Source organism: Pseudomonas sp. H1_D04, from assembly GCF_054683855.1.
Map to the genome: position 1 here is coordinate 1,429,886 of NZ_CP162826.1, position 57,671 is coordinate 1,487,556.

At 61.6% G+C, this 57,671-nt stretch carries 43 protein-coding genes (1 of these 43 cut by a window edge); 24 read left to right on the top strand and 19 right to left on the bottom strand.

The genetic code is table 11. From position 1 onward, the window contains the following. From AB4N82_RS06730 to pbpC, 6 genes are all read right to left on the bottom strand, one after another. A protein-coding gene (locus tag AB4N82_RS06730; RefSeq protein WP_122764432.1) for a pilus assembly protein TadG-related protein crosses the window boundary here: on the bottom strand, positions 1 to 1,911 show its 5' portion. It extends 99 nt beyond the left edge of the window; the window shows 1,911 of its 2,010 coding nt (coding positions 1–1,911); its start codon is at positions 1,909 to 1,911; the stop codon falls past the left edge of the window. A 98-nt stretch (positions 1,912 to 2,009) separates the two neighbouring features. Next, positions 2,010 to 2,567: a DUF4136 domain-containing protein gene (locus AB4N82_RS06735; RefSeq protein WP_122764433.1), complete on the bottom strand. Its 558-nt coding sequence runs from the start codon at positions 2,565 to 2,567 to the stop codon at positions 2,010 to 2,012. Between the two features lie 44 nt (positions 2,568 to 2,611). Beyond that, positions 2,612 to 3,214, bottom strand: coding sequence for a DUF4136 domain-containing protein (locus tag AB4N82_RS06740; RefSeq protein ID WP_032887142.1), 603 nt, complete (start codon positions 3,212 to 3,214; stop codon positions 2,612 to 2,614). A gap of 24 nt (positions 3,215 to 3,238) precedes the next feature. Beyond that, positions 3,239 to 3,988 carry a methyltransferase domain-containing protein gene (locus AB4N82_RS06745; RefSeq protein WP_032887143.1) on the bottom strand — a complete coding sequence of 250 codons (750 nt, stop codon included), beginning with the start codon at positions 3,986 to 3,988 and terminating at the stop codon, positions 3,239 to 3,241. After that, positions 3,981 to 4,289, bottom strand: coding sequence for a MazG-like family protein (locus AB4N82_RS06750; RefSeq protein ID WP_010213473.1), 309 nt, complete (start codon positions 4,287 to 4,289; stop codon positions 3,981 to 3,983). The genes AB4N82_RS06745 and AB4N82_RS06750 overlap by 8 nt, the downstream gene beginning before the upstream one ends. Before the next feature lie 53 nt (positions 4,290 to 4,342). Then, on the bottom strand, positions 4,343 to 6,673 hold the full coding sequence (gene pbpC, locus AB4N82_RS06755; protein WP_122764434.1) for a peptidoglycan glycosyltransferase PbpC: 2,331 nt from the start codon (positions 6,671 to 6,673) through the stop codon (positions 4,343 to 4,345). Positions 6,674 to 6,762: 89 nt separating this feature from the next. Between pbpC and AB4N82_RS06760 the strand changes: the two genes are divergently transcribed. Continuing rightward, positions 6,763 to 7,056, top strand: coding sequence for a hypothetical protein (locus AB4N82_RS06760; RefSeq protein WP_032887145.1), 294 nt, complete (start codon positions 6,763 to 6,765; stop codon positions 7,054 to 7,056). 120 nt (positions 7,057 to 7,176) lie between these two features. Here AB4N82_RS06760 and AB4N82_RS06765 read toward each other — a convergent pair whose 3' ends face one another. Next, positions 7,177 to 12,072 carry an alpha-2-macroglobulin family protein gene (locus tag AB4N82_RS06765; protein WP_460104725.1) on the bottom strand — a complete coding sequence of 1,632 codons (4,896 nt, stop codon included), beginning with the start codon at positions 12,070 to 12,072 and terminating at the stop codon, positions 7,177 to 7,179. Between the two features lie 294 nt (positions 12,073 to 12,366). Between AB4N82_RS06765 and AB4N82_RS06770 the strand changes: the two genes are divergently transcribed. Next, the gene (locus AB4N82_RS06770; RefSeq protein ID WP_032887147.1) at positions 12,367 to 13,704 is read left to right on the top strand and encodes an MATE family efflux transporter; all 1,338 of its coding nucleotides are present in this window, start codon (positions 12,367 to 12,369) and stop codon (positions 13,702 to 13,704) included. On the opposite strand, the gene AB4N82_RS06775 is transcribed toward AB4N82_RS06770, so the two are convergent. From AB4N82_RS06775 to AB4N82_RS06795, 5 genes are all read right to left on the bottom strand, one after another. Then, the gene (locus tag AB4N82_RS06775) at positions 13,649 to 14,542 is read right to left on the bottom strand and encodes an alpha/beta hydrolase (protein ID WP_122764436.1); all 894 of its coding nucleotides are present in this window, start codon (positions 14,540 to 14,542) and stop codon (positions 13,649 to 13,651) included. The genes AB4N82_RS06770 and AB4N82_RS06775 overlap by 56 nt on opposite strands. A gap of 91 nt (positions 14,543 to 14,633) precedes the next feature. Then, positions 14,634 to 16,547: an arginine decarboxylase gene (gene speA / locus AB4N82_RS06780; protein WP_032887150.1), complete on the bottom strand. Its 1,914-nt coding sequence runs from the start codon at positions 16,545 to 16,547 to the stop codon at positions 14,634 to 14,636. Between the two features lie 142 nt (positions 16,548 to 16,689). Then, a complete protein-coding gene (locus tag AB4N82_RS06785; RefSeq protein WP_005784408.1) occupies positions 16,690 to 17,061 on the bottom strand; it encodes a translation initiation factor Sui1 in 372 nt (123 codons plus the stop codon). Between the two features lie 179 nt (positions 17,062 to 17,240). Next, positions 17,241 to 17,777: an NUDIX hydrolase gene (locus AB4N82_RS06790; RefSeq protein WP_122764437.1), complete on the bottom strand. Its 537-nt coding sequence runs from the start codon at positions 17,775 to 17,777 to the stop codon at positions 17,241 to 17,243. Between the two features lie 2 nt (positions 17,778 to 17,779). Then, the gene (locus tag AB4N82_RS06795) at positions 17,780 to 18,847 is read right to left on the bottom strand and encodes a DUF2333 family protein (RefSeq protein ID WP_032887153.1); all 1,068 of its coding nucleotides are present in this window, start codon (positions 18,845 to 18,847) and stop codon (positions 17,780 to 17,782) included. 299 nt (positions 18,848 to 19,146) lie between these two features. On the opposite strand from AB4N82_RS06795, the gene AB4N82_RS06800 reads away from it, so the two are divergent. The 13 genes from AB4N82_RS06800 to AB4N82_RS06860 all read left to right on the top strand — a co-directional run bounded on the left by AB4N82_RS06800 (position 19,147) and on the right by AB4N82_RS06860 (position 36,192). Continuing rightward, positions 19,147 to 20,817, top strand: coding sequence for a diguanylate cyclase (locus AB4N82_RS06800; RefSeq protein ID WP_122764438.1), 1,671 nt, complete (start codon positions 19,147 to 19,149; stop codon positions 20,815 to 20,817). Between the two features lie 53 nt (positions 20,818 to 20,870). Further along, positions 20,871 to 22,832 (top strand): methyl-accepting chemotaxis protein, encoded by a 1,962-nt coding sequence (locus tag AB4N82_RS06805; RefSeq protein WP_032887155.1) that lies wholly within the window; start codon positions 20,871 to 20,873, stop codon positions 22,830 to 22,832. Positions 22,833 to 23,139: 307 nt separating this feature from the next. After that, positions 23,140 to 23,595 (top strand): type II 3-dehydroquinate dehydratase, encoded by a 456-nt coding sequence (gene aroQ, locus AB4N82_RS06810; protein ID WP_010213488.1) that lies wholly within the window; start codon positions 23,140 to 23,142, stop codon positions 23,593 to 23,595. A 24-nt stretch (positions 23,596 to 23,619) separates the two neighbouring features. Continuing rightward, complete coding sequence (gene accB / locus AB4N82_RS06815; RefSeq protein ID WP_027607997.1) at positions 23,620 to 24,081, top strand: acetyl-CoA carboxylase biotin carboxyl carrier protein; 462 nt, start codon at positions 23,620 to 23,622, stop codon at positions 24,079 to 24,081. Positions 24,082 to 24,098: 17 nt separating this feature from the next. Continuing rightward, a complete protein-coding gene (gene accC / locus AB4N82_RS06820) occupies positions 24,099 to 25,460 on the top strand; it encodes an acetyl-CoA carboxylase biotin carboxylase subunit (RefSeq protein ID WP_003188188.1) in 1,362 nt (453 codons plus the stop codon). A gap of 277 nt (positions 25,461 to 25,737) precedes the next feature. Next, positions 25,738 to 26,616 (top strand): 50S ribosomal protein L11 methyltransferase, encoded by an 879-nt coding sequence (gene prmA / locus AB4N82_RS06825; RefSeq protein WP_032890627.1) that lies wholly within the window; start codon positions 25,738 to 25,740, stop codon positions 26,614 to 26,616. A 30-nt stretch (positions 26,617 to 26,646) separates the two neighbouring features. Beyond that, entirely contained in the window at positions 26,647 to 27,879 is a 1,233-nt protein-coding gene (locus AB4N82_RS06830) for a DUF3426 domain-containing protein (protein ID WP_122764170.1), read from the top strand. Between the two features lie 185 nt (positions 27,880 to 28,064). Beyond that, on the top strand, positions 28,065 to 29,078 hold the full coding sequence (gene dusB / locus AB4N82_RS06835) for a tRNA dihydrouridine synthase DusB (protein ID WP_122764171.1): 1,014 nt from the start codon (positions 28,065 to 28,067) through the stop codon (positions 29,076 to 29,078). After that, positions 29,075 to 29,395 (top strand): DNA-binding transcriptional regulator Fis, encoded by a 321-nt coding sequence (gene fis / locus AB4N82_RS06840; RefSeq protein ID WP_032890623.1) that lies wholly within the window; start codon positions 29,075 to 29,077, stop codon positions 29,393 to 29,395. Before dusB ends, fis begins: the two co-directional genes overlap by 4 nt. 81 nt (positions 29,396 to 29,476) lie before the next feature. Further along, positions 29,477 to 31,084, top strand: a complete 1,608-nt coding sequence (purH, locus tag AB4N82_RS06845) for a bifunctional phosphoribosylaminoimidazolecarboxamide formyltransferase/IMP cyclohydrolase (protein WP_032890621.1) — start codon at positions 29,477 to 29,479, stop codon at positions 31,082 to 31,084. A 177-nt stretch (positions 31,085 to 31,261) separates the two neighbouring features. Further along, entirely contained in the window at positions 31,262 to 32,554 is a 1,293-nt protein-coding gene (purD, locus tag AB4N82_RS06850; RefSeq protein ID WP_032890619.1) for a phosphoribosylamine--glycine ligase, read from the top strand. A gap of 101 nt (positions 32,555 to 32,655) precedes the next feature. Then, entirely contained in the window at positions 32,656 to 35,430 is a 2,775-nt protein-coding gene (locus AB4N82_RS06855; protein WP_032890617.1) for a hybrid sensor histidine kinase/response regulator, read from the top strand. A gap of 165 nt (positions 35,431 to 35,595) precedes the next feature. Continuing rightward, complete coding sequence (locus tag AB4N82_RS06860) at positions 35,596 to 36,192, top strand: MarC family protein (RefSeq protein WP_032890615.1); 597 nt, start codon at positions 35,596 to 35,598, stop codon at positions 36,190 to 36,192. Here AB4N82_RS06860 and AB4N82_RS06865 read toward each other — a convergent pair. From AB4N82_RS06865 to cobG, 5 genes are all read right to left on the bottom strand, one after another. Further along, positions 36,189 to 36,968, bottom strand: a complete 780-nt coding sequence (locus AB4N82_RS06865; protein WP_122764172.1) for a hypothetical protein — start codon at positions 36,966 to 36,968, stop codon at positions 36,189 to 36,191. The two genes, AB4N82_RS06860 and AB4N82_RS06865, sit on opposite strands and share 4 nt — an antisense overlap. A 234-nt stretch (positions 36,969 to 37,202) precedes the next feature. Continuing rightward, the gene (gene cobJ / locus AB4N82_RS06870; RefSeq protein WP_122764173.1) at positions 37,203 to 38,840 is read right to left on the bottom strand and encodes a precorrin-3B C(17)-methyltransferase; all 1,638 of its coding nucleotides are present in this window, start codon (positions 38,838 to 38,840) and stop codon (positions 37,203 to 37,205) included. Then, positions 38,840 to 39,571 (bottom strand): precorrin-2 C(20)-methyltransferase, encoded by a 732-nt coding sequence (locus AB4N82_RS06875; protein ID WP_122764174.1) that lies wholly within the window; start codon positions 39,569 to 39,571, stop codon positions 38,840 to 38,842. Before AB4N82_RS06875 ends, cobJ begins: the two co-directional genes overlap by 1 nt. Next, positions 39,571 to 40,197, bottom strand: a complete 627-nt coding sequence (locus AB4N82_RS06880) for a precorrin-8X methylmutase (RefSeq protein WP_032890608.1) — start codon at positions 40,195 to 40,197, stop codon at positions 39,571 to 39,573. The genes AB4N82_RS06875 and AB4N82_RS06880 overlap by 1 nt, the downstream gene beginning before the upstream one ends. Beyond that, positions 40,190 to 41,479, bottom strand: coding sequence for a precorrin-3B synthase (cobG, locus tag AB4N82_RS06885; protein ID WP_277419704.1), 1,290 nt, complete (start codon positions 41,477 to 41,479; stop codon positions 40,190 to 40,192). The genes AB4N82_RS06880 and cobG overlap by 8 nt, the downstream gene beginning before the upstream one ends. Positions 41,480 to 41,574: 95 nt before the next feature. Between cobG and AB4N82_RS06890 the strand changes: the two genes are divergently transcribed. Next, entirely contained in the window at positions 41,575 to 42,780 is a 1,206-nt protein-coding gene (locus tag AB4N82_RS06890) for a bifunctional cobalt-precorrin-7 (C(5))-methyltransferase/cobalt-precorrin-6B (C(15))-methyltransferase (RefSeq protein WP_032890604.1), read from the top strand. Further along, entirely contained in the window at positions 42,777 to 43,496 is a 720-nt protein-coding gene (locus AB4N82_RS06895) for a cobalt-precorrin-6A reductase (protein ID WP_122764176.1), read from the top strand. Before AB4N82_RS06890 ends, AB4N82_RS06895 begins: the two co-directional genes overlap by 4 nt. A 119-nt stretch (positions 43,497 to 43,615) precedes the next feature. Here the strand turns inward: AB4N82_RS06895 and AB4N82_RS06900 are convergent, their stop codons facing one another. Beyond that, complete coding sequence (locus tag AB4N82_RS06900; RefSeq protein ID WP_122764177.1) at positions 43,616 to 43,867, bottom strand: DUF6124 family protein; 252 nt, start codon at positions 43,865 to 43,867, stop codon at positions 43,616 to 43,618. 521 nt (positions 43,868 to 44,388) lie between these two features. Here AB4N82_RS06900 and AB4N82_RS06905 point away from each other — a divergent pair. From AB4N82_RS06905 to AB4N82_RS06935, 7 genes are all read left to right on the top strand, one after another. Beyond that, positions 44,389 to 44,688, top strand: coding sequence for a type II toxin-antitoxin system RelE/ParE family toxin (locus AB4N82_RS06905; protein WP_032890654.1), 300 nt, complete (start codon positions 44,389 to 44,391; stop codon positions 44,686 to 44,688). A 3-nt stretch (positions 44,689 to 44,691) separates the two neighbouring features. Then, positions 44,692 to 44,982 carry an addiction module antidote protein gene (locus tag AB4N82_RS06910; RefSeq protein ID WP_032890601.1) on the top strand — a complete coding sequence of 97 codons (291 nt, stop codon included), beginning with the start codon at positions 44,692 to 44,694 and terminating at the stop codon, positions 44,980 to 44,982. A gap of 97 nt (positions 44,983 to 45,079) precedes the next feature. Further along, positions 45,080 to 45,475 carry a DUF2946 domain-containing protein gene (locus AB4N82_RS06915; protein WP_095186039.1) on the top strand — a complete coding sequence of 132 codons (396 nt, stop codon included), beginning with the start codon at positions 45,080 to 45,082 and terminating at the stop codon, positions 45,473 to 45,475. Positions 45,476 to 45,522: 47 nt separating this feature from the next. Beyond that, positions 45,523 to 46,005, top strand: a complete 483-nt coding sequence (locus AB4N82_RS06920; protein WP_032890598.1) for a copper chaperone PCu(A)C — start codon at positions 45,523 to 45,525, stop codon at positions 46,003 to 46,005. An 11-nt stretch (positions 46,006 to 46,016) separates the two neighbouring features. After that, positions 46,017 to 46,430 (top strand): DUF2946 domain-containing protein, encoded by a 414-nt coding sequence (locus tag AB4N82_RS06925; protein WP_122764178.1) that lies wholly within the window; start codon positions 46,017 to 46,019, stop codon positions 46,428 to 46,430. A 93-nt stretch (positions 46,431 to 46,523) separates the two neighbouring features. Beyond that, a complete protein-coding gene (locus tag AB4N82_RS06930; RefSeq protein WP_122764179.1) occupies positions 46,524 to 48,590 on the top strand; it encodes a TonB-dependent copper receptor in 2,067 nt (688 codons plus the stop codon). Between the two features lie 88 nt (positions 48,591 to 48,678). After that, positions 48,679 to 50,061: a PepSY-associated TM helix domain-containing protein gene (locus AB4N82_RS06935; RefSeq protein WP_122764180.1), complete on the top strand. Its 1,383-nt coding sequence runs from the start codon at positions 48,679 to 48,681 to the stop codon at positions 50,059 to 50,061. A gap of 198 nt (positions 50,062 to 50,259) precedes the next feature. Here the strand turns inward: AB4N82_RS06935 and AB4N82_RS06940 are convergent, their stop codons facing one another. Continuing rightward, a complete protein-coding gene (locus tag AB4N82_RS06940) occupies positions 50,260 to 57,507 on the bottom strand; it encodes a DUF4329 domain-containing protein (protein ID WP_460104739.1) in 7,248 nt (2,415 codons plus the stop codon). Between the last annotated feature and the right edge of the window lie 164 nt (positions 57,508 to 57,671).

Here is a 57,671-nt window from a genome sequence, read left to right on the forward strand (position 1 = left end):
TACCAGCGGGTCGACAATTGGGCTAAGGACAGTGCCGATGACGTTGCCCAGCGTGCTATTCAAATCGTTAAGCAGCGTTGCGCTGGTCGCCAATAACCCGCCCAGCAGATTGAACCCCGTAGGCTTGTAAACCTGGAATTTCAGCCCTGTTTGCAAAGCCTGTCCGAGGGACGTCACCAGGCTAGCAGTCGATAGCGAATGATAGAGCGGTGGCTGCTTGATCTCCGGTGGCTGGTTGTAGGTGTAAGCGCCCCCCGCCGAAGTCACTGAGCCCACGCTGGGGTCGATAAGCATCCCAATCCCCCCACCATAAAACGCTTTGCGATTAGGGTAATCGCAGACGGTGGGCCCGAGCCCGAGCAGCGGCTTGAGGCACGTCACCGCGCCTATATCGATCACCGGCAGCGGTGGCACGGACGCCAGCGGCGGGCTGGCTCCCAGTGAATCGATCAGGGTAGGGCTCTGGCCGACTTTGATGCTCACCACCGACGCATTGGTTTGGGTGGTCAGCGTTTTGGTCGCGTCACTCGCGCAGGTAAACCCTGTGACATAGCTTTCAGCAATGCCCAGCTCAAGAATCACATCCACACTGGGAACCGGCGGGTTAGTGGCGGAAGACAGCAGCCTCAAGTCTGTGGTCTGACAAGGAACGCCTCCCACGGCACACAGCAGCGAACTGACAGTCCCGGCCAGGTTCAGGCTGAGCAAATTGTTCAGCACGTCCGTAAGCGGAGCGACCAAGCCGTTCACAACCAGATTCACCGCAGGGATGTTGAGTACCGGCAGCGTCACTGTCAGCCCCAGGCTTACCTGCGCCGTGCGCACATAAATCCGCGTACTCGCATCGGTTTTATTCTTGGCATAGGTGGGGTCACCGATCGCGGACAGTATGGGTGGCTCAATGACCTTGAGCTTGAGATTCGCCGTCACACCGGGAATGGTCACAGGCACCGCAGCCACCACCCCGTTCTTCTTGTTGGCCAATTGCACAAATGCCTCAGCCAGCTGGAACGCGTTCAACGTGGTGTTAAGCCCGGCGGACACTGCCCCTGTCTGCAATTGCAACAGGCTGCCCAGCGTCACGTCGAGATTGCCCACCAATGCATTGATCTTCGTAAGCCCTGAGGCGGCCACCGTCGCGGTACCCGACCCGGCTTGAAGCACGGTTACCGCCGCATCGATCAGTTGACCGAGCTTGAGGTTCTTGGCCAGCAACTCGTCGTAATTGCCCGCCTGGACGCCCACGTTCAGTGCCAACTGGTTCAGGTAACTCAACAGGTTGAGATCGGTGTCCACCAACCCCTGCCAACCCGCCACATCGAGCGACAGGTTACCGCCCAACAACTTGCCGAACAGCAGGTTCAGCGCGGCGGAATCGGTGGAGTTGACCGTCACCAACGTGGACTTGATCGTCAATTGCGCCTGGGGCGGCAAAATCTTCGGCGCGGCCACGGCCTTGGCCGTCAACAGGGTGGTCAGGCTGTAGGCGCCGCCATTGAACATCGACCAGATACCACCGGCGACACTGGTCAACACCGGGCGCGAGGCGATCACTTGAATCGCATCGCGCTTGGTGGCATCTGCGGAAAACACCCGTAGATTCGAAGCCGCCGTGGTCAACGAACCACAGCGCACGTCCAGTGCATTGGCGGGGGGAATGATGTAGCCGTTGCGCACCGCACTGGCGCCGGCATAGGTGGTGGCGGTGTTGTTGTTCGCGGCCAGGCAATCGCCATTGCGCTGGACCGCTTCCAGCGCGGCCATGTCGGCAATGCCTTGCAACTTGCGCTTTTCGAGATAGAGCCGCCCGCTGTCGACCACCAGCAGTAAGAAGACCAACGCCAAACCGAGCGTCAAGGCCGCCATCAAGCCGATCGCACCACGCTGCCTGCAACGAAGTCCGGGAGACATCGAGCACTCCTTAGCGCTTACTCTCCGTAGGTGCTGTGGAGTGTAGACAAGGCTTGGAATGTGCGCTGGCCAAGCGCCACAAATCGCGGCGGCTGAAGTCAGTGCGGCGGATAGCTGGAGAGGATGCGCGTCACCGTCGTGCGGATCGCGTTGTTGCGGTCCTGTGGGTTGGGCGTGCTGCCCATCATCTGCTCATCACTGCCGCGCCATACCAGTTTGCCGTCCTTGCCATCGAGCAGGTCGATCTGGATGGTCGCCACTTTGTAGGTGATGTTGCGCGTTTCGTTGTACATCGGCCCACCCCAGTAGCCGTTCCACGGGCCGCCCCAGCCGCCGCCGTAATTGGTGGTGACTTGTTGCTGGCGGTCTTCGACGATCAGGTAGGCCTGAACGATCAGGTCAGCCTTGGTGCCGGCTGCGGCTGGGCGCAGGCCCCGTTGGTCGAGTTGCTCGCCTACCGCCTGGCGGATGCGCTGTTCGGTGAGGTCACTCTTGATCCGTGGATCATCTGGGCGGTATTGCAGGGCCGGATCTTTCCAGGCCCAGTTGCGGTAGGCGCCGAAGTCTCGGCTGGCGTCAAAATCGTGGTTGACCTGGTTGGTCTGGCAACCGCCCAGCAGCACGACAAAAGCGAGCATAGCGATGCGACGAAACATGGTTTTCTCCAAAGAGCGAACTGCGCTTGAAATGAGAATAGCGGTTAACTGGGCGGGTAAGCGGTCATGGCCTTTTGCACGGCCTGGCGCAAAGCGTCAGCACGTTCGCTGAGGCTGCCCTGGCTGGCAGTTTCGGCACTGGTGCTCCACACGGGCTGACCGCTGCGGGCATCAAACAGGTTGACCCGCACCACCGCAACCGTCACCTCGTAGGTGCGCACGATCGGCGCCGAGTTGTACATGCCATAGCCATTGCCGTAGCGGTTATAGCCGCCGTAACCGTAGCCATAATCGTCCTGGACTTGCTTGAGACGCTTCTCAAGGCGCACATCCGCGCTGACCAGCAGGTCGGGCGCCCGGTTGTCGTGCAAAGGGCGCAGGCCACGCTGGTCGAGGGCGCCGCTGACGGCTTCGGCAATCTGCGCCGAATCAGCCCATGCCGAGCCCGCCGGCAGTTGGCCGTTGCGCCAGGCCCAATTACGGTAGGCCCCGTAGTCGCGTACCGGCGCTGGGTACGCACTGGCATCGAACGTAGTGGCTGCCTGGGCCGGCGCCGGTGGCATGGGCGCAGAAGCCGCCACATAAGGGTTAGGGCTGGAGCACGCGCCCAGCCCAAGGGATAACAAAATCAAACAGAGACGACGCATTTCGACCTCCGCAGGCTGGGCCGCTTAAACCGGACGGCAGATCCAGTGCAAATAACGCCCAAGTCCGGCAAAGCTTGGGTGACGACGGTGAGCGAGTTCCATCTCTACAAGGTCCTGTAAATCCGCGCGGGCCTGGAATTCTACCGGCATATAGTCGTGAAAAACCCGCACGCCACTTTGGCTTTCGACCTGCCAAAGCCCGTCGAGTTGCGCCGCTAATTCGCGGGGATCGAGGGGCTGTTGCGGGGTCAGGCTCTGCTTTTCGCCGGCCATGTCGTTCTTGCGCATTTTGCGGAAGTGGCCTTTGAGCAGGTTGCGATAAATCAGCGCATCACGGTTGTAAAACGCCAGGGACAGCCAGCCACCGGGCACGGTCAGCTGGTGCAGCACCGGCAGGATCGCATGGGGTTCGGCCAGCCATTCCAGCACCGCGTGACACAGCACCAGATCGTAAGGTTCGGTGAGCTGGCCAAGCAGGTCTTGCCAGGGCGCCTGGATAAAGGTCGCCGTTTGCCCGGCCTCGGCGAAGCGTTGGCGCGCACCCTCAAGCATCGGCTCGGCGGGTTCGGCCAGGGTCACCAGGTGGCCGCGCTCGGCCAGCCACAGCGACATATGCCCCAGGCCTGCGCCGATATCCAGCACGCGTAACGGGCGTTCCGGCAGGGCTTCGGCCAGGTCGGCCTGAAGCACCGCCAGGCGGATTGCGCCTTTGGCACCGCCGTAGATTTTCTCTGCAAAGCGTGTAGCCAACTGGTCGAAATGACGATCACTCATGGGCAAACCGCCGTTCGCTGTCAGCCAGTTTGGCGCGCACCACCTCATTCATGTCCAGGCCCAGCTCACTGCACAACAGCAGCAGGTACAGCACGATATCGCCGACTTCCTGGCCGGCGTGGGCGAGTTTGTCAGCGGGTAACTGGCGAGATTGGTCTTCGGTCAGCCATTGGAAGATTTCCACCAGCTCAGCCATTTCCACACTGGCAGCCATGGCCAGGTTTTTGGGGCTGTGGAACTGCTTCCAGTTGTTGGTATCGCGGATGCGGTGCAGACGTTCGGTGAGGTGTTCGAGGTTCATGGGAGGGGCTCCTGAAGGTGTGTAGCTTCCGGCGGAAATTCAGAGAAGGCAAGTTAATCCACCACGCTGAACTCAATCCTGGCCGTCTGCCCCGCCTCATCGAGCACGCTTAATTGATAGCGGCCCAGTCGCTCGAAACTGGCATTGATAAAGTCCTGATTGGCGCTGTCGCCCAACGGCGCGCCATTAAGGAACCACCACCGTCGACCACTGCCGCCCAGGGCGGAGATTTTAAGACGCAGGGCTTGTTGGCTGGCGGCGGGCAGGCGCAATTGGTCGCCTTCACGCACGCCAACGATGGACAACGGTGAAGACGCGGCCAGCGCCGGCGGCGGGCAATCCGCGTCGGCGGCTGGGATGCGTGCTTCACGGCGTTCGGCCCTTGGCAGCCAAGGTTCCAGCGGTGCTGGCCACAGGGCGATAGGCTTGGCGACTGCGCCGGGGCAATGAGCATCGACCCGCAAGCCCTTGGCATTGACCCAGACACTTTCCATCAACCCCACACTCAGCGGTTGATCCAACGCCTGCAAGGTCGGCGGCGTGGTGTTGTCCAGGGTCCAGGCGAAGCGTTGGCGGCGGCAATTGGGATCGCTGCGGCTCATGGGCTGGCCCAGCGGCCAACAGATCGCCGCCACGCCGACGTTGGCCGGCACCGGTTTGACTGGCGCGCTGATGCCGCGCTGGCTGTCGCGGTTGGTCAACACGTCGTGCACCTGCAACATCAGTGGCGCCGCTGACGCCAAGCCGAACTGGCCCGGCACGGGCGTGCCGTCCGGTCGGCCGATCCACACGCCAATCAGGTAACGCGGCCCCACGCCAATCGCCCAGGCATCGCGAAAGCCATAGCTGGTGCCGGTTTTCCAGGCGAGCACCGGGCGCTGCACCAACTCGGCACGCGGGTCGCGATCCGGCCGCGCTTGCCCACTGAGGATGCGCCGCACAATCCAGGCAGAGCCCGGCGACAGCATTGGCCGCTCTCTCAGCGCGTCGTCCGGCTGCAGTCGGATAGAGGCGCTCTTGCCGTCCCGGGCGAAGGCGCTGTAACCGCCCACCAGATCTTCCAGACGGCTGCCCGCGCCGCCCAGGATCAGCGCCAGGTTCGGCTCGGCCAGCGCGGGCAATACCAAGGGCACACCGCCGATGCGCATCTCGGCGGCAAACCGCTTGGGCCCGTACGCTTCCAGCAACTGCACCGCCGGCAGGTTAAGGGAGCTGGACAACGCAGTACTCGCCGGCACCGCGCCGGTAAACCCCATGGAGAAGTTGCCCGGCCGATAATCGCCATACCGCCGGGGCACGTCCTGCAACAGCGATTCGGAGTGAATCAACCCATCATCCAGGGCCATGCCATACAGAAAGGGTTTCAACGTCGAGCCCGGCGAGCGCAGCGCGCTGATCATGTCCACATGGCCAAAGCGCTTGGCGTCGTTGATATCCACCGAGCCCAGGTACGCCCGCACCGCCATGGTTTCCTCTTCCACCACCAGGATCGCCGCCGAAGTGTGCTCCGGCAGCCGCGCGCGCCAGCCCAGCAACAGATCTTCGAGGCGGCGTTGCAGGGTGGCGTCAACGGTCGTGCGGATCAGCGGCGGGCTGTCGGGGCGGTTCAGGCGGCGAGCGAGCAAGGGCGCCAGGCTCGGTTCCAGACGCGGGGCAAGTAGCAGCGGTTCTTCAAGGGCTTCGTCGACCGCCGATTGCGGCCATACCTGGAACTCGGCGAGGCGGCGCAAGACCTTGTCCCGAGCCTCCTGGGCGCGCTGCGGATGCCGATCTGGACGCAGGCGGCTCGGCGCCTGTGGCAGTACCGCGAGCAAGGCCGCTTCGGCATGGGTCAATTGCGCAGGGGATTTGCCCAGGTACGCCCAACTGGCCGCCGCCACGCCCTGCAACGTGCCGCCAAACGGCGCGCGGTTCAGGTAGAGGTTGAGGATCTCTTCCTTGGACAGGTGCCACTCCAACTGCGCCGTGCGCCACAGCTGACGCAACTTGCCATGGAAGGTGCGCGAATGCGGGTCGAGCAAACGGGCGACCTGCATCGACAAGGTGCTGCCGCCCGACACTACCCTCGCGCCGGTCAGGTTCTGCCACGTCGCGCGCACCAACGCCAACGGGTTTACGCCAGGGTGTTGGTAGAACCAGCGGTCTTCGTAGGTGAGCAAGGCATTCAGGTAATACGGCGAGACTTCACCGGTTTGCACGGGGTAGCGCCACACCCCATTGGCATCGGCAAACCGCCACAAGGGTGTGCCATCCTCGGCCAGCACCACCCGCGCCAAGTCGTCCTTGGGCAGGGGCAGCGGCCAGATGCGGTCGGCCAGCCACAGCAGGGCAATCACCAACAGAAGGGTCGCCAGGGTCCAGCGGGCAACTAAACGCAAATTCAAACGGGCAAACCTCTATGCTGGTAGGGAACTAGCCTGTTGCATTAACAACCAAAGGCACAGACACGCCCACCTCTTATCAGGACATGCACATGCAGGTAGAAAGCTTTTTCGAATGGTTGGGCCAGGCGCTCGGTTCCATCATCCGTTTTATCGTCGACGGCCTCAGCGGATTATTCGGGGCCCTGACTCATGCCGGGGGCAACTTTGTCGAAGGCCTGTCCCGAACCTTGGGCATGGATACGTCGATTATCAGCATCATCACGCTGATCGTCGGCCTGATGCTGCTGTACTCGGCAGTACGCGCGTTTATGCGGGCGTCGATCATCATGGGGATTATCTGGCTGCTGCTGGGCCTTTGGCTGCTTAGTTGGGTCGTGCACTAAGCCAGGACGGTCAGCAATCGCCTGTGGGAGGGGGCTTGCTCCCGATAGCAGTGTTTCAGTCAATGCATCTGGCAACTGACCCACCGCTCTCGGGAGCAAGCCCCCTCCCACATTGCTTCTTCAACGACCCTTAATGACCAAGTCCACCGGGGTCTCTCCCACCGCCTGCCAGTTCGGTCGATACATGGACTCCACTTGCGGAGGCGGCACGCGATAGGTGCCCGGAGTCACCGCACGCGCCAGGTACAGAAGGTGCGTGGTGCCATCGCCGTCCAGGTTGATCGCCGCCACGTAGCGATCATCGCGGAACTCCTGATGCTTAAGCGCCGCATTCTGCATCGACTCGCGCCATTCCTTCACTTGGCTGCTGGCGTTTTCCAAGCTGGCGGCACTCTGGGCCAGGTTCTGGTTTTCCAGCTCCAGGCCCGCGGGCAGCAGGTCGACCACCAAGGCATCCGGTACACGCTGCTTGGCGCTGACCGCCAAATGCACCAGCACCAGGTCGCCGCTATTGAAGTTGCGCAGGTTCAGCGGCTGGCCGTTCATGCCCAGGTATTCGCGGCGGATGCTCAGGTTGTCGCCACCCGGTGCCGGGGGCACTTGCGGGTAACCCGAGATCGTCAGTTGCTGGTACACCGGTGTTTCGCCCTGATTGCTCAGGCTCAGGTCGCTGGACAGCAGGTTGCCTTCCAGCGCCAACGTCGACTGCTGGTTGTTCAACTCGTGCACACCGCCGCTGCCGGTGAGGGACACTTGCCAGTTCGCCTCAGGCTTGGCAAACCCAAGCCGCCCCGCCAGAAACAGTGAATTGCGCTCCTGGGTCGACAGGTACGGGCTGGCAGCCAGTTGATCCGACAACGTGAACAGACGCTCCTCACGCTTGCCCTTGGCCAAGTCATTTTCTTCCAGCAACGCCAGGATCATCGCTTGGTCCCGCAGCGGGCTGCCGTAGTCGGCCAGCCATTCCTTGGCGCTACGTTGGGCTGCCAAGCCAGCCTGCAAGGCCTGGTCCGCGCGCGGCTGGTCGCCCATCTTCTGCAAGGCAATGGCCAACTGCACCAGCGGCAACCCGGAACGCGCATCGCTGCGCCGTTCGAAAATGCTGCGCAGCGCCCCCAGTGGCGCCTGCTGACTGCGCGCCAGCACCATGCCGGCGTAGGCCTGCACGGCAAAGCGTGTGTGTTCGGCGTTGTCGCTGTAGTCGACTTCGATCAGGTTGCGCTCCTGCACATACCGCAGCAGGCGCTCGCTGGCCTTTTTCAAGGCTTCAGGCGGCACGGCAAAACCCTGGTCGCGGGCGCGCAGCAGGAAGTCGGTGACGTAGGCCGTCAGCCAATATTCCTCTTCACCGTCAGCGCCCCACAAACCAAAACTGCCGTTGTAGCGCTGCATGCCCAGCAGGCGTTCAATGCCCAGCTCGATCTTGCGCTTGCGCTCGGCATCCGGCTCGCCCTGGATGCTCAGACGCTTGAGCAAGGCATCGTCAGCGTACAGCGACGGGTACAGGCCGCTGGCGGTTTGCTCCAGGCAACCATAGGGGTAAGCCTTGAGCGCCGAGATCTGTGCACCGAGGTTCAGCGGCGGCCGGCTCGACAGGCTCAAGAGCGCCTCGCGCCCGGAGGTGTCGAACTGATCCAGGGTGCCGGCTGGCAAACTCCAGGGTTCGCTTTTAAGCACTGCGCGGTAATGCTTGAGCAACGCGGGATAGGCCGGGCGCACGCCCAAGGTCCACTCACGGCTGAACGGCGGCAGGTTTTCACCCGGCAGATCCAGCCCGTTGACTGTCACTTTCACCTTGCCTTTGCCCAACCCGCCCCAGGCTTTCACCGGGATGCGCAGGGTGGTGCGCTGGCCTTGCTTGAGCTCAACGGTCTGCGCGGCAGTGTTGACCAATTCCAACTGCCCCTCGGCACTCAATTGCACATCGAGTTTCTGCGCCTTGCCCGACAGGTTCGACAGGTCCAGGGCCAAGGTGGTCTGGTCACCGCCGGCGAGGAAGCGCGGCGCTGACAGTTCAGCAATCAGCGGTGCGGCAATCACGGTCTTGGCTTCGGCCATGCCGTAACGGTCATCGCTCCAGGCTTGGGCCATCAGGCGCAATTCGCCGTTGAAGTCGGGGATATTGACGCTGACTTCACCCTCGCCTTTGTCGTTCAACGTCACCGGCGCGCTTTGCAGGGCGACGATGGTCACGCTGGTGTCCGGGCGCTTGCCGCCCTTGGCCAGCGCGGCGTCGCCACCGAACGCCAGGCTGGCCAAACGGCCCTGCCCGGCTTCGATCAACTGGCCGTAGATGTCGAATTGGTCCACGCCATAGGCCTTGCGGCCGAAGAGGCTGGAGTACGGATCGGGCGTCGGATACTCGGTGATATTGAGGATGCCGACGTCCACGGCTGCCACCAGCACATGCACCTGTTTCGGCACGCTGCCGTCGGCGTTTTTGGCGGCGATCTTCACCGTCAGCGGTTGTTTGGGGCGCATTTTTTCCGGCGCGCTGAGGGTCACGCCAAGCTTGCGCTGGGTGCGATCGAGCGGCAGATGCAGCAGGCCCACTGCGCGTTTGGGGGTGATGTTGGCTTTGCGCTCGCCGGGGCGAATCACCAGGGCGCTCACGTACAGGTCGTGGCGCGACCATTTCGGGTCGAGCTTCACGGCGAAGCTTTTGCCCTCGGCCGGTACGTCGATTTCCTGCCACCACAGCGGTCCTTCGGCGGACTCCACCAGCAAGTAGCCTTTACCGGCAGCGGGCGGCGTCACGGTGACGTTGGCGGTGTCGCCGTCGCCATAGGCCGGTTTATCCAGCGCCAGCTTGACCTGATCGGGCCGTACGGCGCCGCCTTCGGTGTTGTCCTGGGCCTGATAACCGGCCCAGAAACGCAGACTGCTGATCAGCCCGGTCTGCGGGTCTTCGACTTCGACGCGGTACGGCCCCCACTCCACTTGGAAGCTGACCTTGGCGGTGTCGCCGGCCTTGATATTCAGGGTCTGTTCGTCGAGGTTGAGGAATTTCTCGTTGTAGTGGTAACTCCAGCCGTCATTGTCGGAGTAGTTCCAGTAATAGTCGCGGCGCTCGCGCACCAGGCGCACCTTAAGGTTTTGCGCAGCGAGTTTCTGCCCGTCCTGATTGGCCAGCAGCACTTCGAATTCCGCCGGGCCATCACCATTGGTTTCGGTGCCGTCAAACAGCCCGCGCAGGCCCGGCAGTTGCTCGGCCGGCCAGATCGGTTGCACCAGGCGACGGGTGATCGGCCGACCGCCCGACTCTTGCAGGCTGGCCTGCACGATCAGTTGCAAGGGGGATTTAGCTTCGGCCCATTTGCTTTCGAGGGTCAGTTTTTCCTGGCCCTTGGCGTCGAGGACGCTTTCGTCCAGTTCGAAATCCTGGCTCAGTTCTTCTTCGGTGACCGAGCCGAACTGATAACCAGGGAGCGACTTGACCGCTTCGCGCAGCGGCCGCACATACACTTGCCCGCTGACCCGATTACCCGACGCAGGCGCGCCGTACAGGTAACGACCGTTAACCTGGATGACCGGGTTATCCGCCGGGCTCAGCGCCGTGTCGCTGCCCTTGAGTTCCAACGCCAGGCGCTCGGGCAGGAAGTCTTCGACGAGGAATTCATACAGCTGCGGTTTACCGTCACCCAGGTCGAACACCAACTGCCAGCGCCCGGTCGGTGCTTCGCCGGCCAGTTGCAGTTGATATTGATACAGGCCGGATGCGTCAGCATCCCACACGAATTTGCGGCTGACCTGTTCATCCGGGCGACGTACCTCGACGCTCACCGGTTGCGGCTTGACGGCGTTGCCGTCCTTGTCGCGCAGCAGGGCGTTGAGCAGCACGGTTTCGCCGGGGCGATACAGGTCGCGTGGGCCGAACACAAAAAACTGCAACGGGTGCGAGGGTTGGCCGCCGATGTCGAACTCGGCAAGGTCCAGCGCGGCGCTGTCGAGGCGCAACAGGCTGGTCTGTTCGCCCTGCTTGGCGAGCAAGACCTGGGCCTTTTTCGGCAACGGCAACTCAGCGTGGCCGCCCTTCTCGGTCTTGCCCTGGCCCAACACGCGGCCATCGGCATCGAGCACTTCCAGGTCCACGCCATCGAGCGCCTTGCCGCCTTCCAGCGCCTGGGTAAACACATCCAGGCGATTGGCATAGCGGTGCACCGACAGCCCGATATCACTCAGGGTGAACAGCGTCGCCGGTTGCGAATAGTTGTAGGTGCCCGACGCGCGCATTACCGCCAGGTACACGCCCGGTTGTTGCAATTGCTTAAGGCCGGCGATCGGCAGCAACAGGGTTTCTCGGGTGTTGCGCGCCGGGTTGAGGTCGAAACGGCCGCCGTAGACCAGATCCGCCAGCGGCAGCAGTTCGCGGGATTCATAACTTTGCAGGCTGGTGTTGCGCCCCCACTGCGCCAGGAATGACGGTAGGGATTCAGGCTTGATGCGGAAGAATTCAACGTCGATTTTGTCGACGTTCAGCGCGATCACCGGCAGGCCCTCAGCGAGGCGCGTCGGCAGCAAGGTGCCACGGCTGGCAAAGCCGACAGTGGCTTGTAGGTCACGGGTTTCCAGGCGGGCGATGTACTCGGCGGCGAGCGTGTTGTCGTTGACCGCCTTTACACCGGCGTCGACCGTCAGCACCAGTTTGCGTTGCGGCTCAAGGTGGCGCAGGCGCAGCTCCATCAGGTTATCCGAGAGCTCCCAGGCGCCATCGACCTTGCCCGACTTGCTGTCCACCAGATGGAGCTTTTCGGCGAATTTCTGATCGGGGTCCAAGGGAATGGAAAAACTCACCGACAAGGTGCTGGCCCCGTCCAACTGAACCTCGGACACGTCCATCACGCTCAACTCACGCCCGGCATAGCGCTGCTTGAGCGCTGGCACATCCACCGCCGCCTTGGCCGGTTTCGGCGCTGCCGCCACTGAAGGCGCGGGCGGCGTAGCCGGTTTATCAGAGGAATCGCAGGCGCTCAGCAGGGCCAGCGCGCAGGCCAGGAACAATCCTTTGTTAAGCATGGGGCACTCGTAGTGAGGGGGACCGAGGGGTGAACTATATATCAGCGCCGGTGAAGCCGATGTGGCGCTGGTCACATTGACCGACGGAGGGTGGTTTGGTTCTCGATCGGCTCAAGCCAAGCCAGTTCCCACACACTGGAGATCAAACTGTGGGAGGGGGCTTGCTCCCGACAGCAGTGGGTCAGCTACAGATAGGCTGGCTGATCTATTACTATCGGGGGCAAGCCCCCTCCCACATTGGTTCTGTTGCGTAGCTACTGGACGGTTACAATGCCGCTCCCCCAAGGAGCCTGCATGTCCACCTTACTCACCGACTGGCGCCACCGCCCTACCCATCGACGCGTCTGGGCCCTTGCCGCGCCAATGATTCTGTCGAACATCTCGGTGCCGCTGGTAGCCCTGGTCGACAGCATGGTCATCGGCCACCTGCCCCATGCCCATCAACTGGGCGCCGTGGCCGTCGGGGCCAGCCTGTATACCTTTCTCGCGTGGGCCATGGGTTTTCTGCGCATGGGCTCCACCGGTTTTGCCGCGCAGGCTGCAGGGCGCAATGACGGGGCGGCACTGCGGCAAATCCTGCTGCAAGGTCTGTTGCTGGCACTGGGGCTGGCGATGCTGCTGGGCACCGTGGGCATCCCCCTGAGCCACCTCGCCCTGGAATGGATGCAGCCCTCCCCCGAGCTGAATCAGCTCACCCGCGACTTCTTCCACACGCGCCTGTTCGGCCTGCCCGCAGCCCTGGCCACTTATGCGCTGGTCGGCTGGTTCCTCGGCACACAGAACGCCCGTGCGCCGCTGGCAATTCTGCTGACCACTAATCTGGTGAATATCGCTCTCAACCTGTGGTTCGTACTCGGCTTGGATTGGGGTGTCGTCGGGTCGGCGAGAGCGTCGGTCATCGCCGAATGGACCGGCGCCCTGCTGGGCCTGGCGCTCACACAAAAGGCCCTGCGCGCCTATCCAGGCCATATCGCTTGGGCCGCGCTGAAAGTGTGGCAAAGCTGGCGCCCGTTGCTGGCGGTCAACCGCGACATCTTTATCCGCAGCCTGGCGCTGCAATCGGTGTTTTTCATGATCACGGTGCAAGGCGCGCGGCTGGGGGATGCCACCGTTGCTGCCAATGCCTTGCTGCTTAACGGCCTGCTGCTGACGGCGCATGCGCTGGACGGTCTGGCCCACGCGGTCGAAGCCCTCTGCGGCCACGCCATCGGCGCCCGCGACCGCCAATCGCTGCACCGCTCATTGGTGGTCGCCGGTGGCTGGTCGCTGATCGCCAGCGTCGGGTTTGCGCTGCTGTTCAGCTTTGCCGGGCACCTGTTTATCGCCATGCAGACCGATATCCCCAGCGTGCGCGACACCGCTGACACCTACCTGCCTTACCTGGCGCTGCTGCCACTGATTGCGGTGTGGAGTTACCTGCTGGACGGTCTGTTTATCGGCGCCACCCGCGCGCGGGAAATGCGCAATGGGATGCTACTGACGGTGTTGCTGACACTGCCGTTTGCCTGGGCGTTGCAGGGCCTGGGCAATCATGGGTTGTGGATAACCTTTCTGCTGTTCATGGCCCTGCGCAGCCTCACTTTGTGGGCGATAGCCTGGCGCTTGAACCAGCGGGATCAGTGGCTTGGATAAACGCTGTCACTTGGTTCAACACTGGCGCCAGCCAGCGCAACGGCTTGGCGAAAGACGCCACTAACGTCGCGTGGTTGGTCCTGGTGAAGTAGAACGCCTCGACCGGCACACCCGCCTCGCGCAATTTTTTCGCCAGCCCTGCGGTATTGCGCGTCGGGTTGACCAAGCTGTCGTCGGTCGAGGCCATCAGCAGCGTCGGCGGCGCGTCACGGCTGACGTGGTTGATCGGCTGCGACTCCGGCGGTGAATCGGGGAAGAAGAACACCGGGCGCACGTCCTGGTTTTCAATCGGCAGGAAGTCATAAGGCCCGGCCAGGCCGATCCATCCCTTGAAGATCGACGGCGCCAAGCCCACTTCTTTTAGCCAACGCCCATCCAGCGCCAGCATCGAGGCGTTGTAGGCGCCGGAGCTGTGGCCCATCACATAAAGCTGCTGGGGATCGGCGCCATATTCAGCGGCGTGGTTATATGTCCAGGCCACCGCTTTGGCGCCGTCCTGGAGAAAGGCGGGGTAACGCACTTGCGGGTACAGCCGGTAATCGGCGATCACCACCACGATGCCCCTTGAAGCCAGGGCTTCGCCGACGAAGCTGTAGTCGTCCTTGGATCCGCTGTTCCAGCTGCCGCCGTAAAAGAACACCACCACGGGAGCGTTGGGCACGGCAGGAACGGCTCGGTATATATCGAGTTTCTGGCGGGGATCATCGCCGTAGGCAATGGCTGAAGTCTTGGTGAAGGTACTGTTGGGGGTGAGTGCGTTGAGCACTTTTATTGGGGAGCAGGCTGCCAGGAAGGCGGCGAAGGCCAGGGTAAGCGCTTGCAGGTATTTGCTCGACATCATTGACCCCCACGAAGAAGGTACTACCAAACGAGGCCCAGCTATGGGAGGGGGCAAGCCCCTTCCCACACTGGATCTGTGTCGCCTGTGCTTACGAGGAAAGGTACGAAGAGCGCGTCAGGCCCAAACGCAACGCGTCCAGGAACTGAGTACGCTCCGACGCGCTGATCTTCGCGCTCGCACACTTGTCACGGTAGTGAGTCATCAACTCCTCCGGCGACAAGTGCACGTAGCGCAGCATGTCTTCGATGGTGTCGTGTGTCTCGATCCCGGCGCTGTACACCGAACCGTCTTCACGCTGGTAGATGTTCACCGAATCGGTGTCACCGAACAGGTTGTGCATGTCGCCCAGGATTTCCTGATAGGCGCCGACCAGGAAGATACCCAACAGGTAGTCTTCACCTTCGTTCAGGGCGTGTACCGGCAGGCTGGTTTCGATGCTCTGCTCGTCGACGTACTGCTTGATCTTGCCGTCGGAGTCGCAGGTCAGGTCTTGCAGCACGGCGCGGCGCAGCGGCTCTTCGTCGAGACGGTGCAGCGGCAGGATCGGCAGTACCTGGCCGATGGCCCATGTGTCCGGCAGGCTCTGGAATACCGAGAAGTTGCAGATGTACTTGTCGGCCAGCTTGTCGTTGAGTTCGTCCAGCACTTGGCGGTGCGAGCGCTGGCGCGCTTTGAGCGAGTTGTGCAGACGGCGGCACACCGCGAAGTAGCACTGTTCGGCCAGGGCTTTCTCGGCCAGGGTTAGCTTGCCGTCGGCATATTGAGTGGCCACGTCGCTCATGTAGTGAGTGGCGCGCCAGTAGGTTTCGGTGACCATCTCGATATCGGTCGGACCCAGCAGGTCCACCAGCCATTGCACGGTTTCCGGCAGGCTTTCCTTGTTTTCGATGACCGGGATTTCGTCGTTGTGTTTCTCGACGTCAGTCACCTGCACCACCAGCATGGCGTGGTGAGCAGTCAGGGAACGACCGCTTTCGGAGAAGATATTCGGGTGCGGCAGGCTCTGCGCGTCGCAGAACTCCTTGAGCATGCCCACGACCACGCCGGCGTAGTCGTCCATGTCGTAGTTGATCGAGCTGGCGTTACGCGAGTGGGTACCGTCGTAGTCGACGCCCAGGCCGCCGCCCACGTCGATGTGGTCCACCGGCAGGCCGAGGTTGCGCAGTTCGCCGTAGTAACGAATGGCTTCCTTGAACCCGTGCTGGTAATCGGCCAGGTTGGCGATCTGCGAACCCATGTGGAAGTGCAGCAGGCGAATGCCCTGGTCCAGCCCGGCCGCGCGGAAGCGCTCAACCACGGACAACAGCTGCGCCGCCGACAAACCGAACTTGGACTTCTCGCCACCGGTGTCTGCCCATTTGCTCGACGCCAGGGACGACAACCGCACACGCAGGCCAACCTGTGGCTTGACCTTGAGGTTGGCAGCCTCCTCGATCACCAGGCCGACTTCGGATTCTTTCTCGATCACGATAAACACGTTGTGACCGAGCTTCTGGCCCATCAGCGCAAGGCGGATGAACTCACGGTCTTTGTAACCGTTGCAGACGATGGTGCCGCCCTTCGGCGCCAGGGCCAGTACGGCCAGCAGCTCAGGCTTGGAGCCGGCTTCAAGGCCGATAGACACGTCCTGAGTGGCGATGATGTTCTCGATCACCGCTTCCTGCTGGTTCACTTTGATCGGGTACAGCGCGGTGTACTTGCTCTGGTATTCCAGGCGCTCGATGTTGGCGTCGAAGGCGCCGGTCAACTGGCGTACACGGTCTTGCAGGATGTCAGGGAAGCGCACCAGCAACGGTAACGACAGGCCGCTTTTGCGCAACTGGTCGACTTGCTCGAAGAGATCGACAGGCGTGCTGTTCGGGCCGTTCGGACGGACTTCAACGCGACCGGCGTCATTGATCGCGAAATACCCGGCCCCCCAATGGCGGATCCCGTAAACACTGCGGCTGTCCGCAACTGTCCATTGGCTGCCATCGTCTTTGCGTGTGCGTCGTACGGACATCGAAGTCCCCTATAAATGAAGGCGAAGGCGCCACCTCTCAGGGAGGCTGGCGCAGTCTAAAGAATGAAAATGACGATTTGCCTGTAAGGAAGGTAGACCCCACTCGCAGGACAGAGTTTAGACACAGGTTGGGAAGAGGCTGTCAGCCGCCGGACTTCTTGGCCTTGTAACCGAGCTTGATCAGCTCGGCCAACAGCAGTTCGACGTGATCGCCCTGGATCTCGATGACGCCGTCTTTCAACGCGCCACCGGTGCCACAACGCTTTTTCAGCGTGGTAGCCAGTTCCTTGAGCGCATCTTCAGCCAGGGGCACGCCGGTGATAGTCGTCACCGTCTTGCCGCCACGGCCCTTGCTCTCGCGTCTCACGCGGGCAATACCGTCGCCTTCAGGGATCAGGGTCTGTTTGCAGGTACACGAATCCACGGGCTGACGACAGTCCGGGCAGTGTCGACCTGCATCGGTGGAAAATACCAGGCCACCAAGGGCGGCGAAGGATGCGGCTTTTTTGGCCACCGGCAATCCTCTTGGGAGGATGAAGACTGATCGGCGCGCTCAAGCACGACCGACCGCGAAGCCCCACTCAGGCAGGGGCAGCGCTACCGAACCGCCAAGGTGGCTCGGGTGAAAAGTCGCGCAGTGTAACGGCAAAAGGCCGACTTGCTAAGGGCCAAATGGCGCCAATTTATGCAACTTTAGCGACGCGAGGCCAGATAGCGGCGCAAGCCCTCTTGTGCGTCCGGGCAGTAGGGCTTTTGTTCGGCCTCCTGCAGGACAATTTCGATGGGCAAAAAGCGCGCTTCCATGACTTCTTCGGGCTGCACCCGCAGGGGGCCATCCCACACGGCGGAATAGGATCTGCACCAGAGCCGGTTGTTACCGTCCTCAAAGTAGAAATGATCATGCTCGACCAATTCCACCCCGCCCACACCCAGTTCTTCCTCCAGCTCACGCGCTGCAGAGTCGGCGTACTCTTCCCCGGCCGCCACCATGCCGCCCGCCGCCGTATCCCAAAATCCTGGGTACATGGCTTTGCTCAGGGTACGCCGGTGCACACACAGCTCGCCGGCAGAGTTGAACAGGAAGATAAACGTGCAGCGGCCAATCAGGCCGCGCTGGCGAAGGTCGGACCTGACGAGGGTGCCGAGCAGGTTGTCCTGCTCGTCGACCCAGCAAATCAGTTCAGCATCGGAAGCCGCACGGTGCGCGGCCTCCTGTTGAGAAGCGTCCATCATCAACCCTGGTTAAGCAGCTGACGCAGATCAATCACCGCAGCGTTGGCCCGCGAGATGTAGTTGGCCATCACCAGCGAGTGGTTCGCCAGTACGCCGAAGCCGCTGCCGTTGAGGATCATCGGGCTCCAGACAGGTTCTTGGGAGGCTTCCAGCTCACGGATGATCTGGCGCACGCTGACCGTGGCGTTTTTCTTGGCCAGTACGTCGGCGAAGTCAACTTCGATAGCGCGCAGCAGATGGGACAGTGCCCATGCCTGGCCACGGGCTTCGTAGAACACGTTGTCGATCTGCATCCATGGGGTTTCCACCACTTCTTCGTCGACCTGCGGCACTTCACCCGGTGCCAGGGCTTCGGTTTTCAGTGCGGTGTTCAATTTGACCCGGCCCACGCTGGCCGACAGGCGTTGGGACAACGAACCCAGTCGGGTAGCAACATCACCCAGCCAGTTGTTCAGGTTGTCGGCACGCGAATAGAACAGTGCGCCGCGTTGGTTGGGGTCGGACAGGCGCGCTTCATAGCGGTTCAGGGAGTTGATGCCTTCCTGATACTCCGACTCGCTCGATGGCAGCACCCAGCTCTTGTTGTCGAAGTTGAAACGCGGCTCGGCCTTCGCCAAGTCGGCGTCTTCAGCCGACTGCGACTGGGAACGGGCGAAATCTTTACGCAAGGCACGGGTCAGGTCGCGCACTTGCACCAGCACGCCGTATTCCCAGCTCGGCATGTTGTCCATCCACAGGCCCGGCGGGAAACGGTCGTTGGAAATATAGCCACCTGGCTTGTTCAGCAAGGTGCCGACCACAGTCTTGAGGGTTTCGACGGTGGTATAGCCCACCACCATCTGCTTGCCTTCTTTCTCGGCAGCAATTTGCGCGTTCTGCTGGACCGGGAACAGCGCCGGCTCTTCGCTCCAGTACCAACCCAGGGCACCTGTGACCAACAGGTACAGGCCAAGCACGCTAAGCAGCGCCCGACTCATCAGCAGGGTACGAAAATAGCTGCGGTTGGCCGACTTTGGCTCAGGGGCGGGGCCTTTGGCACTGCCTGCGCGGTTTTTCCAGTCCAGCATGGCGATATCCTTTCAATCACTTGAGTTCATGCACTTGAATTGACGGCGTGCGTTCAAACACTCCGACCACAACCCTACCCCATCGTGCCCGCCCATGCGGGGCTTTTCACCAAACTGGCGCGCGGGAAGCATTCGACTATAAAGGATGCACGCGTTTTACGCTGTGCGACTGTCAGGTCATTAACTGAATATCGCCGACATGCAGTTAATTGACATATGACACTCATCCCGCTGACAAGAGGTGCTAGCATAGAGCCATCAGTTCGACCTCAGCATGCACCCTTACTAGTAGTCAGGATATGACCGAGCCAGAAGACCCCAGCCGTGAGCGTCTCAAGCAGCATTTTGCCCAGCGGGTAATTCATCAGGCACGTCAAATTCTTGAGATCTGGCAGCGCCTGCAACGCAGCGAATGGTCAAGCGCCGACCTCTCAGAACTCAGTGAGGCCAACCTGCGCCTGCTGCGCTTCGCTGAGCGTTTTGAGCAGCCCGAACACGGCCAGTTGGCACGCAACATCGGTGAATCACTCAAAGCTGTTGATGAAAATCGTGGCCGCCTGAGCAGCCAACTGATCACCGAACTCAACCGTTTGATGCAGCGCCTGTCCCGCACTGGCCTGCGCCAGGGCGACCAGTTGGAACAAACCTTCCTGCCGCCGATGCGCAAGCCGATCTACGTGATGCTGGCCGATCACGACCGCGCTGAGCGCCTGGCCAAGCAGCTGGAATTTTTTGGCATGAGCGCCCAATCCCTTGACAGCGTGGCAGCGTTTCGCGCGTCCATGGCCGAGCGCCTGCCGTCGGCAATCGTGATGGACGTGGATTTCTGCGGCCCAGGCCTGGGCCTCAAGCTCGCTGCCGAAGCCCAGGAAGGCCTGGAGCAAAAGCTGCCGCTGTTATTTTTCAGCCTGCACGAAACCGATACCCCGACCCGCCTGGCCGCCGTGCGCGCCGGTGGCCAGGAGTTTTTGACCGGCACACTGGAAGCCTCCAGCCTGCTGGAAAAAATCGAAGTGCTGACCTGCGTCGCCCAGTACGAGCCCTATAAAGTGCTGATCATCGACGACTCGCGCGCCCAGGCGCTGCACACCGAGCGCTTACTCAACAGCGCCGGGATCGTCACCCGCACCTTGATTGAGCCGATCCAGGCCATGGCCGAACTGGCGGACTTCCAGCCCGACCTGATCATCCTCGACATGTACATGCCCGCCTGCACCGGCACCGAACTGGCCAAGGTGATCCGCCATAACGACCGCTATGTGAGCGTGCCGATCATTTACTTGTCGGCCGAAGACGACCTCGACAAGCAACTGGATGCGATGAGCGAAGGCGGTGACGACTTCCTCACCAAGCCGATCAAACCGCGCCACCTGATCACCACCGTGCGCAATCGCGCCGCCCGCGCCCGCCACCTCAAGGCGCGAATGGTGCGCGACAGCCTGACCGGGCTGTACAACCACACCCATATCCTGCAATTGCTCGAAGACTGCAGCTTCCGCGCGCGCCGCGAGAACAAGCCGCTGAGCTTTGCGATGCTCGACATCGACCACTTCAAGCGCGTGAATGACAGTCACGGCCACCCGATGGGCGACCGCGTAATCAAGAGCCTGGCGCTGTTTCTCAAGCAGCGTTTGCGCAAGACCGACTACATCGGGCGCTACGGCGGTGAAGAATTCGCCATCGTGATGCCCGACACCGACCTGGAGTCGGCCTGCAAGGTGCTGGATGAAATCCGCGGGCGCTTTGCCGAAATCCACTATCCGGCACAACCCCAGGACTTGTGGTGCACTTTCAGCGCCGGGCTGGTTGAGCTGTGCGACGGCTCCGACAGCCTGATGATGGCCGCCCAGGCCGACGAGGCGCTGTATCGCGCCAAGCATGCCGGACGCAACCGTGTGCAAGCCGCGCGCGCATCAAAGCAAAGTGCCACCTTTTCACCGGAATCCACTGATTCCGTCATAACGCTGTAATGAAAACGCAATAACTTCAGGCACTTACCTTTTGCTGTCGGTTGAAACCACGCATGCGCCTGAAGCTGCTGACCAATCTCAATACCCTTCTTCTGGTGGCCGTGTGCCTGGCACTTGGGGCGACGCTGTGGTGGTCGCAGCGGGCGCTTGAACGGCCGTATTTGCTGATGGAGCGCTACCTGGGGTTGTCCCAGACGTTCCAAAACCAAGCTGCGCGCAATATCGACGAGTACCTGGCGAGCGGCGACGCCCTGCGCCTGAGCAGCGCCAGCCAAAGCCTGGAAAACCTGCTGCAACATCTGGATGAATTGCCCGCTGATCTGGCGCAGAACCTGCGCCCCAGCCTGGTGGCCCTGGATGCATTCAGCAAGACCGACTTGCTGGCCGCCGGCAAGCTGGCCGGCGACCCACAAGCGTTGCTGCTGCAAGCAGAGCGCGAATTGGGCGCCAATCTGGACCAGTTGAGCCAGTACGCCATCAGCGTCAATTCCCCTGAAGCAGCACGCTACTTGCCGCCACTGCTGACCGCGTCCCAGCACCTGGGCAGGTTGTCCCTGGCCCGCGACAAGCTGGTGAGCAGCGGGCGCGCAGAGTTGGCCGATGATGTTGAGCGCGAAGTCGCCAATATTCGCGCCCAAGCCGACGTACTGGGGCAACTGCCATTGCTTGGCGTCAAAGCCAGCAGCGAATCCAACACCGATGATTTTTCCGCCTTGATGGGCCTGGAAAATACTGAAAAAACCGAAGCCCAGGACACCGGCGTCGACCTCAAGCGCGAGCTCAACAGCCTGCTGACCCGCTACCCCGCCGAACTCAAGCGCACCCGCGAACAGATCCAGCAACGCGCCGACCTGGCCGCCAGTACCCACCAGAAGATCAACGCCGTGCAACAGGCCATCGCTGGGCTTGAACCTGTCGTGCGCGCACAACATGGGCTCATCCAAGGCGAAGTACGCCTGATGCAAGGGGTGATGATCGGCCTGATCCTGCTGATCGCGCTGTTGATCGACACCCTGCAACGCCGCTTGGCACGGGTGCTGACCAATCTGGCACCCGCCCTATCCACCTGGGCCGAAGGCAACTTCAGCCAGCCGATCGCACTGGGCAAGACCAACCGCGAACTGCGCGACATCGAAGCCTCTCTGAACCGTTTGCGCGCTTACTTGGTGGACTTGGTGGGCACCATTCGCGGCAATGCCGAAGAAGTGGCCGGCAGCAGCCGCGCCCTCGCCGAACTGAGCAGCGGCCTGCATGACGGCGCTGAACGCCAGGCGGGCGACACGGCGCAAATCCGCGACTCCCTGGGCGAACTCGAAGCGACCATCCAACAGGTCGCCGGCGATGCCAGCCAAGCCGCCAGCGCCAGCCGCAGTGCGGGCCAGGCGGTGGAACAAGGCCAGCGGGTGATCGGCCTGAGCCTGACCGGTTTGCATGCGTTGGTCGGCGAAGTGCAGCAAAACGCGCAGATGATCGAGAAACTTGCTGAAGAGTCCGCCACCATCGGCGGCGTGCTCACCGTTATTCGCTCGATTGCCGACCAGACCAACTTGCTGGCACTCAACGCCGCCATCGAAGCCGCCCGCGCCGGGGAGGCCGGACGTGGATTTGCTGTGGTCGCGGACGAAGTACGTACCCTCGCCCAGCGCACCGCCGGCGCCACCGCCGAAATCCAGGGTTTGATCACCGGCCTGCAAAACGCCGCCCACCAGTCAGTGGAGGGCATGCGCGCCCAGGTCGAACACGCCGAATCCACCGCCCAGCAAGCTCAAGCGGCTGACGGCGCGCTGGATGAAATCGTCGGGGCAATCCAGACCATTTCCGACACCGCTGTGCGGATTGCCGATGTGACGGCGCAGCAGAGTGGTGCGGTGAGCGAGATTCGCGATAACAGTGAGCGAATTCATCAGCTGGGTGAGGATAATTTGCTGCGCATCGGCCAAGGCCGAAGCCAGGGCGAGCACCTGTTGGTGCTGGGTGGGCAGCTCAATACGGCGGTGCAGGCGTTCCGCGTCTGACCTGCCCCATGCAGATCCAAAATCAAATGAAGATCAACATGTGGGAGGGGGCTTGCTCCCGATTGCGGTGTGTCAGTCTCAGCACCTGTAACTGATCCACCGCTATCGGGAGCAGCCCCCCTCCCACATTTGATCTTCACGGGATTCAAGGGCGTATTACCAATGACCAGATCTCGACCACCAGTCACAAATTTTGCGCAATCCTCGCTAATCGTGCTGCCTACTGCATAGAACTGGACAGTCACAAAGGCTTTGCGGCATAGTCGCCGGGTTCTGCCGTACTCCCATCAATAACAAGGAACAGCCGATGGCGACCCTACTGGTTCTTCACGGACCCAACCTGAACCTGCTCGGCACCCGCGAACCGGGCGTCTACGGGGCTGTGACCCTGGATCAGATCAACCTCGATCTGGAGCGACGGGCTCGTGAAGCTGGCCACCATCTGCTCTACCTGCAAAGCAATGCCGAGTACGAATTGATTGATCGCATCCACGCCGCGCGCGGCGAAGGTGTGGACTTCATCCTGATCAATCCCGCCGCTTTTACGCACACAAGTGTTGCATTACGTGACGCGCTGCTGGCGGTGAGCATCCCATTCATCGAAGTGCATTTATCGAACGTGCATAAACGCGAAGCTTTCCGCCATCACTCGTACTTCTCCGACGTAGCGGTAGGAGTGATCTGCGGCCTTGGCGCCAGCGGTTACCGACTGGCCCTGGAGGCCGCCCTGGAACAACTTGAACAACCGGCCAAGCGCCCCTGACCGACCCTTGGGAGTTGATGATTCATGGATATCCGTAAAGTTAAGAAATTGATCGAACTGCTGGAAGAATCCGGTATCGACGAGCTGGAAATCAAGGAAGGCGAAGAGTCCGTCCGGATCAGCCGCCACAGCAAGACCCCGGCCCAACAGTTCTACGCGCCACAGATGCAAGCACCGGCTCCGGCCGCTGCACCTGCTGCCGCGCCAGCCGCTGCCGCCGCACCTGCTGCCCCGGCCGCTCCTGCACTGAACGGCTTCGTGGTCAAATCGCCAATGGTCGGTACGTTCTACCGTACCCCGGCACCGACCTCGCCAGCCTTCGTTGAAGTCGGCAAGACTGTGAAAGTGGGCGACACCATCTGCATCGTTGAAGCGATGAAAATGATGAACCACATCACCGCTGAAAAAGCCGGCGTCATCGAATCCATCCTGGTAGAAAACGGTCAGCCGGTTGAGTACGACCAGCCGCTGTTCACCATCGTTTGAACCGCGGAGCGCCTTCGATGTTGAAACCTGCGAAGAAACTGCAAAAAGTCCTGATCGCCAACCGCGGCGAGATCGCGCTGCGGATCCTGCGCGCCTGTAAGGAAGAGGGCATCAAGACCGTCGCTGTTTACTCGACGGCCGATACCGAATTGATGCACGTGAAACTGGCGGACGAAAGCATCTGCATCGGCCCGCCACTGGCCACGAACTCGTACCTGAAAGTCTCGAACATCATCGCCGCGGCTGAAGTGACCGGCGCTGATGGTATCCACCCGGGCTACGGCTTCCTCGCGGAAAACGCCGATTTCGCCGAACAGGTGGAAAAATCCGGGTTTGCCTTCATTGGCCCTAAAGCCGAAACCATTCGCCTGATGGGCGACAAGGTATCGGCCAAGGACGCCATGATCGCAGCCGGCGTGCCAACCGTTCCTGGTTCCGACGGCCCACTGCCTGAAGACGAGGAAACCGCTCTGCGCATTGGTCGCGAAGTCGGTTACCCAGTGATCATCAAGGCCGCCGGTGGCGGTGGTGGTCGCGGCATGCGCGTGGTGCACAAGGAAGAAGACCTGATCGAAGCAGCCAAGCAGACCCGTTCCGAAGCGGGTGCCTGGTTCGGCAACCCGATGGTCTACCTGGAAAAGTACCTGACCAACCCACGTCACGTGGAAGTGCAGGTTCTGTCCGACGGACAAGGCCACGCCATCCACCTGGGCGACCGCGATTGCTCGCTGCAACGTCGTCACCAGAAGGTCTTGGAAGAAGCGCCGGCACCAGGCCTGGATGAAAAGGCTCGCCAGGAAGTTCTGGCTCGCTGCGTCAAGGCGTGCATCGACATCAACTACCGTGGCGCAGGTACCTTCGAGTTCCTCTACGAGAACGGCCGCTTCTACTTCATCGAGATGAACACTCGTGTGCAGGTAGAGCACCCGGTTTCGGAGATGGTCACCGGTATCGACATCGTCAAGGAGATGCTGAGCATCGCCGCTGGCAACGTGCTGTCCTTCACCCAGGACGACGTGAAGATGCATGGCCACTCCCTGGAGTGCCGCATCAACGCCGAAGACCCGAAAACCTTTATCCCAAGCCCTGGCCTGGTCAAGCATTTCCACGCGCCCGGCGGCAACGGCGTACGTGTGGATTCGCACCTGTACAGCGGCTACAAGGTTCCGTCCAACTACGACTCGCTGATCGGCAAGCTGATCACCTGGGGCGCCACCCGCGACGAGGCCATGGCCCGTATGCGTAACGCCCTGGACGAAATCGTGGTTGATGGCATCAAGACCAACATCCCGCTGCATCGGGACCTGGTTCGTGATGAAGGCTTCTGCGAAGGTGGTGTGAACATTCACTACCTGGAACACAAACTGGCCAACCAGTAAGTGCTCCACCCAACAAAACCGCCTTCGGGCGGTTTTGTTGTTTCTGCACACCTGTTTTCCAGGATGCACACAGTCCAAATGTGGGAGGGGGCTTGCTCCCGATAGCGGTGGATCAGTTACAGATACTGAGGCTGGCAGACTGCAATCGGGAGCAAGCCCCCTCCCACATTTGGTCCGCATTCACTCAGTAATGTCGTCTTATGCTGTTCGCTCGCGTAAACTTGCGCGCTTTCGCGACCTCGCTCGTCGCACACTCATTTTTTCAAAGGTGCCCGCCATGCCTTGGCTGCAAGTCCGTCTCGCCATCAGCCCAGAACAAGCCGAAACCTACGAAGACGCTTTCCTCGAAGTGGGCGCCGTCTCGGTGACCTTCATGGACGCAGAAGACCAACCGATCTTCGAACCGGAACTCAACACCACCCCGCTGTGGTCCCACACTCACCTGCTGGCCCTGTTCGAAGACGGCACCGATGCCGCCGCCGTGCTGGCCCATATGGAACTGCTCACCGGCGGCCCGCTGCCTGAGCATCACAGCGAAGTGATCGAAGACCAGGACTGGGAGCGCAGCTGGATGGATAACTTCCAGCCGATGCGTTTCGGTCAGCGTCTGTGGATCGTGCCGAGCTGGCATGCCGCCCCAGAGCCTGACGCGGTCAACCTGCTGCTCGACCCCGGCCTAGCGTTCGGCACCGGCACCCACCCCACCACCGCACTGTGCCTGGAATGGCTCGACGGCCAGGACCTGACGGACAGCAACGTGCTGGACTTCGGCTGCGGCTCGGGGATCCTGGCGATTGCCGCCCTGCTGCTGGGCGCAAAGGAAGCCGTGGGCACCGACATCGACGTGCAGGCCCTGGAAGCCTCCCGCGATAACGCCGGGCGCAACAACATTCCTGAAGGCAAATTCCCGCTCTACCTGCCTGAAGACCTGCCCCAGGTGCAGGCCGATGTGCTGGTGGCGAATATCCTCGCCGGGCCGCTGGTTTCCCTGGCACCGCAACTGTCGAGCCTGGTTAAGCCGGGTGGGCGTCTGGCGCTGTCGGGCATCCTTGCCGAGCAAGGCGAAGATGTCGCTGCCGCCTATGCCCAGGATTTCGAGCTGGATCCGATCGCTAACCGCGACGGCTGGGTACGCATCAGCGGGCGTCGGCGCTAGAATGAGCGCTTGCCTGAATCGGATGGCCGCATGACCGACAGTTTCGTCACCCAGTGCCCGCATTGCCAAACACGCTTTCGCGTCAACCACGCTCAATTGAGCGTGGCCCGTGGCGTTGTGCGCTGCGGCTCGTGCCTGCAAGTGTTCAACGCGGCTCGCCAGTTGCTGGAGCAGCGCGCCCATGCACCGGAGCCTGAACAACCGGTGATCGCGCTGCCCGCTGAGGCACCGCGCGCCATCAGCCAAAAGCAATGGACCGCCGAAGAGCTGGACCTCGACAATCTGGACCTGGACGAAGAACTGGCCAAGCTGGAGCGCCGCGAGATTCAGCACACGCTGCCCGTGGGCGCGGAGCGTCGCCAACCGGGTGCCGAGCGCAGGCAGAAAGAAGACGCCCTTAGCGCCAGCCGCGAGACCGTCAAGGCCGAAGAAGAAAAATGGGCCGCCAGCCTGTTCAGCGAGCCGCCTGAAGAGCGCACCAACGTCTCGGAAGACGAGCCGGAATCGACCAAAGTCCTAGCAACCAAGCAGCGCACCGAACCGTCCATGTCGCATCACATCGATAATATCGACGACGAAACGCCGTTGCGCGCTTCGCCCGATGATGACGACATCGACCCACCGTTCACCCCGCTCACCCAGTCAGCGGACGAACCGGAACCCGAAGAGCGCCCCCAGTTTCGCCGCAAACGCCCACGCCCCGAGGCCGGCGTTCACGACGACCTGCTTCAGGACCTCGAAGACGATCCGCTGCACCTGTACGCGCAAAAACGCCCGCAGGGCTTGGGCCGCCGCCTGATCTGGATGCTGCTGGTGCTGATCGCCGCGGCCGGTCTGGCAGGCCAGTACATTGCCTACCAATTCGACGACCTGGCCCGCCAGGACGCTTACCGCCCATGGTTCCAGCAACTGTGCCCCACACTGGGCTGCACGGTGCCGTCCCGGGTCGATATCGCCCACATTAAGAGCAGCAACCTGGTGGTGCGCAGCCACCCGGAATTCGCGGGAGCGCTGGTGGTGGATGCGATCATCTATAACCGCGCGACGTTCTCCCAGCCCTTTCCGCTGCTGGAGCTGCGTTTTGCCGACCTCAATGGCAGCCTGATTGCCAGTCGTCGCTTCAAACCCGCCGAATACCTCAGCGGCGAGTTGGCCGGTGTTAGCGAAATGCCATCTCAGACCCCGATCCATATCTCCTTGGACATCCTTGATCCGGGCAACAAAGCCGTGAATTACAGCCTGAGCTTCCACTCGCCCGAGTGAGGCGACCCATGCGCCGAAGCTTGACGGTGGATTATTGACTCGGCGCCGCGCATCCAAACCGGTGGCGATAAAGAAATAACTGTTCAGATTTTATCCAATCCAGCCTTTATCCAGTCATCGAGAGCGGGTATCATGCCAACCCTTTTTCGAACTCTAATGATCCGGCCCCACAACAGGGAAGTCCTATGTCGGCGGTACGCATCGGCCCATATACATTGCAGAACGGCTTGATCCTCGCCCCAATGGCGGGCGTCACCGACCAGCCCTTTCGTCAGCTGTGCAAGCGTTTGGGCGCGGGTCTTGTAGTCTCGGAAATGGTCACCAGCGACATGAGCTTGTGGAACACCCGCAAATCGCGGATGCGCATGATCCACGAAGGTGATCCCGAGCCCCGCTCGGTACAGATCGCCGGCGGTGATGCGCAGATGCTGGCGGATGCGGCCCGAGCCAATGTGGAGTTGGGCGCACAGATTATCGACATCAACATGGGCTGCCCGGCCAAGAAGGTCTGCAACAAGGCCGCCGGTTCCGCACTATTGAAAGATGAGCAGTTGGTTGCCGAGATCCTGCAGGCCGTTGTCGCCGCAGTGGATGTGCCGGTAACCCTGAAGATTCGTACCGGCTGGGACCGGGACAACAAAAACGGCCTGACGGTGGCGAAGATCGCCGAACAGGCAGGCATTACAGCGCTGGCAGTGCATGGCCGCACACGCGCCGATCTATACACCGGTGAAGCCGAGTACGACACCATTGCCGCAATCAAGCAGGCAGTGTCGATGCCCGTGTTTGCCAATGGCGACATCGACTCAGCCGAAAAAGCCCAGCGCGTGCTGCACGCCACCGGTGCCGATGGTTTGTTGATTGGCCGGGCCGCCCAGGGGCGTCCATGGATTTTTCGTGAGATCGAACATTTTCTGCGTACCGGTGAAGTCTTGCCTGCGCCGGAGTTGGTCGAGGTGGAACGTATTCTGCTTGAGCATCTGGCTGCACTTCACACCTTCTATGGAGACGTGATGGGCGTGCGCATTGCTCGCAAGCATGTGGGTTGGTATCTCGCAACCCTGCCGGGCGCCAGGGAGTTTCGCGCCGGGTTCAATCGTTTGGATGAAACGCAAGCACAGGTCACCGCCGTTCGTGAGTTTTTTGCCGAGCGAGACAAGAGCCTGAGAGCAGGGGACGGAGAAGGGGTGGCCGCATGACGATGATGACCGAGACTTTAGTGAGTGGAACAACACCCGTGAGCGACAACGTCAATTTAAAACAGCACCTCAACACGCCGAGCGAAGAAGGCCAGACCCTTCGCGGGAGTGTCGAGAAGGCGCTGCATAATTATTTCGCCCACCTTGAGGGCGCTTCCGTCACGGACGTGTACAACCTGGTGCTCTCCGAAGTCGAGGCGCCCTTGCTCGAATGCGTGATGAACTACGTCAAGGGCAACCAGACCAAAGCCAGTGAGCTGCTGGGCCTCAACCGTGGCACCCTGCGTAAAAAGCTCAAACAATACGATTTGCTGTAAGCATTCAATCCAACCAGAAAGGCGCCCGCGTAAAACCGGTCGCCTTTTTTGCTGACTCCTTTGCTTTTGATGGAAATTGAAATGACCGACCAGACTACCCGCCTGCCGATCCGCCGCGCCTTGATCAGTGTCTCCGACAAGACCGGGATCCTCGAATTTGCCCGGGAGCTGGAAGCCCTGGGCGTGGAAATCCTCTCCACAGGCGGGACCTTCAAACTGCTGCAGGACAACGGCGTGGCCGCGGTAGAAGTCGCGGACTACACCGGTTTCGCAGAAATGATGGACGGTCGGGTCAAGACCCTGCATCCGAAAATCCACGGCGGCATCCTCGGCCGTCGCGGCATCGACGACGCCATCATGACCGAGCACGGCATCAAGCCGATTGACCTGGTAGCGGTTAACCTCTACCCGTTCGAAGCCACCATCAACAAGCCAGGCTGCGACCTGCCGACCGCCATCGAGAACATCGATATCGGCGGCCCGACCATGGTTCGTTCGGCAGCCAAGAACCACAAAGACGTGGCCATCGTGGTGAACGCCGGTGACTACGCCCAAGTACTGGAAAGCCTGAAAGCCGGCGGCCTGACCTACGCCCAGCGCTTCGACCTGATGCTCAAGGCGTTCGAACACACCGCCGCCTACGACGGCATGATCGCCAACTACATGGGCACCGTGAACCAGGCCGCCGAGACCTTGAGCACAGAAGGCCGCAGCCAGTTCCCGCGCACCTTCAACAGCCAGTTCATCAAGGCCCAGGAAATGCGCTACGGCGAGAACCCGCACCAGAGCGCGGCGTTCTACGTGGAAGCCAAACCTGCCGAAGTGGGCATCGCCACTGCGACCCAACTGCAAGGCAAAGAACTGTCCTACAACAACGTAGCCGACACAGACGCCGCGCTGGAATGCGTGAAGAGCTTCGTCAAGCCGGCCTGCGTGATCGTCAAGCACGCCAACCCATGTGGCGTGGCCGTGAGCCCGGACGCGGAAGGCGGCATCCGCCAGGCGTACGAACTGGCCTACGCCACCGACACCGAGTCGGCGTTCGGCGGCATCATTGCCTTCAACCGTGAACTGGACGCCGAGACCGCCAAGGCCATCGTCGAGCGTCAGTTCGTTGAAGTCATCATCGCCCCTTCCGTCAGCGAAGAAGCCCGCGCCATTGTGGCTGCCAAAGCTAACGTGCGTCTGTTGGCCTGCGGTGAGTGGTCGGCTGACCGCGCCGCAGCCTGGGACTACAAGCGCGTCAATGGCGGCTTGCTGGTACAGAGCCGCGACATCGGCATGATCGGCAGCGAAGACCTGAAAGTGGTGACCAAGCGCGCCCCCACCGAGCAAGAGATCAACGACCTGATCTTCGCCTGGAAAGTCGCCAAATACGTTAAATCCAACGCCATCGTCTACGCCAAGAACCGTCAGACCATCGGTGTCGGCGCCGGCCAGATGAGCCGCGTGAACTCGGCGCGTATCGCCGCGATCAAGGCTGAGCACGCTGGTTTGCAGGTTGTAGGTTCGGTGATGGCATCCGATGCGTTCTTCCCGTTCCGTGACGGCTTGGACAATGCAGCCAAGGCCGGCGTAACCGCCGTTATCCAACCGGGCGGCTCGATGCGCGACGCAGAGGTTATCGCCGCTGCTGATGAAGCTGGAATCGCCATGGTCTTCACCGGCATGCGCCACTTCCGTCACTAAACACCACTGCTTTCCTACTGTAGGAGCGAGCGGGACGCCTAGTTCTTGCTCGCGAAAAGCCCGAGAACGCCATGGGGAGTCAGATGCCCCCCGTTATCGTTGACGATCTTCGCGAGCAAGAACTAAGCGTCACCCTCGCTCCTACAGAAAGCACAGCGTTTCACAGAGGTTTTTGAAATGAATGTTTTGATCATTGGCAGCGGTGGCCGTGAACACGCCCTGGCCTGGAAAGTTGCCCAGGACCCACGTGTCCAGAAAGTTTTCGTAGCACCCGGCAACGCCGGTACCGCCATTGAAGCCAAGTGCGAAAACGTCGCCATCGACGTGCTGGCCCTTGAGCAACTGGCCGACTTCGCCGAGAAAAACGTCTCCCTGACCATCGTCGGTCCGGAAGTCCCTCTGGTCGCCGGTGTTGTGGACCTGTTCCGCAGCCGTGGCCTGGACTGCTTCGGCCCTACCGCTGGCGCTGCCCAGTTGGAAGGTTCCAAGGCTTTCACCAAGGATTTCCTGGCACGCCACAAAATCCCGACCGCCGACTACCAGAACTTCACCGAGATCGAGCCGGCCCTGGCTTACCTGCGTGAAAAAGGTGCGCCAATCGTGATCAAGGCCGATGGCCTGGCCGCCGGTAAAGGCGTGATTGTCGCCATGACCCTGCAGGAAGCCGAAGACGCCGTGCGCGACATGCTCGCCGGTAATGCCTTTGGTGACGCCGGTTCGCGCGTTGTCATCGAGGAATTCCTCGACGGCGAAGAAGCCAGCTTTATCGTGATGGTCGATGGCAAGAACGTACTGCCGATGGCCACCAGCCAGGATCACAAGCGCGTCGGCGACGGCGACAGCGGTCCAAACACCGGCGGCATGGGCGCCTACTCCCCTGCCCCGGTGGTCACCAGCGAAGTGCATCAACGCGTGATGGACCTGGTGATCTGGCCGACCGTACGTGGCATGGCCGATGAAGGCAATGTCTACACCGGTTTCCTCTACGCCGGTCTGATGATCGACAAGGCCGGTAACCCGAAAGTCATCGAGTTCAACTGCCGCTTCGGCGATCCGGAAACCCAACCGGTGATGCTGCGCCTGCAATCGAGCCTGGTGCTGCTGGTGGAAGCCGCCCTGGCTCAAGCCCTGGACAAGGTTGAAGCACAATGGGATCCACGCCCGAGCGTTGGCATTGTGCTGGCGGCCGGCGGTTACCCTGCCGACTACGCCAAGGGCGATGTGATTGAAGGCCTCGACGCTGCCGCTGTGCTGGAAGGCAAGGTGTTCCATGCGGGCACCGCGCTCAAGGATGGCAAGGTTGTGACCGCCGGTGGCCGTGTACTGTGCGCCACGGCAATGGGTGCCAGTGTCGACGCTGCGCAGCAACAGGCTTATGCACTGGCCAAGAAGATCGACTGGAAAGGTTGCTTCTATCGCACGGACATCGGCTACCGCGCCATTGCCCGCGAGCGTGGCGAAACCCAGTAACACTAGCTATCCGTTCGGTTAGGCAAGGGCCCAAGGCCCTTGCCGTATAAGGCTGCCCCGCGCATAGTTAACCGTGCATCAACCTACGAAGGGATTTCGCCGTGCGCTGGCTCAGGATCGCCATAGGTTTCACTGTCAGTCTGCTGACGCTGCTCTGCTTGCTCCCGGCCCAGGCCGCCGCGCAAGGCAGTGGCTGGGCAGTATTGCTTGATGAACAGGCCGACCTGCAACTGAGCGACATCCGTTCGCCCCGCTACACCAATCAATTCAGCCCCATCGAACTGGACCGCGTTACTGCTGCGCAGCCGGACGGTGCGTTGTGGGTGCGGTTCAAGCTGCAACCCGGCAAGCACGAACAAGTGCTGCGGATATTCGCTCCGGACCTGTCGCACCTGAGCCTCTACGTGCTGGACGGCGACACACTGGTCGAGCAACAAAGCACCGGCACCCGCCAGCCCCAGTCGGAACGCCCGTTACCCAGCAGCGACTTCATGCTACCGATGCCCCAGAGCCAGAAACCTCTTGAGGTCTACCTACGTCTGGTGTCGGAACACGAACTTCGCCCCTATATCACCCTGGAACCGGCCGTGCTGGTCGCAGCCGACCAGACCCAGACGCTGATCTACGGCCTGCTGTTCGGCTGTCTGTTGATGCTGATCCTGCACAACCTCACACGCTTCGCTTACCACCGCTCGCGCAGCAGTCTATGGCTGGCAGCATCCGAACTGTTGTTGATGCTCAGCCTGGCGCTGCTGCTCAACCTGGTGGGCCCATGGCTGCCGAATTGGCACGGGATTCAGACCCCTGGCGCCTACCTGGCCCTGCTGCTGACCGCACCGTGCGGGCTGATGTTCGCCTATCGTTTCTTCATGCCCCTGGGTCCACACCCGCTGAACAAATTGTTGATGGCCGATATCCTGTTTATCGTGCTGTGTGGCCTGCTGTTGTTGTTCGTCAACACCCTGCCGCTGAACATCATGACCTACGCGCTGGTGGCGCTGGCGGGCCTGAGCATGCTGTTTGTCTCGTCATATCACTGGCAGAAAGGCTACCGCCCGGCACGCTTGTTCGTAGCCGGCATGGTGGTGTTCAACATCGGCACGCTGATCATCCTCCCCGCGTTGCTGGGCCTGACGATGGTGTCGCCTCAGGGGTTGATCATCACGCTGCTGGCGTTCATCTGCCTCAGCGGTCTGTTGATGAGCCTGGCCATGGGCGAGCGCCAGCGCGCGATTGTTGAGGCTCGCTTCAGCCTCAGTCGCGACCTGGCCGCCAGCAACGCCGAGATTGCCGCCAAGGCCGAGTTCCTGGCCAAGATCAGCCACGAAATCCGTACCCCCATGAACGGCGTGCTGGGCATGACCGAGTTGCTGCTGGGCACGCCGTTGTCGGTGAAGCAGCGCGACTACGTGCAGACCATCCACAGCGCCGGCAACGAGTTGCTCACACTGATCAACGAAATCCTCGATATCTCTAAGCTCGAATCCGGCCAGATCGAGTTGGATGACGTGCAGTTCGATCTCAATGCCCTGATTGATGACTGCCTGAGCATCTTCCGCGCCAAGGCCGAGCAGCAGAATGTCGAGTTGATCAGCTTTATCCAGCCCCAAGTGCCGCGCGTCATCAGCGGTGACCCCACACGCCTGCGCCAGGCGCTGCTGAGCCTGCTGGAAAACGCCCTGCACAAGACCGATGAAGGCGAAGTGCTGATCGTCGTTGCCCTGGACGACCGCAGCACCAAGCCACGCCTGCGCATTGCCGTGCAGGACAGCGGCCTGCCGATGGAGGCCGCCGAGCGCGACGCGCTGCTGCACAGCGAACTGCACAGCAAGAACTTCCTCTCGGCCACTCGCCTGAGCGGCCACTTGGGCCTGGTGATCGCACGCCAACTGATCATGCTGATGAACGGCGAGTTCGGCATCAAGAGTGGCAGCCATCAAGGCAGCACATTGTGGCTGACCCTGCCGCTGGACCCGGAACGCCTGGAACACCCTACCTCCGACCTCGATGGCCCGCTCAAGGGCGCACGCGTGTTGGTGGTGGACGACAACGACACCTGCCGCAAAGTGCTGGTGCAGCAGTGCACGGCCTGGGGCCTGAACGTCAGCGCGGTGCCATCGGGCAAGGAAGCCCTGGCATTGCTGCGCACCAAGGCGCACCTGCGTGATTACTTCGACGTGGTACTGCTGGACCAGAACATGCCCGGCATGACCGGCATGCAACTGGCGGCGAAGATCAAGGAAGACCCGAGCCTGAATCACGACATTCTGCTGATTATGCTCACCGGCATCAGCAACGCGCCAAGCAAGGTCATCGCGCGCAACTGTGGGATCAAACGCATCCTCGCCAAGCCGGTCGCCGGCTACACGCTCAAGACCACCCTGGCCGATGAACTGACTCAACGCAGCAAAGGCGGCGTGCAGCCTCGCCCAGTGTTGAATGCCCCGGCTGCGGTGATCGTACCGAGCGATTTCAAAATCCTGGTGGCCGAAGACAACAGCATCTCAACCAAAGTGATTCGCGGCATGCTCGGCAAACTCAACCTCAACCCGGACACCGCCAGCAACGGCGAAGAAGCGCTGGAAGCGATGAAGGCCCAGCGCTACGACCTGGTGTTGATGGACTGTGAAATGCCGGTCCTCGATGGCTTCTCGGCCACCCAGCAGCTGCGTGCGTGGGAAGTCAGCCACCAGCGCATTCGCACACCGGTAGTGGCGCTCACGGCGCATATCCTCTCGGAACACAAAGAACGCGCACGCCAGGCAGGGATGGATGGGCATATGGCCAAGCCGGTGGAATTGTCGCAGCTGCGTGAACTGGTGGAGTTTTGGGTGGCACAGCGTCAGCAGCGGGCGGAACACAGCACGGTTTCATGATCTGGAATGCAATGCCAATGTAGGTGGGGGCTTGCCCCCGATGGCGGGGGTTCAGTGACAGGTAATCTGACTGTTACACCGCCATCGGGAGCAAGCCCCCTCCCACATTTGAAGCCTATCGCCTGATAGACTCTCCCCCACTTTTCCTGCCGCGAGCCACTCCCCATGCTCCACGTGTTATTCAGCGTCTACCTGAAAATGCTGGTGCTCTACAGCCCGTTCTTCGTGCTGTCCTGCTTTATCAGCCTGACCCGTGGCTACTCCAGCAAAGAACGCCGACGCCTGGCCTGGAAAGTGGCGCTGGCGACCCTGGTGTCGAGCGTATTGCTCTATCTGTTCGGCCGGGTGATTTTCAGTGTGTTCGGCATCACCGTGGATGCGTTTCGCATCGGTGCCGGCAGTGTGTTGTTTATTTCGGCCCTGGGCATGGCCCAAGGCAAGTCAGCGGTGCAGACCGACAACGTGCAGCAGGACGTGACCATCGTGCCGCTGACCATTCCCCTCACCGTCGGCCCCGGCACTATCGGTGCGTTGCTGGTGATGGGCGTCAGCCAGCCCCATTGGGATGACAAGATCACTGCCATCCTCAGCATCGCCCTGGCCAGCTTCACCGTTGGCGTGGTGCTGTACCTGTCCAACCGTATTGAACGCATTCTCGGTGACCAGGGCTTGCAGATTGTCAGCCGGTTGATGGGGTTGTTCGTGTGCGCCCTCGCCGCGCAAATTATCTTTACCGGCGTGCGTGGTTATCTGGTGCCCTAAATCCGGTACTTGGCAATTGCCAACTGCACTTTGTCGCCCGCACTCTCGCGCATCAATTGGATGGTTTTTTCGTTGACCACCGAGGTATTCAGCACCAGGCAGGTTTGCCCGCTGAAGGCCTCGACCGAGGAGCTGTCCCATTCAAGGAACGGCAACCCCACCTGCTTACTCACGCTCTGAGTGCTGTAAGTCACCAGCACCATTGTCAATTCGCCGTCCGCTTCTACGCAGGACGCCAGGCCGAAATCTCCGCCCTGGTGCATCGTACTGTTGCGTTTGAACAGCTCAAAGGACGCCGGTTGTTGCTTCATGGCCTCCAACGCATCGGCCGCCAGTTTAGGCAGCGCCGTGATCAATGGCCCCGAAACCGACATCGATGCCAGCATCGTGGCGATGATATTCAGGGCCGCCAACTGCACCGACAAACCCTTGCCCGAATGTGAGACCCGCTCGAAACGGCTGCGCACCGGCAGCCAACCCAGGCTGATCATCACCTTGATAAATTCGTCGTACCAGGCCTCGGTACCTCGGTGAATCTTCAATACATCGCTGACATAGCTGCTGGCCAACAAATAGCTTTTGCGGATGTATTCCCGGCTCAGGCCGGACAGCCCCTCGGCAAACGACATGACGCTGTTGTTCACCACGGCAGCGTTGCAATCATCCTCGGCATTGATCGCCAGGGACGGCTGCTTGCCCGGCGCACCCGGCAGTTTGTAGGCGGCGATCAACTTGCGCCTTTTCGTACTGTTGATCCTTTTGTGTTGTCGCTCCATTTCAGTTCTCCACAAGCACCCCACATGGGGCTTGCTTGAACACTAGTCCAGGGGGCGATGGGCTTTCCAGACGACAAACATCCCTTGGCCAGACACGCCAACCAACCCACCCCAGCAATCACGCGGGGGCCCAGTGAGCGCTCGGTTTTTCCTCGTGTAAAAAAGAAAAAGCCCCGAACAACAGCAGAACAATCACTGCGTCATTCGGAGCTTTCCAGCAGCCAACAGGCCGTTTCAGGAGACGGGTTTTTCGCCGTACCAGCGAGGCGTATATACCCACTCACCACCACCGGCACGGGGGAATGTGCAGGTGGTGGACGAGCCGATCAGCACCATGGTGCGCATGTCCACTTGGTCAGGCGTGAGTTGCCCAAGGGTGGTGACACGCAATGTCTGGCCCGGCCGGCCGATATCGCGGCCCAGCACCACCGGTGTTTGCGGCGTACGGTGCAGCGCGACGATTTCCAGGGCGCGGCCCAACTGCCACGGGCGTGACCGCGAGATCGGGTTATAGAACGCCAGGGCCAGGTCGGCCTGGGAAGCCAGATCCAGGCGTTTCTCGATGATCGACCACGGCTTGAGGTTGTCCGACAGCGACATGACGCAGAAATCATGACCCAACGGCGCACCCGCCTGAGCTGCGGTGGCCAGAGAGGCCGAGACACCGGGCAGGATCTCCAGGTCGACCTGATGCCAGGCCGGATCGCTGGACTCGTGCAACGCCTCGATCACCGCCGCCGCCATGGCGAACACGCCAGGGTCACCGGACGACACCACCACCACCGAACGCCCTTGAGCGGCCAGCTCGAAGGCATGGCGCGCGCGCTGCATTTCTTCGCGATTGTCGGTGCAGTGCTGAACCTGGTCGTCGCGAAATGGCCCGGCCATGCGCACGTAGGTTTCATAGCCCAGCACATCGCTGCAACGTGCCAGTTCGGCTTTCACCGCCGGCACCATCAATTCGGCGGCGCCGGGGCCCAGGCCGATCACGGCAAGGCGGCCACGCGGGCGGCCAACGCGCGACAGGTCTAACGGCTGCTCGGCAACGTCAATCACGATGTCGGCATCCTGGATAACGTTGGTGAAACGCAACGGCACTCCCAATGCCGATGCGGCTTCATGCAGCGACGCCTCGGCCATCTGCGTGTCGCTGGCCAGCAGGCACGCCAGGGATTGCACGGCGATGCCGGCATCATGCAACGCCGCTCGCACTCGCGCAGCCAAATCCGCACCCGGCTTGCAGGTGACAGATACCGTCTTCGGATAGATCAGCAATTCATTGGCCGCCGGCACGCGCTCGGCAGTGCCCACGTGAATCGCCAAACGCGCTTGCTGGTCTTGCGGCAAATTCGCTTGATCCAGCCACGGCGCCGCGCCTTCGATACGCACGCGTTCGCCGGCCAGCAGGTCGGACACGAAGCGCTTGCCCAGCTCCAGATCCGCCAGTTCATAACCCGCAGGTGGGTTGAGCAAACAAGTGCCGAAACGCAGCTCGCCACTGGTGGTGATCGCAGCCGCCACGTTGAGTGCGGCCGCGATGTCCCGCGCCATCACGTTCACACCGCCCAGGCCACCGAGCAACGGCACCACGGCGCTGCCATCTTCCGCCACGGCCAGCACGGCAGGTTCTTCGCCTTTTTCCAGCAGCAGCGGCGCCAGAGTGCGGATCACGATACCGGCCGCGCACAGGGCAATCAGCGGCGTGCCTTGCTGATACAACTGACGCAAGGTGGCGCCGAATTCGCTGTAAGCCTGGTCCGCACCTTCAACCCGTCCGGCCAAGCCGTGGATCACTGCGCCGGGGTACACCTGCTGGATCTTGCGCGCGGTCGCCAGGCTGCCCTGGCCGAGGATGACAATTGCCGGATTCATCACCCTTGCCACCGTTCACCGGGCACGATGATCAGCGAGAAGTACGGTGAGGACGACGGGTCAACCTGATCCAGTGGCACGATTTTCTGGTTGGCCATGGTGGCGCGCTCCACATACAACGCGCGCTCGGCCAGGCCGAGTTCTTCCAACACTTGGCGCACCTTGGGGAAGTTGCGGCCCAGTTTCATGATCACCGCCGCGTCGGCATCCGCCAGGCGGCGCTTGAGGTCTTCATGGGGCAGCACACCCGAGAGCACCGACAGGCTCTGGTTGCGGTACACCAACGGCGCGCCCAGCACGGACGCGCCACCGAGCATCGAGCACACCCCCGGAATGACCTGCGCTTCGTAGCGCTCGGCCAAACGGTCGTGCAGGTACATGTAGGAACCGTAGAAGAACGGATCGCCTTCGCAGATCACCGCCACATCGCGGCCGGCGTCCAGGTGCGCGGCCACGTCGATGCTGGCGGTGTCGTAGAAATCGCTGATCACTTGCTCGTAGGACAGCGGCGCCGGCAGTACCTCGGTGGTCACCGGGTACACCAGCGGCATCAGGGTCTGTTGCGGCACCAAGTGGTCCTCGATGATGCCGAACGCGTTGCCCTTCTTGCCCTTGGCGACGAAGTACGCCACCACTGGCGATTCACGCAGCAGGCGCAGGGCCTTGAGGGTGATCAGCTCCGGGTCGCCGGGGCCGACGCCCAGGCCGATCAAACGTCCGCGTGCCTGCATTATTCGACCTCCGTGGCGAGTGCATTGACCGCCGCAGCGGCCATGGCGCTGCCGCCCAGGCGGCCTTGCATGATCACGAACGGCACACCACGGCTGTCAGCGGCCAGCATCGCCTTGGATTCGGCAGCACCGACAAAACCCACGGGGAAACCGAGGATCAACGCCGGTTTCGGTGCGCCGGCGTCGAGCATTTCCAGCAGGTAGAACAACGCGGTCGGCGCGTTGCCGATCACCACCACGCTGCCTTCCAGGTGCGGGCGCCACAGCTCCAGGGCAGCGGCGGAACGGGTGTTGCCCAGCTCGCGCGCCAGCTGCGGCACGCTGTCATCGCGCAGGGTGCAGATCACCTCGTTGTTGGCCGGCAGGCGCGCGCGGGTCACGCCTTCGGAGACCATCCGCGCATCACACAGAATCGGCGCGCCAGCGGCCAGCGCATCGCGCCCGGCCTTGCCGGCGCCTTCGGAGAATTGCAGGCCGTCGATGGCGTCGACCATGCCGCAGGCATGAATCACCCGCACCGCGAGTTTTTCCAAATCAGCCGGGATACGGTCCAACTTGGCTTCCGCGCGAATAATGGCGAAGGAGTTGCGATAGATCTCCTGACCGTCGCGGATGTAATCAATCATCGGTGTTGCTCCGTGGACGAGCGCGCAACAGGGCGCTCGCCGCTTCAATGGAAAGAGTGCGCGCGTGCAGCCGGCCGAAACCTGGGTGGGCTGCATCGCGAAAATAGAGGTCGTAGTGGCCGGGGCTCACCGCCAGCAAGGTGACCGGCGCAGTGTGCGCGGCGGCGCAGGAGCGCGGGCAGCCGGTCAGGTGCACGTCATGGTCGAGTTGCTGCGCAGCCAGTTGCAGGGCATCGGCCTTGGTATCGGCCAGGGCCTTGGCGCAGCCGCTGGAACCGGTGCAGGCGGTCAGGCGCGCCAGCGGTTGGTCGATGGTGCAAAGAAAGCCCAACTGCGCCAAGCGCTCGGTCACGGCGTGAGGTTTTTCGACGTTGGGCAACAGCACGCCTTGCCAGGGGGTGAAGCGCAAGGTGCCGTCGCCATAGTCGCGGGCGAGTTGTGCGGCGCCCTTGAGCATCGTCGAATCCAGGCGACCCAAGGGCGCGATAGCAGCGACATAGAACTGATTTTTTTGAGGCTGTGGATAAGTGCCAAGGTGCAGTAAAGCGCCACTGGGCGGGCGTTTGAAGCCATCGATCGGCAGCAGCGGCAGGCGCAGATGGCTCAGTAAGTTATCCACAGGCAAATGGCGCATGCGTGTTTGTTCTGGGGTGGCCAGGTCGAGAAAGGCTTCCAGCACGGCCACCACCAGCGCGTGGCCCTGATCCAATGGCACAGCTGCCAATGGCGCATCCAGGCCCGGACAGCCGGCCAGACCGAACGCGAGCAGCGTCTCGCCATCGCGTAGGAACGCCGACAGCCACAGATCGTGATGATGTTCGAGCATCGCCAGATCCTCACCGCCGTCCAACTGCACGGCGAACTTGGCCGACAACTCATGGAAACGCGGGTGGTTTTGCAGGGTGGCGAGGATCTGCTCGGCCAGCGGGCGGGTGTCGAACAGCATCTGCGGGTCGATGCCGGCGCTGGGGCTGAGCATCAGATTGCGCACATCGTCACCGGCGGCGTTGCTCGGGCCGAGGCCTGCGGCCAGCAGTGTGGCAATCAGCGCATCCTGCTCGGCGCCGATCCCGCGTATTTGCAGATTGGCGCGGTTGGTCGCCTCGATCACCCCGCTGGCATAGGCCTGGGCGGCATCCGCCACAGCGTCGGCTTGTGCTGAGGTGATCGAACCACCGGCCAATTTGATCCGGCAGATACCGCCATCCAAGGCCTGGACGATACGCAGCAACCCCGGACAAGCCGAGGGGCGCAAGGTATTCAGAGCGGGCGTTGGGTTCACGGGGCTACCGGTTCACAGGTAAAGGCGCGGTATTATGCCTGCTTTGTCCGGCGGCATGAAAAGCCTGCCCGTCGGATGTCGCTCAAGGAATGGATATGTCGCCCTGGCTGACGGTTGTAGGCATCGGTGAAGACGGCTTCAAGGGCCTGGGCAGAAATGCCCGGCATGCCCTGCTGCGCGCCACGCGGATTATAGGTGCTCAGCGCCAGTTGGACCTGTTGCCGGTGTGTATTCGCGGCGAGCGCCAAGTGTGGCCGAGCCCGTTTTCCCTTGAGCCGGTGCTGACGCAGCGCGGTACGCCTGTGTGTGTGCTGGCCAGCGGCGATCCGATGTTCTATGGCGTGGGGGCCAGTCTGGCGCGGCAGGTCGCGGCTGAAGAACTGCTGATTTTACCGGCGCCGTCGTCGGTGTCGTTGGCGGCAGCGCGGCTGGGCTGGCCGTTGCAGGAAGTGGTGACGTTATCCGTGGTGGCCCGACCGTTGGCGGCGATCAATGCGCATCTGGCCACGGGGGTGCGGTTGCTGGTGTTGAGCAATGACGGCAGCAGTCCTGCGTTGATTGCTTCGTTGCTGGCTGAGTCCGGGTTTGGGCCCAGCCGGTTGAGCGTGTTTGAACACCTGGGCGGTGTCGACGAGCGGCGCATCGATGGCTTGGCTGATGATTGGCAACACGCGCGCGTCGCTGATTTGAACCTGATCGCCATCGACTGCCTGGCCTGCAGCGACACACCGCGCCTGTCGCGCATCGCTGGCCTGCCCGATTCCGCCTTCCACCACGACGGCCAACTGACCAAACGCGATGTGCGCGCCATGACCCTCGCCCGCCTCGCCCCGATGCCCGGCGAACTGCTGTGGGACGTGGGCGCGGGCAGCGGCTCCATCGGTATCGAATGGATGCGCGCTCACCCGAGCTGCCGCGCATTGGCGATTGAAGCCGACGCAGGCCGCCAGGGCCTGATAGAACACAACCGCGACGCCCTCGGCGTGCCGGGTCTGCAACTGATTCGCGGCAAAGCGCCGGACGCCTTGCATGGTCTGGAGGCACCGGACGCCATCTTCATCGGCGGCGGTGTCACCCGCGACGGCGTGCTCGACACCTGCTGGCAACACCTGCGCCCCGGCGGTCGGCTCGTCGCCAACGCCGTGACCCTGCAAAGTGAAATGACCCTGATGAACTGGCGCGCTCAACATGGCGGCGAACTGACGCGCATCCACGTCGCTCAGGCCCAGCCGCTGGGTGAATTCGATACGTGGCGGCAGGCGCTTCCGATCACCTTGCTGGAAGTGGTCAAGCCGCGATGAAACGGATTCTGCTGTTGGGTGGCGTGACCGAAGCGCTCGCCATCGCTCGCACGTTGGGCCCGGAGCATATCTACAGCCTGGCGGGCGTGGGCCGTGTGCCAACGGATCTCACCTGCCAAGTGCGTGTCGGCGGTTATGGCGGCGCCGAAGGATTGGCGCAATTTGTTCGCGACGAACAGATCAGCCTGATCCTCGACGCGACCCATCCGTATGCGGCGCAGATCAGCCGCAATGCCGCCGAGGCGGCAAAGGTGTGCGGTGTGCCGTGCTGGGCATTACGTCGCCCGGCGTGGCAACCGCAGGCCGGTGACGATTGGCGTGAGGTCAGTGATTGGGCCGAGTTGATTACGGCGTTGAAACCCTTCAAGCGCCCGCTGTTCACTTTGGGCCGCGAGCCGTTGCAGCATCTTGATGAAATCCCCGCCGACCAGTTCTGGACGCTGCGCGCGCTGGATGTGTATCCGGGCAATGAGCGGTGTGAAGTGATCGGCGCCCGTGGACCGTTTTTGATTGAAGACGAGCGGGTGTTGTTTGAACGGCGTGGGATTGATGTGCTGATCAGCAAAAACAGTGGCAGCACGGCCACCGAGCCGAAGTTGGAAGTGGCGCGCGAGCGTGGAGTGCCGGTGTTGGTGTTGAAGCGGCCGGTATTGGCGGCGGTGGACAGGGAGTTCCCAACGGTGGCGGCGGCACTGCAGGCAATCCACTCTCCCTGAATAACGCAGTTCAAATGCGGGAGGGGGCTTGCTCCCGATTGCAGTAGATCAGCCAATAAATCAGTGACTGACACACCGCAATCGGGAGCAAGCCCCCTCCCACATTTTGAACTGCATTGTTAGCTGCTTGCGGCGGACACCTGCCCAACGCCGCTGTGTACACGATCAGCCAACAACTGCGCCAGCTCAATCAACTGCGCAACGCCCAGCAACTCCTCTCGTTTTCGACCTTCCAGATCAAACGCCAAGTCACAACTCAGCGCGTTAGCCGAGGCGAGTGTTCCGCTGAGGTTGACCAACAGGTCTTCGGTGCTGATGCCATCGGCCACGGTGAAGAGCCGGACGGGGGGATTTGGGGTGGGCTTAATCATTGTGAAGCTCCTTAGGAAAGTGGAGCTGCCACTGATTCGCCGCGACGCGATAGGGTGGCAGCTGTACGCAGGTTCGCGGACCGGTCCTAAGGCAACCCGGCATACCCGAAGGTATCCCGCGCACAGCCACCATTGCGCCGCACAGTAGACGATAAAAAAGCGCCAACTGAAAGCAGACGATGACGCTCAGCGTCCATAGGAACCCGGGCCGCGACGCCCGTCCGCTGCGTTTGCAGCGGTGCGCGGAGACTAGAGACCGAGTGTCCTAGGGACAACCTCAAATCCCTGTCGGAAATTTCTGCTTGTACGAATAACTAGCCAAACGACTAGCTATTTGGCCTCCCTCCAAAAAGTCGATTCCCCCTACAAACACTTCCGAACCAGCTGGCTGGCTCAGCCAAAAGCCCCCGCCCTAACCTCCACCCTCGCGGTTTTGGGTTAACTCCCCGCGAGGGGGCACGCCGTTTCGACAACGTGTCACAGCTTGCCATTTTGTATCCTGAGGAATACGATCCGTGACAATTGAGTTCAATGAAACCACTGAGTTTGTCAAATGGTTGGAAGCAGTTCGGGACCCGTTCGTAAAAGTTCGCGTAATCAAGAGAGTGCGAATGGCTGAAGCCGGAAATTTTGGTGACTGCGAGTCAGTGGGGGATAGCGTGTTTGAAATGCGGATCCATTACGGCCCAGGGTATCGCGTTTACTTCACCCGCCGAGACGAGGTGGTTTATCTGTTGCTAATCGGCGGTGACAAATCAACACAGAGCAGAGACATCAAACGTGCAAAGCAAATCGCAATAAATTTTGGTAGCGAGGAATAAATTATGAGCGAGTCCTTTACCCGCTTCGATGCGGCAAAATATCTGAAAACCCCTCTGGAGATGGCTGCATATTTAGAGACCTGCTTTGAGGATGATGCTGGTGATGGTCTATTGATTCGTACCGCTCTTAACGATATCGCCCGCGCCCAAGGCATGACCCAAGTAGCCCGCGACGCCGGCCTCGGAAGAGAAAGTCTATACAAAGCCCTCTCCAGCAATGGCAATCCCGAGTTCGCGACTATCATGAAAGTCATGAAGGCTTTGGGCCTCAAGCTTCACGCCACAGCGATCTGATAGCACTGCGACACCAAACCACACCACCGCTTTTTACTTATCCCCCCCGATCAGGCTAAATACCCGCCTGATCGTTTAACCCTACGGATTGTCCGCCATGGCCCGTCAACGCTTTGCAATTGCCTGGATCGCCTGCCTTGCAGTGCTGTTCAATGCGTTTGCCATGCCGATGGCCAGTGCGATGCAGCAGGCGGATGACCCGGTCAAGCAATTGCTCTGGGGCAGTTTCTGTTCTTCCAATGGTGCAAGTCTCAAGACCATCGCCCTGGGCAAGCTGGAGATTCCGGCGCCGCAGCAGGATGATCATTCCACCATGCAGCATTGCTGGTGTTGCTCAGGTTCGGCGCCGTTGGTGGCCTTGCCAGGGCATGTGCCCCAGTTGTATGTCACGCGGTTCGATGCGTTCCAGAATCTGCCGTCGTCTTCGCCCCAGCAACCCACCCCGCGCCAGCAATGGCCGAGCCTCAACCCCCGCGCGTCTCCAACGGTCTGATTGTCTTCGCAAGTGAACTGCGTTTAGAACCGTTCTGGAGAACTGCCATGCTCAAATCTTCCCTGCTTCTGGCCGCGTTGTTGCTGCCGGTGTTCAGTGCCGCCAATGCCGAGGACTACAAAGCCGGCGACTTGCTGGTCAGCGATCCCTGGTCCCAGGAATTGCCACCCAATGCACCCACCGTCGCTGCGTATTTCGTGATTCACAACACCGGTGCTGAGCCGGATCGCCTGGTCGGCGTCGCCACGCCGGTGGCCGAGAAGGCCGAGTTGCATGAGCATGTGATGCAGGGTGACTTGATGAAGATGCAACAAGTACCGAGCGTCACCGTGCCAGCCAAAGGTGACCTGACCTTCGCGCCCATGGCCTATCACGTGATGCTGCTGGGTCTCAAAGACCGCAGCCTGTTGGCCGATGGCAAGCAATTCCCCCTGATCCTGACCTTTGAAAAAGCCGGCAAGGTCGAGGTGGAAGTGTCCGTACAGAAAGTACCGCCGATGGCCGGCCACGAGCATAAGCACGCTCAATAGGCCAACACTCGATGGGCGCCCCTCGCGCCAGGCTCTCTCCACACCACCGCGTGAAGCGCGGCAGTTGGATCAGCCTGTTTGCCATGCTGATGATCTTTATCGGTCCGCTGATTTCCCAAGCGATGCCGATGGATCATCACGCCGGTATGTCGATGTCGATGCCAATGAGCATGTCCATGGACATGCCGGACGAGCATGGCGAATCCCATCACCCTAAAGCCCCCGACGAACATCACGCGCTCTGGGCCAAGTGCGGTTACTGCGACCTGCTGTTCAGTTGCCCCGCCCTGCCCGGCAGCGTCTCCTACGTCACCCTCAACACCCCGCCGCCGGCCAATGCGCTCACCCCCGCTACGCGCCTGGGTCATGCCCGGCAGAGCATCTTCCCCGGCGCCCGCAGCCGTGCGCCGCCCATCGCCGCGTAAACCCTAAGCACCGTTACTTCACCCCGGCCGACTTTAGACAGACAGCCGCAGGCTGCTGGCCGTGTTGTTTACGATTGATTGATGGAATTTGTCATGTCCAGGTTTTCTGCTGACACCCGTTTGGGATGTACCCCTGTGCTCGCCGTTTTATGCGGCGCCCTGCTGACGCCTCAGGCCCATGCCGAAGAGCATGAACATGAACTGAGCCCCACTGTGATCACCGCGATTGCGCCCAGCTCCCCCCTGACCGTGGTCACGAACCCGAAAGACCCGCGCCAACCGGTGCCCGCCAGCGATGGTGGCGACTACCTCAAGACCATCCCCGGCTTCGCCCTGGTGCGTAATGGCGGCACCAATGGCGACCCGGTGCTGCGTGGCATGTTCGGCTCGCGCCTGAATATCCTCACCAACGGCAGCATGATGCTCGGCGCCTGCCCAGGCCGCATGGACGCACCCACTTCGTATATTTCCCCGGAAACCTACGACACCCTCACGGTGATCAAAGGCCCGCAAACCGTACTCTGGGGGCCAGGCGCCTCGGCCGGTACCATCTTGTTCGACCGCGAGCCCGAGCACTTCGGCGAACTGGGCACACGGCTCAACGCGAGTGTGCTGGCAGGCTCCAATGGGCGTTTCGACAAGGTCATCGATGCCGCTGCCGGTGGGCCTCTGGGCTATGTGCGGGTGATCGGCAACCAGGCCCATGCCGACGATTACAAAGACGGCAACCACGACACCGTTGCTTCGCGCTACGACAAGTGGAACGGCGACGTGGCCGTGGGTTTCACCCCCGACGCGGACACCCTGCTGGAACTCACCGCAGGGCGTGGCGACGGCGAGGCGCGCTACGCCGGACGCGGCATGGACGGTTCACAGTTCCTGCGCGAAAGCCTCGGGCTGCGTTTCGAGAAGTCCAATATCGGTGAGGTGCTGGATAAGGTCGAGGCGCAGGTCTACTACAACTACGCCGACCATGTGATGGACAACTACAGCCTGCGCACGCCGTCGGGCACCGGGATGATGGCCGGGCCGATGGCCTCCAACGTTGACCGTCGAACCCTCGGTGCGCGGATCAAGGCCACTTGGCGCTGGGCCGATCTGCAGTTGATCGGCGGCCTGGATGCGCAGACCAATGAACACCGCCAACGCAGCAGCATGGGCATCGACACCTACAAAGAGTTGCCCAAGGTCAAGGACGCCAACTTCCACAACTACGGCGTGTTCGGCGAACTGACCTGGTACGCCGCCGACCGCGATCGACTGATCACCGGCGCACGTCTGGACCGCGCCTCGGCCAAGGACTTCCGGCAAACCACCGGCTCCGGGATGAGTGCACGCGCCAACCCGACCGCCGACGACACCCGCGCCGATACCCTGCCCTCGGGCTTTATGCGCTACGAGCACGACCTGGCCGACAGCCCCACCACCCTCTACGCCGGCCTGGGCCACTCGCAACGCTTCCCGGATTACTGGGAGTTGTTCTCTCCCAACACCGGCGCGGTCGGTTCGGTGAATGCCTTCGACGGCGTGAAACCGGAGAAGACCACCCAACTCGACTTCGGCGCGCAATACAAAGCAGACGACCTCGAAGCCTGGGCTTCTGGCTACATCGGGCAAGTACGTGACTTCATCCTGTTCGACTACCGGCCGGGCATGATGGGCACCACCTCCCAGGCCCGCAACGTCGATGCTCGCATCATGGGCGGTGAAGTGGGCGCGGCGTACAAGCTGACCCGTCATTGGAAAGCCGACGCGACCCTCGCCTACGCCTGGGGCAAGAACAGCAGCGACGGCAAGGCCCTGCCACAAATGCCACCCCTGGATGCACGCGTGGGCCTGACCTACAGCGAAGACGACTGGAGTGCGGGCGCGCTGTGGCGAGTGGTCGCCGCGCAGAACCGTATCGATCAGAACAAGGGCAACGTGGTCGGCAAGGACTACGACAAGAGCAGCGGCTTTGGCGTGTTCTCGCTGAACGGCGCCTATCGCATCACAAAAAACGTCAAGGTCAGCACCGGCGTCGACAACCTGTTCGGCAAGGCCTACGCCGAGCATTTGAACCTCGCGGGCAATGCCGGCTTCGGCTACCCGGCCAACGACCCGCAAGCCATCAAGGAGCCGGGGCGAACCCTCTGGACTAAAATCGACATGAGTTTCTAAAGCACCGCAGTAGGAGTCGGCCTTACCGACAGCGGGGTTGCCTGGCAGCCCCACACCTAAGATCTATAGCCTTGCGGAGCACTACCTGATGAAGACTCAAAAAATCTCTTTCTACAACCTGGCCTGGCGCTGGCATTTCTACGCTGGCCTCTTTGTCGCCCCCTTCATGGTGCTGCTGGCTGTGACCGGCATCATCTACCTGTTCAAACCCCAACTCGACCCGCTGATGTACGGCAACCTGCTGACCGTACCCGCAGCCGAACACGCCTTGAGCGCCGACGAACAATTGATGCGCGCCCAACGCGCTTACCCCAAAGGCGCGATCAGCAAATACCTGCCGCCGGCCGACGCCACCAGCAGCGCGCAGTTTGTGATGCACAACGAGGGTCGCGAAGTGACGGTGTTCGTCGACCCTTATCGCGGCACCGTACTCGGTGAGCAGGACGCAACCTACAACCTGCAAGCCATCGCTCGTGCGCTGCACGGTGAACTGATGATCGGCACTACCGGCGACCGCCTCATAGAACTCGCCGCCGGGTGGGGCGTGATGTTGGTCGTGTCCGGTGTGTATTTGTGGTGGCCGCGTGGCAAGTCTTCAGCGGGGGTGCTGTGGCCACGCCTGGGCAGTCGCGGCCGGGTGTTCTGGCGCGACCTGCACGCGGTCGCCGGGTTCTGGGGCGCGGCTTTTTTGCTGGTGATGCTGCTCAGCGGCATGACGTGGACAGGCTTCTGGGGCAAGCAGTACGCGGGGCTGTGGAATACCTTCCCAGCGGCGATGTGGAACAACGTGCCGCAGTCCGACCAGCAGGCGCGAGTGCTCAACACTGCGGCCCAACAGACCGTGCCCTGGGCCATGGAAAATACGCCGATGCCCATGTCCGGCGACCACGCCGAACACATGAACCACGGCGCCATGCACGCAGGCCCGGCCGCGCCGACCATCCGCCTGCAACAGGTGGTGGATTTGGCCTCCGCACGCAAGGTCGAGCCAGGCTACAGCATCACCTTCCCCACCACCGCCACCGGCGTGTTCACCGTCGCGGTGTTCGCCAACGACCCGCGCAACGACGCCACTCTGCATGTGGACCAATACACCGGCAAAGTCCTCGCCGATGTGCGCTGGGAGCACTACAACTGGGTAGCGCGGACTACCGAGACCGGCGTGATGCTGCACGAGGGCAAGATGTTCGGCTGGGTCAACCAACTGATCGTACTGGTGATCTGTCTGATGATTTTGCTGAGCGCCGTCAGTGGCGTGGTGATCTGGTGGAAGCGCAGGCCCCAGGGCGGCCTGGGGGTGCCGCCGTTGCGCCACGACCTGCCGAAGTGGAAAACCGCGATGGTGATCATGCTTGGGCTGGCGATCATTTTCCCGCTGGTGGGCGCTTCGCTGATCGCCGTATGGGCCTTGGATCGTCTGGTGCTGTCGCGTTTTTTTGGGCCGCGTGAGTCCGCCCCAGGTTCAGCATGAACCCGGCGAGGACCCAAGACAGAGGCCTTCTTTAGCCTTGCGCGCCCCTTGTCCCGCAGCGGATAAGTGCTAGCTCATCACACGTTCTGCGTCATCGTTGCTCGCCGCTCATCGCGGCGAGCAACCCTCCAAGCAGAACAAACGACCGATCACCCAGTACCTTGCCAGCGGCCTGATGCACACGCGCTGAGCACGGGATTACAGCTCATCACGGTCACGCAGTTGAAGCGGTTCGTCGACCAAGGGTTCGTCGGTTCCCACCTCTTTGCGACGGTCCTTTAGCACCTCGGAAATCAGCCCCTCGTTATGCCAGTAGCCATCCCGATCGAGTACCGACAGTTGACCGACTCCAGCCAATCGCCTGAAAAACTCAACAGACGTGAGACTGGCCGCAGACGTCATCAGCTCATTTTCCGGGGATGAAAGCCCCAACACGTATTTCAACAGCGCGCCCCCCCGAGTCATCAGGTAAAAGTTCGTCGTAGAGCGTGACTGAGCCTTGAGAATGCGGATGCAATAAGCCAGGAATGTCGGTTCGATAAAGTTGCTGTTCTGCGAATCATCCTCGGACGCCGCACTCTCGACGGGCGCCGTGTCCCGGTAAGCCAACTGCGCACCCACCACCCGGTACAGGTCCGGAAAGTCCGGGTAAGGTACCGGCCCGCTCGCTGGCGGCGACATCGGCTGCACAGGCCCCGAAGGCCCGGTGTAAAACAGGCGGAACAGGCGCGTCGCATCCAGCCCCGGCCACAGCGGCAAGGTGGTGATGAACGATGAGTCGTTCGGGTTGGCCAGGACCGCGGCGACATAGTTATGGCCCTGGATTGCCGACAGCCGACGTTGAACGTAGCGGGCGGCATCGTCTGGGTGGGAAAACAACGGACCGCAACCCATCGGGTAATCGAAGAATCCTTCTCCCGTTCCCGGCTGCCAGCCGGGCGTGATTCGTCGCGTACCCGCCCAGACCGATCCCTCGACCAGGACATCAAGGTTGCCGAGTCCAGCCAGCTCATGCACATAGTCAAGCAGCGTGATCTTGCCCTCGTGCAGTTGCTGGCGAAGCGTCGGGAAATGACTGCGATCGTCCAGCGCCTCGTCCGTTTGCAGGTATTGATACCTGAGCAACGCCCCCTCCGGGCAGGACAGGTACAGCGATAGCTGCTTGCCCTTCACACCATGGCGGGCGAAGCGAATGCCATTGTCGATGACCATGGGCGAATGAATCATTTGCCCATGGGGGTCGTGCCCCGGTGTCAGTGTTTCAAGGGCCGCACATAGATAGATACCTTCCAGGACATAACCCTGGGGCAGCAGGCCGCTTGGAAACACCTGCTCGAACTTCCAATAACTGCTACGCACCAGCGGCATCGTCACCATGTACTGCTCTTTGCGCGCGTCCTTGAACACGTAGCCGAACTGCAACGCGGACCCGTACTGACAGCGTTCATGGGCATAACGCACAGCCGCCCGCTCCTGGGCAAATACCGGACTGAAGGCAGGATCCGCCAGGGCGTTTTCGATCTGAGCCCCAGGCAAGCGAAACGCTTTGGGAACAAACCCCTGAAGTAAACGCGGCGGCCCCCAGACCTCGCTGCCTTCCACAACGCGCAAGCGCCCCGCCTTGCTCAAGCGCTGGACAAACGCTTCTGGCGTGAGCTCTCCTGCGCGGATCTGTTGCTCAAGCGTGTTCTCCAGGCGGTCCTCCCGCACCAGATTCAGGGGCGCCAAATCGTCTTTCAACGCCGCTTCCAGCAACGAGTTGCTGCGGCTGTAACTGATGATGCTGCCGTCGGCGCCGAACAGGTACTCACGGCTCAGGGTGGCATGGGCAGTGGTCAGCACAGCACTGATCACCCGGGTCGAGAGCATAGTGCGGTAGATGTCACGTTGCGTGGCATCCAGGGTAAACGGCAGTTCGCGCCCCGGGCTTGAACGGTAGCGCGCCACCAGGGTATGGGCCGCGGGAAAGCCGCCAACCGCTACCATCTCATCAGGGAAAATCCAGGTGTGCTCGAAGTCTTCGCGCGGCACGCTGACCGGTTCAGTGGCAACGAACAGGCCGTCAGGACGCTGGAGAATCAGGCCGCCGAACAGCCGCCGTCCATTGACAGCCTGAAGGCGAGAATGGGCATACCGCGCCGCGTCATCCTGCTCGTTGAACACTGGCCCCAGACGGCGGCGAATAAAGTGGGCGTAGGGTCGCCAGCGCGAAGATTCCTTGCTCACCGCGCCCCGACGGTCCCAGCATTGACTGGAGTACAGCACCGTCAAATCACCGGTTTGCGCCATCAACGTCACATAGCGGCGAATATCCAAAGTGCCGCTGCGCAGGCTCATCCCCTGCACGCTGACTTCGCCGCCATTCTCGCCGCCACTGAACAGCGAGGTCTTGGCCGGCTGATAGCGCAATAGCGCGCCCTCAAGCGTCGACAGATAAACCGGTAACACGTCGCCGGTATCCGCGCCCAGCAAATGACGGGCATCTTTCTCGGCCCGTTGCAGCAATTGCGGAGTCGCGAAAAAGCGGGTCAACCAGGCTTCAGAAGAACTCACGCCGCTGGGCAACCATTGCTGGGAATAGAGCATCCCGGCCACCACGAAACCATGAGCGAAATCCCCTCCTTCAAGATAAGGCGCGCCGAGCGATGCGTTACTTAACCGCCCCTCAGACGCCTGCGGAGCCAGCTCGCTGACCACGTATTCATTTTTTTGCGGGTGCTTGAGCAAGTAAGCCGTATACCCCTGAGCCTCCAGGCTGCGCCCATGGCCACGCTTATGGGCATTGATCGCCGCAGCGTCCAGGGTGGTGAAAATGGCGCTCAACGACGGCGTTTGCGGGGCTACCTGAGCGTATTCGAAATTTGGCGTCCAGTCGTCATAGACTCGCAGGCGCGGCCCCCACAACCGTGTATGGCTGAGCACCCGCAGTTCGCCTGCGTCCGCCAGGCGGATCACGATATCTTGCGGTTTGAGCGCACCGCGTTCCAGGCGAAGACGGTAGCTATCAACCCCCGGCGTTTGACGGGTATTGGCCAGTACCAACGCTTCCTTTTGTGAGCCGCTGGGGATGTAACAGATCAGGTTGTTGGGCGTTCCGCTCAAGTACGCCGGAAGCCCGGACTGGATCACCGAACGGATTTCCTGATCGGCGAACATCGTGACGGTGATCTCAAGATCGGTCAGTGTCCAACCCAGACGGCGCCAACGTTCCAAGTCAGCTTGGGACAGCGGTGGATGGGAACTGTAGCGCCCACAAATGACATGCTCGGCGGGCGGTACGACTAACCCATTGTCGGACGATGACAGCAGCAAGTCTGCGGCAAAGCCATTGCCCTGGAAACGTACCGGTTCGGTGAACGTGAAGCGCTGGTCAGGACGCCGCAGGATGTAGCCGCCATACCCCGCATCACGCCGTATGCCGATGCGCTCGTGGGCGTGCCGCGCGGCATCGTCGGCACTCAGGAAGGTTGCATCGACGCTATCACGCTTGGCCGTACCCAGTGGCAGGACTTCACTGTCATACACCACCCCTCGCTCGGTCCAAAGCTGGCCTGTCTGGCGTACCGTCAGCTCGCCCGCACGAATAACGCGACGCACAAACGCCCGGGGAGACAACGAACCGTCCATCAACGCTACCTGGTTACCGTTATCCGTCACCGTGCCGTCAATGGCCACATTGAACAGTTCAGTGGCCGCCTTGGCTTCGGGCGCTTGCCATTGCAACAGCGCCCCGTCGTCGGTGTGCAAAAACAGCTTCAAGCCCATCTCGGCAATCTGCAGGCTCTTCGTGGCGGCCGCCTGATTCATCGCCATGACCAGCAGTTGAGGGCTGACGAAACGCTTGTACAGCCAGGGTTCCGTGGCGGGTAACGGCGTGTCGGCAAAAGGCGCCGGGGAATAATAGAAGCCCACCACGCGATGATTGGAGGGCAGCCGGGGCTGGCCGTTGTTGCGTACCGGGAACAGCCCGGTCAACGCAGCGCCCAGGGCCGTGGGTTCGGTGGCGACATAGGTCGAAGCCGTCAGGTGCTTGAGGACAACCCCCTGATAGCCGGTCCGGGGCAAACCCGCCGAAAAGCTCAAGGCCACCAACACCGCCGCTTGCGCGGTACTGACGATCGGGGTGAAGAACGGTTGTGCCTGCGCAACCCCGTCGCTGCTCACTGGACTGCGCAAGGTCCAGTCCTGAGGCACCTTGCCGCGTACACCGCCCCACACGGGCGAGGGTACCAGCACGTGTAACTCGCCGGCTTTCGCCAACCGCCACACAGCGCCTTCGAACGCGGAGAATGGCACGACCGGCTCGGTGCCTGTCAGTTGAGCCTTGAGGCTTGTCTCCTCGGCCGAGCCGCTGCTCACATATTTGAGCAGCGAGTTGACCGTCCCAGACAGGTAATGCACGCGCGCAAAGTTACGATGGGTGATGACAAACACCTGGTCGGCGTTGGAATAAAAACTGTTGAACAGCTCAACCTGATCCGCGGTGAAACCGGGGTTGAATTGTCTTATCGAGCCTTCGTCGGCGGGGTGGGAATGGTAGAGCGCATGGCACTCGTAAGGATGGGGCGCGATAAAGTTGCCCTCATCGTCCACTGCCAGGATCGTGCTGAAATCGAACAGCACCTGCTCACCGCTGGCCGGATGCGTGGCGAAGTAGCGGTTGCCGCGTTTGAGAATGAGCCCGCCATACTCTTTGTCACGCCGTGTGCCGATCTGGTTGTGTGCCCAGCGCGCAGCGTCATCGGGCTGAATGAAGGCCGGCCCCACCTTCACCTCCGGGACACCGGCAAACGGTCGCCACGCTGCGGTGACCACACCCGCGCGGTCCCACATGCGGTTGGTGGCGAGCACGGTCAGCTCACCGACGGCCGCGACCTGCCGGACATAGTCCTGGGGTGTGAGGCTGCCTGTGAGCAGCGCGTTATCGGCCTCAGGGCTGCTACCGAGGAGTTCGATTTCTGCGGGCGAGAAGTTAAATCGGTAGCGCAACAGCGCCCCATCTGCGGATTGCTGATAGAGCCCAAGCGGCTGATCCGGCACCTGCAGGTTAGCGATAAGACCAGCCTGCTGTGCCGCGCTCCCCAAACCCAACGGCGGAAAAAAGCTGCGGTACAACCAGGGTTGGTTCACCGCCACGCGGCCGTGTTCGGCAGGAGGGTCGCAGTAAAAACCAACAATGTGATGCTCGTCCGGCAGCAGGTAATTGCCGTCCGCATCCGTCGATAACAGGTGGCTCACATAAAAGCGTGGCTCGTCGAGGAGGTGGGCCTGGGTCGCGACGAATTCATCCTTGCCATCGCGCTTGAGCACCAGCCCAAGGCTCCAGGACGTCCTGGCGCCGCTGCCGAGCGCCACGCCCGCTTGAATGGCATCGCTGACCGTGGCGCAGACGTGGGACAACAGCGGCAACAACCCCGGCGCTGGCGCAGCGAACGCCTGATAGGGCTGCCAGCTCTGCGGAACTACCCCCCGAGAGCCGCCCCACAACGGGTTGCTGGTGACAAAGCTCAACTCACCCACCGCGAGCATTTTTTTAACGTGACTTTCTATCGAACCATCCGTCCCCCACGCTGCCTCGCTGACCTTGCCCAAAATCCACTTGGCGTATTGCGCCTCAGCGAACGACCCACTGGGGCGATAGCGCACCAGAGAATCATCGGGACCCGACAAGTAAGACAATGCAAAGTTGTGCTGATAGGTGATATCCCCAGCGGCATCCCATGGAGAAAAGAAATTCAGATAGGCCTTCACCTGATGCTCGGACATCTTCGGGTTGGCACTGGCAACCTGTTCGTAATCCGCCGGATGGGAATGATAAAGCCCGGCGCGGCGGTAACCGGCAATCGGCAAGAAACTGCCATCCTCGCGGGTGCCGAGGACCTCGCGGATGTCAAACTCAAGCCCCTGACCACTGACCGGTTCTGTGGCAAAAAAATACCCTTGCAGGTTGCGCAGAATCACACCGCCGTACTCACGATCACGCCGTGCACCAATACGCCGGTGCGCCCACAACGCTGCGTCATCGGCATGAATAAAGGCCGGGCTCAATGCGGGCAGCGTCACCGATGTGCCGCCGGAGCCCGGCGTGGTGGTAGATGTGGGCTGTGTAACGGTCTTGTCCGGCACCCAGTTCTCATCGACGACACCAGCCACACTCCACAATGCGCTGGTCTGCTCCACGCTCAGTTGCCCGGTGCTCGCCACCCGCCGTACAAAGTCGCGCGGGCTCATCTGGCCGCTCAACAGCGCGGCGTCCAAACCGTCATCCACGACAGAGCCATCCGCCTCAACCTTGAACAGTGCCGCTTCGGCACTGGTCAGGGAGCAGCGGTATTTGAGCAACGCTCGCCCCTGGGTACGGTAATAAATCGACACGCCCAAGGCCTGATCCACCGTCTCCAGCGTGTGCGCCTGGTAGATGCCGAGCGCCAGCGCCCGTGGCGCGAAGAATGCCTGGTAGAGCTCTGGCTCCTGGACGGGGAGCACGGTCGCCGGTGGCGTTGGCCCCAGGTAGAAACCCGCTACCCCATAATCGGCGGGCAATGCGAACTTGCCCTCGCGACTGGGGAACAGTTGCCGCAAGAAAGGCTGGTGAGGGTCGAGGGTCCTACCGACAGTGGCGATATAGGCCTCCTTGTCGCGAGCCTTGAGCAACACGCCGCCAGCACCACCGCCGGCGAGGGCCGAGCGAATGGCCTTGGTAGCTTGATCGAAGACGGAGGTAAACAAGGGCAACTCGGTCAACGTGGACGAACTGAAGGGTTCGAACACTACCCAGTTCGCCGGCACCTTACCGAAAGAACCGCCCCACAGTGCAGTAGGCACAATCAGGCTCAGCTCGCCCAGCGTGGAGACCTTTTTCACAAACTCATTGAAGGGCCCATACACCCCCACCCGACTGCCGGCCGGTTTTCCCGCCCGCAGCCACAGTGCGAAGCTGCGCTCCGGGGACGAACCGCTGGGCGCGTAGCGAATCAGTGAGCCGTCCGGCCCCGATAGATACGCCGCCGGAAAGAATTCGCGATCATCCACATCGTGGCTGAAGTCCGAACCTGAAAAAAAACCGAGAAACGCCTTGGCCATTCGCTCGTCGAACGACGGATTGCGCTCGCGGATCAACGCGTGCTGGGCCGGGTGCGAATGGTAACTGGCGACGCAGGTGTAGCCCCTGGGTTGCTGGTAATAACCTTCGGCGCTGATGCCCAGAACGTTGAGCAGATCGAACTGCATGCCATCCCCTGGCACCGGATCGGTGGCGAAGTATTTACCGGCGGGGTTTTTCAGGATGACGCCGCCGTACTCGCGGTCGCGGCGGTCGCCGATTTTCCGATGGGCCCAGTACGCGGCGTCGGCCTCATGCACAAACGCCGGGCTTAACGGCGGCAAGCGCGACGCTCCCCTCCCGGCACCGGCAGCGCGTTCTTGGCGTGATAATCGAATAGCCATACACATTCCTTTTGACTGAGTGTTGGCGGCCATTCTTGTACCTCTGGGAAGGCGTCGAGCGGTAAGTAGTTAGCCCGCACCGTTAGCGTGCGCCAGCGCGCACATCATCCGGTTCAAAGCCCCGATCTGGTGCGCGAAATCCTGGGCAAAACGTCAAGCACGCA

Bases quoted from the DNA above. Each gene is read 5' to 3' on its own strand.
- AB4N82_RS06735 (WP_122764433.1), bottom strand. From the start codon at position 2,567: ATGTTTCGTCGCATCGCTATGCTCGCTTTTGTCGTGCTGCTGGGCGGT.
- AB4N82_RS06740 (WP_032887142.1), bottom strand. From the start codon at position 3,214: ATGCGTCGTCTCTGTTTGATTTTGTTATCCCTTGGGCTGGGCGCGTGC.
- AB4N82_RS06745 (WP_032887143.1), bottom strand. From the start codon at position 3,988: ATGAGTGATCGTCATTTCGACCAGTTGGCTACACGCTTTGCAGAGAAA.
- AB4N82_RS06750 (WP_010213473.1), bottom strand. From the start codon at position 4,289: ATGAACCTCGAACACCTCACCGAACGTCTGCACCGCATCCGCGATACC.
- AB4N82_RS06760 (WP_032887145.1), top strand. From the start codon at position 6,763: ATGCAGGTAGAAAGCTTTTTCGAATGGTTGGGCCAGGCGCTCGGTTCC.
- AB4N82_RS06765 (WP_460104725.1), bottom strand. From the start codon at position 12,072: ATGCTTAACAAAGGATTGTTCCTGGCCTGCGCGCTGGCCCTGCTGAGC.
- AB4N82_RS06770 (WP_032887147.1), top strand. From the start codon at position 12,367: ATGTCCACCTTACTCACCGACTGGCGCCACCGCCCTACCCATCGACGC.
- AB4N82_RS06775 (WP_122764436.1), bottom strand. From the start codon at position 14,542: ATGTCGAGCAAATACCTGCAAGCGCTTACCCTGGCCTTCGCCGCCTTC.
- speA (WP_032887150.1), bottom strand. From the start codon at position 16,547: ATGTCCGTACGACGCACACGCAAAGACGATGGCAGCCAATGGACAGTT.
- AB4N82_RS06790 (WP_122764437.1), bottom strand. From the start codon at position 17,777: ATGGACGCTTCTCAACAGGAGGCCGCGCACCGTGCGGCTTCCGATGCT.
- AB4N82_RS06795 (WP_032887153.1), bottom strand. From the start codon at position 18,847: ATGCTGGACTGGAAAAACCGCGCAGGCAGTGCCAAAGGCCCCGCCCCT.
- AB4N82_RS06800 (WP_122764438.1), top strand. From the start codon at position 19,147: ATGACCGAGCCAGAAGACCCCAGCCGTGAGCGTCTCAAGCAGCATTTT.
- AB4N82_RS06805 (WP_032887155.1), top strand. From the start codon at position 20,871: ATGCGCCTGAAGCTGCTGACCAATCTCAATACCCTTCTTCTGGTGGCC.
- aroQ (WP_010213488.1), top strand. From the start codon at position 23,140: ATGGCGACCCTACTGGTTCTTCACGGACCCAACCTGAACCTGCTCGGC.
- accB (WP_027607997.1), top strand. From the start codon at position 23,620: ATGGATATCCGTAAAGTTAAGAAATTGATCGAACTGCTGGAAGAATCC.
- accC (WP_003188188.1), top strand. From the start codon at position 24,099: ATGTTGAAACCTGCGAAGAAACTGCAAAAAGTCCTGATCGCCAACCGC.
- prmA (WP_032890627.1), top strand. From the start codon at position 25,738: ATGCCTTGGCTGCAAGTCCGTCTCGCCATCAGCCCAGAACAAGCCGAA.
- AB4N82_RS06830 (WP_122764170.1), top strand. From the start codon at position 26,647: ATGACCGACAGTTTCGTCACCCAGTGCCCGCATTGCCAAACACGCTTT.
- dusB (WP_122764171.1), top strand. From the start codon at position 28,065: ATGTCGGCGGTACGCATCGGCCCATATACATTGCAGAACGGCTTGATC.
- fis (WP_032890623.1), top strand. From the start codon at position 29,075: ATGACGATGATGACCGAGACTTTAGTGAGTGGAACAACACCCGTGAGC.
- purH (WP_032890621.1), top strand. From the start codon at position 29,477: ATGACCGACCAGACTACCCGCCTGCCGATCCGCCGCGCCTTGATCAGT.
- purD (WP_032890619.1), top strand. From the start codon at position 31,262: ATGAATGTTTTGATCATTGGCAGCGGTGGCCGTGAACACGCCCTGGCC.
- AB4N82_RS06860 (WP_032890615.1), top strand. From the start codon at position 35,596: ATGCTCCACGTGTTATTCAGCGTCTACCTGAAAATGCTGGTGCTCTAC.
- AB4N82_RS06865 (WP_122764172.1), bottom strand. From the start codon at position 36,968: ATGGAGCGACAACACAAAAGGATCAACAGTACGAAAAGGCGCAAGTTG.
- cobJ (WP_122764173.1), bottom strand. From the start codon at position 38,840: ATGAATCCGGCAATTGTCATCCTCGGCCAGGGCAGCCTGGCGACCGCG.
- AB4N82_RS06875 (WP_122764174.1), bottom strand. From the start codon at position 39,571: ATGCAGGCACGCGGACGTTTGATCGGCCTGGGCGTCGGCCCCGGCGAC.
- AB4N82_RS06880 (WP_032890608.1), bottom strand. From the start codon at position 40,197: ATGATTGATTACATCCGCGACGGTCAGGAGATCTATCGCAACTCCTTC.
- AB4N82_RS06890 (WP_032890604.1), top strand. From the start codon at position 41,575: ATGTCGCCCTGGCTGACGGTTGTAGGCATCGGTGAAGACGGCTTCAAG.
- AB4N82_RS06895 (WP_122764176.1), top strand. From the start codon at position 42,777: ATGAAACGGATTCTGCTGTTGGGTGGCGTGACCGAAGCGCTCGCCATC.
- AB4N82_RS06900 (WP_122764177.1), bottom strand. From the start codon at position 43,867: ATGATTAAGCCCACCCCAAATCCCCCCGTCCGGCTCTTCACCGTGGCC.
- AB4N82_RS06910 (WP_032890601.1), top strand. From the start codon at position 44,692: ATGAGCGAGTCCTTTACCCGCTTCGATGCGGCAAAATATCTGAAAACC.
- AB4N82_RS06915 (WP_095186039.1), top strand. From the start codon at position 45,080: ATGGCCCGTCAACGCTTTGCAATTGCCTGGATCGCCTGCCTTGCAGTG.
- AB4N82_RS06920 (WP_032890598.1), top strand. From the start codon at position 45,523: ATGCTCAAATCTTCCCTGCTTCTGGCCGCGTTGTTGCTGCCGGTGTTC.
- AB4N82_RS06925 (WP_122764178.1), top strand. From the start codon at position 46,017: ATGGGCGCCCCTCGCGCCAGGCTCTCTCCACACCACCGCGTGAAGCGC.
- AB4N82_RS06930 (WP_122764179.1), top strand. From the start codon at position 46,524: ATGTCCAGGTTTTCTGCTGACACCCGTTTGGGATGTACCCCTGTGCTC.
- AB4N82_RS06935 (WP_122764180.1), top strand. From the start codon at position 48,679: ATGAAGACTCAAAAAATCTCTTTCTACAACCTGGCCTGGCGCTGGCAT.
- AB4N82_RS06940 (WP_460104739.1), bottom strand. From the start codon at position 57,507: ATGGCTATTCGATTATCACGCCAAGAACGCGCTGCCGGTGCCGGGAGG.